Raw genomic sequence first — 57,671 nt, 5'->3', positions numbered from 1 at the left:
CGTATGTCTAAAGAAGCTAAGGCTGAAATCTTTGAGCTAAGTGAAATTTTTCACACCTTCCGCTTAATACCAAAATTATTCGACAAGCTTGTAGCAAGCATGCGTCGCATGATGGAACGTGTACGTACTCAAGAACGTTTAATTCTTAAGTTATGTGTTGAGCAAGGCAAAATGCCAAAAGGCATTTTTGTTAAAGCATTCTCTAAAGATGAAACCAGCGACGAATGGTTTAACGAACACAAAACATCGGCTAAAGATTATGCCCCGGCATTAATGGAAGTGGATGAAGAAGTTCGCCGTTGTATCTTTAAGCTTAAATCAGTTGAAGAAGAAACTGGCTTAACCATTAATAACATCAAAGACATCAACCGCCGTATGAGCATTGGTGAAGCCAAAGCTCGCCGCGCTAAGAAAGAAATGGTTGAAGCTAACTTACGTTTGGTAATTTCTATTGCGAAGAAATACACCAACCGTGGTTTACAGTTCTTAGATCTTATTCAAGAAGGTAACATTGGCCTAATGAAGGCCGTAGATAAATTTGAATACCGCCGTGGTTACAAATTCTCTACTTACGCAACTTGGTGGATCCGTCAGGCGATTACTCGCTCTATTGCTGACCAGGCACGAACTATTCGTATCCCGGTGCATATGATCGAAACCATTAACAAGCTAAACCGTATTAGCCGTCAGATGCTTCAAGAGATGGGCCGCGAACCTACTCCTGAAGAATTGGCAGAGCGCATGTTAATGCCTGAAGACAAGATCCGTAAGGTACTTAAAATCGCTAAAGAGCCTATTTCCATGGAAACCCCAATTGGTGACGATGAAGATTCGCATTTAGGTGATTTTATTGAGGATACTACCCTGTCTATGCCTGTAGATGCAGCGACCGGCGAAAACCTTAAATTTGCTACTCAAGAAGTACTTGCAGGCCTCACCCCGCGTGAAGCTAAAGTACTGCGTATGCGTTTTGGTATTGGCATGAACACCGACCACACGCTAGAAGAAGTGGGCAAACAGTTTGACGTAACCCGTGAGCGTATTCGTCAAATCGAAGCCAAGGCCTTGCGTAAGCTGCGCCACCCTTCTCGCTCTGAGCAATTACGTAGTTTCTTAGACGAATAGCCAATAAATAGGTGAATAAATAAGCGCTTAGATTTAAACGCATAGACAAGGCGGAAAGTATTTTTTATACTTCTGCCTCGTTGATTAGCCAAGCGCTTATCACACCCAAATTTGGCCCTTTAGCTCAGCTGGTTAGAGCACACGACTCATAATCGTTAGGTCCACAGTTCAAGTCTGTGAAGGGCCACCATATACAAAGCCTTGCACCACATCGGTTGCAAGGCTTTTTATTGCCTAAAAATCACCGAGAGCCCCCCTAGAACTTTATTTATTTTTTTGGACAGAGTAATCATAAGATCAATAAAGGAACACTAGGAATACCATTCCTACTAAGGAGCACCACAGCCACAGTGATATGTACCAGTCTTTTTTCGTAGCTAGCTTACGGGTAGCATCCACTGGAACAAAAGGATAATTACTGTCATTAAGCAACTTTGTTTGAAACAAAATAATCGTTGCATAGCTCAATACTCGAAAACCAGGGCCGTCCCAACTTCCACAATTAAATCCCTGCTTTATTAGCTCTGGCTCTATTCGTCGCATGGTGAACTTTGCACTTAATAGCCAAGCTACCATTGACGACACAAAAGTAATCATAAAAAAAAGTGAACGCCAGTCCTCATAACTTAAAGGTGGATGCTCCATTACAATGACCTTGGTGTACGGTTAAAGATACCATTACGCTCGTAAAGGTTTTTGACATCGCGTTTAAGCCGATTTATTTGCTTGTGGGGTAAAGTAAACATAAGGTCAATAGATAAATGCTAGGAATATCATTCCTACTAATGAGCACCAAAGCCACAGTGATAAGTACCAGTCTCTTTTTGTCGCTAGCTTACGAGTTGCACTCACCGGAACAAAAGGGTAATTACTGTCATTAAGCAACTTAGTTTTAAACAAAATAATCATTGAATAACTCAATACCCGAAAACCCGGGCCGTCCCAACTTCCACAATTAAATCCCTGCTTTATTAGCTCTGGCTCAATTCTTCTCATGGTGAACTTTGCGCTCAAGAGCCAAGCTACCATTGCCGATACACCGAGTATCAGAAAAAAGAACTGTAGCCAATCTGTAAAAGTTAGGGGCTCTAACTCCATATCGACCATGCAGCAATAGATAGAAGCAAACCAGCACCAGAAGACCATAACCACAAAGCCAAGTACCAATCTAGCCTTGTTGCTAACCTTCTAGTTTCGCTAACAGGAACAAACTGATAATTAGAGTCATTCATCCTTTCTGTTTTGAACAGAATAACTGTTGCGTAGCTAAGCACTCTAAAACCAGGTCCATCCCAATCTACCCTACTTATGCCTTGAGCTTTAAACTCCCGCTCAAGCCTCACCATGCACTTTCTAGAAAAAGCCAACCAAGCAATCATTGTTGATATCCAATATAGGCCTCCAATTAATTGAACCCAATCAACTAAAGTTAACGCGGTATGTTCCATTACAATGACCTTGGAATACGGTTAAAAGTTCCATTTCGCTCATAAACGTCTTTAGCTCAATTTTTCCGAAATCATCGCCTGCTAAAGCAGCAACCGTTATTCTAAACCCAGCTGACTGCTAACTATTCTTGTAGAAGTTCAGGAAAGAATACTGACAGAATAATCATACAAACCATCGCTATACCAAACGATCCCCATAGCCAAAGAGAAAACCACCAATCGGTTTTGGTCGCTAGCTGTCGAGAAGCTGTAACGGGAACAAATGGGTAATTTTCATCATTAAGTCGCTTTGTTTTAAACAAAATAATTATGGTGTAGCTAAGAACACGAAAACCAGGTCCATCCCAATCAACTCTGTCAATACCTTGATCTTTTAAACTATTCTCTATTCTAGGCATACTGATTCGCGCAAAGCATAACCACGCCAACATGACTGAAAGCATAAACACACCACATCCAATAAATGAAGAAACACCCAATAAGTAAATCATCCGCTATACCAAAGTGTTATATGTCAGCCACTAACTCAGAGAAAAAAATGGATAGAACTAATAATATACCTAACATTGCTATTGCAGATCCCCAAAGCCATAAAGCCAAGTACCAATCTCTTTTTGTGGCTAATTTACGTGTAGCGCTTACTGGGACAAATTGATAGTTTTGATCATTCATTCTTTCTGTTTTAAAAAAAATAATCGTGGCATAACTCAGCACGCGGAATCCAGGCCCATCCCAGTCAACCCTTTCAATACCTAATTGATTAAATTCTCGTTCTATCCTTTTCATAGTCATATTTGAGAAAACTAACCACGCTATCATCATCGAAATAGCAAAAATAAAAAAAACTAAAAGTAGCCAATCAGATACAGCTATCATCAGAGCGACCTCGGCACATAATTAAACACGCCTTCCCTATCATAAAGTTTCGAGGTTACATATTGAGCCCATTTATCCGCTTGCGTTGCTGCTAAATAAGTTGCACCGATGCCTAAGCCAATGGCAATTACCCAACCTATAGGTGTGGCTGTTAGACCAATAGTAATAGCAGCCGAAGTTACGACTTTTGCAGTTGCCACACCAGCTAAAAAGCCCACTGATACACCCGTTGTTTGCACTACCGCTGTTTTCTGCCAATCTTTACCTTGCTCAAAATTTTTGATAGCTGGCTTGCTCATAACTTCAGGTGTTGCACGCGCGATAAACCCAAAATGCGCTAGGCCATAAAGAAAAATGCATAAGTGAAACCCACAACCAACATTCCGATGCCAGAGCCCCATAGCCATAAGGCCAAATACCAGTCTTTTTTGGTCGCTAGTTTTCTTGTTTCACTAACAGGAACAAATTGATAATTATTATCATTTAACCTATCAGTTTTAAACAAAACTACAGTTGCATAGCTCAGCACTCGAAAGCCAGGGCCATCCCAATCTATCCTTTCAACACCTAGTACTTTAAATTGCTTCTCGAACCTTCTCATTGAGATTCGAGAAAAACACAGCCAAGCAACCATTGTTGATAGCCAAAATAAGCTGCATATGAACAAAAGTTTATCCGATATCGTTATTTGCTCCATCATAATGTCCTTGGAATTCGGTTAAACATGCCTTCGCGCTCATACACTTGCGTAGCCATTTTCTGCCCAATACCATCGAACGTTTTTGTTGCTAGGTAAGTAGCACCGATACCTATGCAAATAGCAATTACCCAACCTACGGGCGTGGCCGTTAAGCCAATAGTGATAGCTGCTGTAGTCATCGCGTTAGCTGTGATAGTTCCAGCAATAATTCCTGCCGCCAAGCCTGAGGTTTGAACCACTGCAGTTTTCCCCCAATCTTTACCTTGCTCAAAATCAGCCTGAACCATTTTTCCACGAGCATAAACGTCGTAACCTAGAAGAATATTCCCTCCCGCTTTTAGGCCAAGAGACATTCTTTTGAGGCTTTGTAGCTCTTTAACGTTTGTCACTCTAATTGGTGCATCGGTACGTGCACTTTTAGCTTTGTTAATACCTCGCGTAGCGTTGTTAAGCGCCGTGCCCTTGCGCGCTTTAACAACAGCCGTGGCTTTAGATAGCTCAGTACTAAACAACTGATTAAGTGATTTAAATGCGGCGCGAGCACTAGATTCTAATTTCATCATCTGCATTTTAGGTAGTTTGGCTTGATGCCCAGCCCTAACAGCCATTAAGCTCTTTTCGTAAGCTTTAAGGCTCTTTTCCAATGCCCCTCCCCGACTTTCCAGCAGCCCCACTCCTGCACTAGAAAAATTGAACTTTTCTTTGTTCACCCATTGGTTGAGTTGGCTAGCCGCAGGAGCAATTTGCTGGTCAAATAACTCGGCCAAACCAAGTGTTATGTCGCTGCCTAGCTGTGCATTAACATTGGCTAACGAACGGCGATGGCAAGAAGGGATAGTTTGCAGCTGCCTACACTGCTGCATTAAATTCGTCGGTTTACTGCTTTGGCTTGATCGAACAATGTAAGGTGCACCAGCATGAAGAATACTGCCAGCTTGCAGCGAGTTATCACTTAAAAAGGCATTGAATTCGGCTTCATTTGAAAAGTCTCTAGATTTTAACTGACGGTTTTTGGTACTTAGAAAAATCTCGGCAGGCTCACTCACAGTTGGTTCCTTTTACTGCAAAATCAAAAATTAGGGTAATGATTGCTATAAGGTAAACGCAATTAACAAAGCAGTCAATAACCGTTAAGCTAAATGCCATTTAGTTATTGTGAGCCCGTTTATCAAAAACTTTGTTTATAAACCACGTTATTAAACAGAGTAACGTCACAGGCTTAACTTTTCGGCAAAAACATCAAGCCGCCTCTACAGTCGACTATTTAATTCTTCTGGTAAATTAAAATAAACAGCCATTTATATTACGGTAGCGCTAAAAACCTTCCATTTCCCATATATAAGCCAATGAATTATATGACAATAAAAATGAAATCCTTTTCAATCACAAAACCAAGATAAATATTTGACACAACACTCAGTTTGCTCGTTTTTTCGACTATTTTTGATTGGACTGGATTAAGGTCGCGCAAGAAATGACCGCAGAGTCATTTTATGTTGGCTAACACGCGCATAGCTTCAGGCTATCGCAAACAAACATTCGAATAAGGAAATGACATGAACAAGGTAGTATTACTTGGTCTGTTAACGGCCTCTCTGTCTGCGCAAGCAGAATGGGAGTTTCGTGGCACACCAAATGGCTGGCAAACCACAGCAATGGAACAGGTGGCTAGCACTCAGTTTCAAACCTGCCAAACTTTCGGTAACAATGATCCTCGTTTCAAAATTGACCGCTGGGGAGACTGGCAAGAAGCCTACCCTAGCGCAGACTACCGCGTATCGGCCGGTAGCTATCAAATTACCTTTTACAGCGACAGCAAAGATATCGATGCAGTTTCAGTCGCGAGCTGTGATACCAACCAAGCGCCAACAGCGGTTATCTCACCCGCTAATGCGCAAACGGTTGACCCCGGTACTAGCCTGAGCTTCTCAGCGGCTAGCTCTAGTGACCCAGACGGCAGCATCGCCAGTTATGCTTGGAGCACAGGAGAGACCAGCGAGTCCATCAGCCTAACCGTTGAACAAAGCCAAACCCTAAGCCTGCAAGTCACCGATAACTTAGGTGCTGTTAGTGAACTGGCTAGCGTAGACATCACCGTTACTGGCGAACAGCCCGCTGTATGGTGTTTCCGCGGTACGGCAAACGGTTGGGGACAAACCCCAATGGCCTTGGATGCGGTGAGCGGCTTATATACCTTAACGCAAGCTTTTGCCGGTGAAGAAAGCCCAGCACGCTTTAAAGTAGCGGCGTGTTCAGACAATGGAAGCTGGGGAGAAAACTACCCAGACCAAGATTTCACAGTTGAAGATAATACTCACTACAGCATTAGTTTTGATGCTTCAAGCAAAGCAGTGAACGCTGAAGTTATCGTGCTTGAAACCAAACCTGAGTTAGCGATTAACCCAGGAAGCAGTGATTTTAGCACCGATACCCTAGCGGTAACCTTAAGCTACAAAGGCGACAATATCACCGACAGTAGCTACTTACTTAGCACCACCGGCGGTACTCAAGGCATCAGCTTTAATAACGGTGATGTGATTAATATTGGTGGTGAATTAGCCATTGGCGAGTCGGTTGAGCTGCAAGTGTATGTTGCCAACAATAAAGGCTCGGTAACGCAAACCTACACCTACAACAAAATTGATGCGCCTGAAACAGGCTTCACCGTTTGGTTAAACGCACCGAGTGACTGGGCGCCGTCTATTCACCATTGGGACGCACTTCCTGCCGGCTCTACCGCCGATTCAGCTTGGCCTGGCGATAATATGGATGGCCTAGGTGAAAACTGGTGGGCTTATTCTTTCAACAATAGTGACTCAAGCAAGCTTATCTTTAGCAACCAAGGCAATAGCCAAACCGATGATTTGTTCCGCGACAAAGACGGTTGTTACACAATTAGCACGCAAAGCTGGACCGATAGTTGTGACTTACCAAGCCATGATGCTGAAGTCAGTATTAGCCCAGCACTAAGTACCTTCTGGACTGACCAAGTAAGCATTACCTTGCAAGCCACAGGGGATGAGGTAAATGGCGGACTTTACACTACCGATGGCAGCGACCCGGTAAATGGTATTGCCTTTACCAGTGGTGATAGCATTGATGTGGGCAGTAACTTAGCCGTAGATGAATCTCTAGAGGTCTGTTTATACGCCGCTAATGAATCTAGCAGTGCTAATCAGTGCTTCGTACTGACTAAAGTAGCACCACCTACAGCCTCAGATTTCACTTGGGACAACGCCAACGTTTACTTCGTGATTACCGACCGTTTTCACGATGGTAACTCAAGCAATAACAACTCTTATGACCGCCCACGCTATGATGCGACAGGCAAAGATATTGGTACCTTCCATGGTGGTGATATTGCAGGCTTAACCCAAAAATTAAATGAAGGTTACTTTACTGATTTAGGGATTAACGCCATTTGGTTAACCGCCCCTTACGAACAAGCCCACGGCTTTGTTGGTGGTGGTGACGACGGTGACTTTGCACATTACGCTTACCACGGTTACTACGTGCAAGATTACACCAACCTTGACGCGAACATGGGTACACCAGCAGAGTTTAAAGCCTTTGTAGATAAAGCCCACAGCCAAGGTATTCGCGTGGTAATGGACGTGGTAATGAACCACGCCGGTTACAACACCCTAAAAGACATGGATGAGTTTAACTATGGCTCAGACACTGCGGGTCCAAATTGGACACCAAGCAATGGCGGCAACTGGTTCGGCTACCATGACTTTATTAACTACGATGGCGATGAAAACCTATGGTTGAAATGGTGGGGTAAAGAATGGATACGAGTAGGTTTACCCGGTTACGATGCCTGTGGCGGTGACGACTTAACTAAGTGTTTAGCTTACTTACCAGACTTTAAAACTGAGTCTACTCAAGCGGTGGGTATTCCTCCTTTCTTGGCGAACAAAGCCACCTTTGGTCAAGGTTACTTAAGTGATTACCAAGCACAAGGTAACAAACGAGTGCGTGATTGGATCACTGAATGGCTAGTGCAATACGTAAAAGACTACGGCATTGACGGCTTCCGTGTAGATACCGCTAAACACGTCACCTACGACAACTGGGCGAACTTAAAAGACCAAGCCAGCCTAGCCTTAAATGAATGGCGTCAAAATAACCCTAGCGCCCCAGGTGCAGAGTGGAGTGATGAGTTCTGGGCAACCGCTGAAGTATGGGGCCATGGTGTAGGCCAATCAGACATCCATACAACGGCTAAGTTTGATTCGGTGATTAACTTTAGCTTTAAAAGTGCGATCAACGGCATGATAGACAGCACCGATACGATGCTAAGCCAATTTTCCAGCTACGCTGACCAAGTTAATGGCAGCAGCGATTGGAACGTTCTAAGCTACATTTCAAGCCACGATACCGGTGCCGTGTTCTACAACGGTGATGATACTCGTCAAAAACGTGCTGGTACTGCTTTATTGCTACTACCTGGTGGCGTGCAAGTATTTTACGGTGACGAGCTAGGTCGTGTGAATGGCGATGGTGGCTCAGATGCAGACCAAGGCAGCCGCTCTAGTGTTGATTGGAGCAAAGCTGGTAACGGTGTTCATCAACACTGGCAAAAAGTGGGTCAATTCCGTCGTGATAACCCAGCGGTTGGTGCTGGCCAGCACTTTAACCTAAGTGGTCAATCTAGCGGTAAGGCCTTTGCCCGTACTTGGACTAACCCAATATCAGGCGCAATCAACAACGTAGTCGTGGTCGTAGACGGTTCAGGCACCGTAGACATTAATGTTGATAGCTACTTTGACGATGGCACCAGCGTACGCAACGCTTACGATGGTTCTATTACTACCGTTGCAGGCGGACGCGTAAGCTTCTCTGCCGGTAGCGAAGGGTTGATATTACTCGAAGCTTTATAATCCAACAGCCTTTACTTTAAATAGTTTGCCGCTCAAACCTTTGAGCGGCTTTTTTGTACTTTGTGAACACCGATGCTCCACTCCACCAAAGCCACTTTTAACGAGTAACCGTGCATTAAAGGCGCCAGAAAAACAGATTTAAATATTTTAAAACTTAAAATAACGATACTCTTCACTTAAGTTTTATGTATTTTTTACCTCATGAAGATTATTTGCACATTTCAGGTTTGCGTAGGATAATTGTTTAAGCCTTTCTAAATATAAGCAAATATGAAAATAAACCTGCTTGGTAAGCCAAACCCACCGCTAAGTTCTCAACACTATGAGTTTGACAGTATCGAGCAGCTACTTGCAGCCTTGGAAATAAACCAATGCGTACACTTAAATCTTGATGAACCACAACTCTCACAAACGCTAATGATACTGCGAGCTGACGCGGTTGGCGCTTTAGTGCTAGCGTTTATACCACAAGGCTCTAGCGCTTTAAGCCAAAAAATTTCTGATGGTTTTGTCGATGACCTGCAGCAAAACCAACTCCAACAGCAATATTTAGAACGTTTAGCCAAATTACATAGCGATACTTTAACCTCTCCCCACAGCCGTTTGATTAGCTATTTGTGGTTATTGCCCTCTCGCTTACTTAAACCTAACTACCAAACAGAGCAATGGCATTTTCATTACCCGCTATTAGACTGCTGGCAAGAGCAAGCAGAGCAAGCTTGGTTAAACTCGCTTGAGAAAGAACAGGTAATAGCAAAAGCGCAATTGATAGACCGAGTTAGGCAATGCCGAAGCTGCAGCTCAAGTACGTTAAACTATGTAGAAACCTGCCCTAGTTGCCATAGCATTGATATCGACAACTTTACTGCGCTGCATTGCTTTGCTTGCGGCCATGTAGACCAACAAGAAGCCTTTCAGCAAAGTCATTCTCTGGTTTGCCCTAACTGCCACTCGCAGCTTCGCCATATTGGTGTAGATTATGATCGCCCAATTGAAAACCACCAGTGCCATACCTGTGGCGACCACTTTATCGACGGAGAAGTCAAAGCGAACTGCCTCAGCTGTGGCAATAGCAATAAGCTTGACGAGCTTAAGGAACAACGTTGGTATAATTACCAACTAGCTGAAAGAGGAGAGCTATGGGCACAATCTGGCAAGCAAGTGTCTTTATTACCCGATAGCTTGGGCGAACCCTTAAGTACTGAACATTTTCGCTGGCTACTACAATGGCAAAACCAACTTGCGTTGCGGCACTCTCATCAGCATCTTATGTTGGCATTACACTTTAAAAATCTTAATACTCTCTACTCCGAACTCTCTAGCACTGAAGTATTTGCACGTTTAGATGAGTTTTTTATTCGTTTTCAAAGCTTGATTAGACAAACCGATGTGGTCACTAGGTGGAACAATGATATGTTGCTGTTCTTTCTTCCCCACTTCGAAGAGTCACATATAGAAGTATTAGAAGATAAGTTACTCAAGTTAGCTAAAATCCAAACCAACAACCCCTTAGAGCTAGCGGTAAGCGTTAAAAAACTTCCTGAAGAAACGCTGAGTAACCATCCAGAGCAATGGCTACAAAGCTTGGTTGAAGCGCTACGTAATGACTGAGCTGATTCAAAATATTAGCTACTTGCTGCATGCACAGCTTGCTCTGATCGCAGAAAACCATGCTTTATTACTGTACCAACTGCCGGTATTTCTGTTGCTAGAACTTCCCCTAGCCTGGATGGTACTACTGGGTATTATTTTCTGGCGCCACAAGCAAGCACCGCCAAGGCTGCGGGCTACTCCTCGAGTGTCTTGTATTGTGACTTGCTACAGTGAGGGGGAAGCGATTATTTCGACTATACAAACCCTATGCGAACAAATTTACTCAGGTGAAATTGAAATCATCCCGGTCATTGACGGCGCAAATCAAAATGCCTCAACCCTACTTGCAGCCAAACAAGCACAAGCCATGATGTCTCGTTACAAAAATCGCACCTTATTAATTCTGCCTAAATGGCAGCGCGGTGGTCGCGTATCCTCACTGAACGCTGGCTTATCGCTTGCCCGTGGTGAAATAATTTTGGCCTTAGATGGCGACACTTCTTTTGATAACGACATGATTTTGCAGATAGTTAAAGAGTTTGAAGACCCCAATGTTCCGGCAGTGGGGGGCGCGCTAAGAGTGCGTAATAAGTCCTTAAGTGTAGCCACCAGGATGCAAGCCTTAGAGTATATGATCTCAATTCAAGCGGGCAAAACGGGGATGGCTCACTGGAATCTTCTGAACAATATTTCAGGTGCGTTTGGTGCATTTAGGCGAGATTTCCTGAAGCAAATTGGTGCTTGGGATACCCACACAGCTGAAGATTTAGACCTCACGTTACGTATTAAACAGTATTTTAAACGCCACCCAAACATACGGCTCCCTTTTGCAAGTAAAGCCATTGGCCATACCGACGCCCCTGAAACATGGTCTCAACTGTTTAATCAGCGACTTCGTTGGGATGGTGACTTAATATTCTTATTTATGCGTAAACACCGCGCATCGATGTCACCCAAGCTGACCGGGCTTAAAACGTTCACTTTCAATTTTGTCTATGGCTTGATGCAAAATACGGTGTTGCCGCTGATTGTTGTTTTGTATAACGTGTATCTATTGCTGTTTTATCCCCTCAGTTATGTGATGGCGAGTTTAAGCTTACTTTACACATTCTATTTATTGCTCGCCTTATTGTACTTTTCGTTCTTTCTGTTGTTCGTATCTGAACGCCGCAAACAAGACTATAAAATGCTGCCATGGCTCCTCATATACCCGGGTTATGGCTTACTAATGCGATTTTTTACCAGTGCAGCGGTGTTCAATGAAATACTGCGCCGAGGTCATGAAGAAACCAGCATGGCTCCTTGGTGGGTACTAAAAAAAGGAAAGAAATTTTAATGAAAGTTAGCTTTACTCGCGCTCAACAAGAGAACCAAACCAATCAGTCTGGGTTTAAAACTAACTATGCCAAAGCAAAGCGCGGCGGTTATCGCCTCCGCTGGTACTTGGTGGTTGCACTGGTGCTTAGCCCTCTTATCTTGGTTTCTTGGTTCTTTGGCAAAGATCTCGCCGTGGTGCGAGCCGAAGGCGTTTTAACCATGGCACCGCTCACTATCAACTCCCCCATTGATGGAAAAATCGAAGAAGTATGGGTAAAAGATGAGCAAGGCTTAACTGCTGGCCAAGCCATATTACGCTTTTCATCAGCAGGTTTAGAAGCTCAAAAAGCCTTACTAAGCCGTGAAATCACTCAGTTAGAAGAAGATATGCAAGTGCTGCAAGGGAGCGTAAAAAACAACCTGATGAATAGCCTGAATGCGGCACGTGAAAACCAAGAGATGCAGCAACAACTTAAACAAGAATACTTAGAATTTCAAAAGCAGGGCTTAATGTCGCTAGACGAAATAGCCACCCTACAAAATCAACACTTTTCGGCTAGGCAAGGGGTGTTCAATGCACAGCAGCAATTGTCTCAAGAGCAAGAGCGCTTACTTGCAGGCTCAGCAAAGCAATGGCGGAATCAATTACAACTCCAATTACTTGAGATAAAAGAACAAATAGAACAGCACACTCTCACTAGCCCTTACCCATCGAAAATAGCAGAAATGCTGGTTCAACCGGGTCAGTTTGTCGAAAAAGGAACACCTCTTTTTATCATCGCAGGTAAAGAGCAGGCCGAAACTCAAGTCTACTTAGCCCCCAAGTATATTGAATACGGACAAATCGGCAGGACCGCCACCGTTACCCTGCCTAATGGCGATAGTTACCTAGCAAAGGTATCAAAATCGAGTGAAATCACTCGGCGCATTCCTGAGATTCTGTCGGGCCCTTTTGAGGGTGCCAAGCCAGCCTTAAGAATAAGCCTTAGTGTACCCAGTGACCTAAAATATAAGGTAGAAGGGCTGCCTGTTACCGTTCGCTTTCATTACATCAACCGTCAAGTAGACTAGCCGATATATTAGTTGCTCATTAGCCCTCAACACTAATGGAATGGTGTTAAGGGTCGATAACTAATACCAACCATTTAGTACTAGTTCGGCACTCGAATATCATGTTGTTTCAAGTCTTTTCATCACAGCTTATTTCGAAAGACGTGATGGCGATATGCCTCAAATAGACTAAGATTAAAATATACATCGAGCCCAATTACACACTCAAATTTTGGAACCACTGATCCTTTGAACCAAATCTAGAGTAATAAAGTTATTCAATTTAGATTATCGCTGGTGAAAAGATGAAAAAGTTTGTTCTACTTTTGGTTTGTACTTTCAGCCTAATTGGCTGCAGCCATTCACCTTATTACAACCCGAAATCTGGCGGTGAAATGTCGCTGGCTCAACACGATTACGACAGCTTTTTTTTACTGTCTGATTCAGGTAATCAATTACACAGTGTTCTTATTTCATCACAAAACCTCACCAGCAAGGGTTTAGTGGTTCACTTCCACGGTAACTCAGGAAATATTAGCGAAACCATAGAGAAATACTTGTGGGTTACCGAGCAAAGTTACGATTTACTGTTGTTTGATTACTCCGGTTATGGCAATTCTACAGGAAGCCCAAACTTCGATAACTTATACGCTGATGCCCAAACCATTTTTCGTTTTGTTGACCAGCAGTTTTCTGGCCTTAAAGATTACCAACTGATTAGTGTTGGTACATCACTGGGCGGAGCAGTAATGTTAGATGGATTGGTTGACTCTGATCAAAAAGAAATGTTTGATTTGGTGGTGGTAGATTCTTCTTTCCACAGTTTTTCTGAGGTAGCCCAACATGTGGTGAACAAAAGCCGCTTTGGCTTTCTTGGTGCTTGGTTAATCCCACTGGTTATTGATAAAAGCCACGACCCACTGCCACGACTACCTCAATTCGATGATACTCAGCTACTGTTTGTTCACTGCCAGAGCGATGCATTAATTCCTTGGCAATTTAGTGAAAAAATGTATCAAATGAGCGACGTAGATAAGTCTTTTGAATTGCTACAAGGATGCGAGCATGCAAGAACATTTACCCCTGAATCCACCGCTAACAGGCCTTTATTATTAGGTTATTTTAATCAACTCTCGGCGCAAAGTTCTCAGCTAGAAGCGCTTTCCTACATTGATAACTAATGGAACATCAAAACCATCATTAGGCTGATAAAGATTGGCATTGGAAAAGTGCTTATAAGATAGCGCAAACATCCAATTGCTATCCAAGTGGTCTACTCCCAAGCCAACCTGAGCCTGAAACGCAAAATGTTTGGCTTGATGACGTGTTCCTAACGTTTTCTCACTTAAGTAAGTAGGACCAAGCGCTCGTACAAAAAACCAAGGTTGCCATTGCAGGTGTTTCTTGGCTAACAAGGTTAACTGAGGGTAAATGGATATGGCATGCAGTGAGCTATTGTCTTGGTGATCCGTGGCCAGGTAAGTGTAGCTAACACCCAAACTCAAACGTTGCCGCTCGCTTCGTTGGTAGCGGTAAAACTCATAATCAAACCCCACAGTGTGATTACGCTGTGATACCTCGGCACTGGGCTGCGGCCCATACCCTAGATTAAGTATTAAAGCATTGTCTTGTTTTGCGACCGCGCATAACGACAAACTAAGCGTAGTCATCATGATAATAAACCGTTTATACATGCGTTTCGATTTCCCTGGTAAACAACCAGGCTAAAGCCGAAGCTTTAGCCTTTATTCACGCTATTTTTTTAGTCGAGCTACACGATTCAGCTCTTTTTGGATATCGCTGTTTAGGTTTTTAACCCATCCGTTATATTTGCGGTGAATAGTGCCGTCTTCACTATATTTCATATTTTCGCTGTCACGATACAAAATGTCGTATTGACCATCATGCAATTTGATATCTACTGCTACGTAATGCTTACGCACATGAATTTCAGCCTTCATTAGCTGTTCACCCTCCTCAGCCACAACCCAATTACGTACCAAACCAGCATCCACTATGGCATACCTTGCTTCGTCTGCACTCAGTTGACTGGGAATGGGCTGGTCCAACAAAGGTTTTATTTTTGCTGCTAGCGCTGTCTGAGGTAATACTAAAACAGCGACTACTAAACTAAATATCCAGACTAATCGTTTCATTGCTCTTCCTTTGAGTTAATTTTACTATGTTAATTAGAAACTTTAGGTAGGCGGCACTTAATTAAGCTATGGCCCCAACCAATATTGTCAATTTCTTGCTCAATCTCTAAACCTGCCTCAGCGATCAGTTCAATGAAATCTTTTGCACGATAAAAACGGCTATTACCATTTGCTAAGCAGGTAAAATATAACGACGTAGCATTTAAACTATGAGCACCTGCTTCGTGGCTTTGCCTATCTGGGAATAGCTCTAGAATGTAAACACTACTGTGCTCGCTCATGGCAGCTTTTACTCGTGTCAAAATAGATACGATTTCTTTTGGTGAGAAGCAATCTAAGAACTGGCTCATCCAATATACGTTGGCGTTGGCGGGTAGCTCCCCTTTCGGATCTAACATGTTGCACGCTACGCCATTAATGCGATCAGCATAACCTGCCCGCTCGGCATTAACTTTTGCCATCGCTAACTGCTGCGGTAAATCAACAATAGTCATCGATACATCAGCGTTATGTTCACAGCATTTCATCGCCCATTTACCCGTATTGCCGCCAATATCAACAATTGTGGATGGGCTATCACCAAATACTATTTCCAGCAGCTTAGGAAAGGCTTTATCTGAATAGAAGTGGTCAAAATTAAACCAACTTTGTTTGGCCGGCTCAGGAAGCGTTGATAAGCCCTCATAGATGGTGTCCCAGCTGCCTAACTCTTTGAGTCCTGCTGGTGTACCCTCTGTAATAGCTTCTGTAAGGTGCTGCAAACCGGAATAACAAACATCGGCAGTAAAATCCATGTTTGCGCGTGTCATTCCGTCGTGTTGTATAAAGTAGCCTAACCGCGTTAACTCATAACTTTGTTCTGTCTCACACCATGTCACTAAGCCGGCGCTAAGCCCCATATCGAGTAATACTTTTACCCCGTAATCACTGACTCCCGAAGCGAGACAAATGGCGTCTGTGGTTAAACCAACTTCACCAGCTTCATCTAAGGCTTCTAATATTCCTAAGTCACGCAAACTACGCGCAGTTTGAAATGCAACGGGGGCAAAGGCTAAACGCTGAGCTTGTTCAATCGCTTCCACCGCTTTTAAATTATCTTTTGTATAAAATTCCACGTACAACTTCCTAGTGTTTTAACTTAACGCGTCCAACGCTTAAATATGAGAGAGGTATTGATGCCACCAAAGGCAAAATTATTACTCATTACGTAATCGGTAGTGATCTCGCGGCCAGCGCCGCCAATGTAATCAAGCAGGGCACATTCGGGATCGAGCATGTCTAAATTTAAGGTTGGAGCAAACCACCCCTTATTCATCATTTCAATAGAGAACCAAGCTTCTAGGGCTCCACAAGCGCCTAAAGTGTGTCCTAAATAGCTCTTCATCGAGCTAATCGGCACTGCTTTGCCCAACGCTTGATAGGTGGCCGCGGTTTCAGCGATGTCTCCTTTGTCGGTGGCCGTGCCGTGCGCACTGACGTAACCAATTTGATCTCCGCTAATGTTGGCATCTTTAAGGGCTAACGCCATGGCGGCTTGCATAGTACTACTCTGAGGTTGCGTAACATGAGTACCATCTGAATTGGTGCCAAAACCCACCAACTCAGCATAAATAGTGGCTCCTCGGGCTTGCGCATGCTCTAAGCTTTCCAAAATGAGGGTGCCAGCACCTTCACCGATCACTAAGCCATCCCTGTCTTTCTCAAAAGGCCTTGGCGTGGTTTTAGGTGCTTGGTTACGGGTGCTCGTCGCAAACAAAGTATCAAACACGACCGCTTCAGATGGACATAGCTCTTCTGCTCCGCCAGCAACCATTAGTTGTTGTGCGCCAGACTTAATCGCTTCATAGGCGTAACCGATGCCCTGACTACCCGAAGTACAAGCACTAGAACTAGTAATCACACGACCTTTAAGTCCAAAAAATACACCTAGGTTTACCGGTGTTGTATGGCTCATCATTTGGATGTAAGTCGTTGAGGTGATCGCTTTACTATCACCATGTTTAAGCATGTCGCCAAAATGCATGATTGGAGCAGTACTGCCAATAGAGGAGCCGTAAGACACCCCCATTCGGCCGTCTTGAATATCCTCATTATTACTTAAGCCTGCCTGTGCTAAGGCCAACTCTGTAGCACGAGTCGCCAGCAGCGACACTCGTCCCATGCTGCGTATTTTTTTTCGCGGGTACTTAGGTAATTCTAATTCATCAATAGGCGCTGCTAGTCTGGTATGCATATCAGTGAAACGCTCCCATTCTGGCATATAGCGCACCGCATTTTCGCCCAGTTTCAATTTGGCTTGTATATCATGCCAGTTATCGCCAAAAGCGGTGATCCCGCCCATTCCTGTCACTACCACCCTTTGGCTCATGCTATTCCTCCATTAACAGAAATAACTTGGCGAGTAATATAGGCCGCGTCTTTCGACATCAAGAAGGCCACAGTACCAGCCACTTCCTCTACATCACCTAAGCGGCGTAAAGGGATCTGTTGCTTAATTTGGTCTAGGGGTAAACCTGCCATCATCTCGGTATCAATAAGACCCGGCGCCACACAGTTAACTGTTATTTTTCGTTTTGCCACCTCTAATGCTAACGCTTTGGTGGCACCAATAATGCCTGCTTTGGCGGCGCTATAGTTAACTTGGCCGCGATTACCTACCTCACCAGAAAGAGAAGATAGCGTAATAATTCGCCCTCCTTTTCGAGTTTGAATCATTGGCATAATTAAGGGGTGAAGCACATTATATAAACCATCTAAGTTAGTATGGATAACACCATCCCAATCTTGTTCGGTCATTGCTGGAAAGGCATTGTCTTTAGCAATACCGGCATTTAGCACCACGCCAAAATAAGCGCCATTTTCAGCAATATCTTTTTCGATCGATGCTTTTGCTTGTTCACGTTGGCTAATATCAAATGGGAGCAAATAGCCTTGTTCAGCTTGTTGATTAACAATAGCTAAAGCTTGTTGCGCAGCCTCATGGTTGCCGCGGTAATTCATAACAACTTGATAGCCTTCGTTCGCTAAACGAATGGCAATTGCTTTGCCTATACCCCGGCTAGCACCAGTGACTAATACTCGTGGTTGTTGGTTCACATCAACTTCCCTTTACAAACTCAACCGCATCTTTTGGTTGATAAACATTTAAATGAGCGCTAGTTAGCGTTACCCCTTGCTGATTAGTAACCTCACATGCACATACCGCTAAGCCATCTTCTTCTGCGTAAATTCTTTCAGCACTAATTAACAATTGACAGCCCAGCGGCAACATCGTTTCTTGAAACAGACATTTACGCGTTCCAATTAAAAAACCTACTTCTATTGGCCGCTGCTGCTCTTTAGCCTCAAGACCAGCTAATGCAGCAACCGCTTGTGCCATATACTCTATCGCAGCATAAGTCGGAACTGCTTGTTCTACATCATTGAAAAGATGACTGTTTTCTGAAATCTCAAGGGAGCATATTATTTTGCCGGGTAGCCATTCTACGACCTTATCAATAAGGATCATCGGTGCAGAATGTGGCAAAATCTCGGCCATGTTTGGAAATATTTTACTCATTTACCTTCCCTCTGCCTAAACATACAACCGCATTACTACCACCAAAAGCAAAGGAGTGACTTAATGTTGTTTGTAGCGACTCAGCGCTTAATTTGATGGCATTTTCTACAGCCAAGTTAATCTCAGCCAGCGTATTATCAATGGAGTAGTTAACTGCCATGCCAGGTAGTTGCATATCAACATTATAATTTGGATGTAACAGCAGCCAGCATAGAGCATTTTCGATAGCGCCAGCAGCGCCTAAGGTATGCCCTGTTTGGTGTTTAGTCGAAGAGCTGTAAGTATCAGATGAAAACACACGCTTAACCGCTTGCGCTTCCATTTGGTCATTAAGCTGCGTAGCTGTGCCATGTAAGTTGATGTAGTCTATCTGCGCGGGGCATAACTTAGCGTCATTCAAAGCAGCTAGAATTGCAGCTTCAGCGCCTGTACCTTCAGGTTGAGGCGCTGACATATGATAAGCATCAGCACTTTCCCCAACCCCTAATAAATTAATCATTGCTGGCGCCTTTTGCATGATGAATACCGCTGCGCCTTCACCAATATTTATGCCATCTCTCGATAAGCCAAAAGGTTTCGCATGCTCCTTGGCCACTGACTCTAAAGCCTTAAAGCCATTTAGGGTTAGCTTACATAGACTATCTACGCCGCCTAAAATGACTGCATCAGCTAAGCCGCAAGCCAACAGGTTGCGGGCTGATGCAAATACCTTGGCACTTGAAGAACACGCCGTTGAAATACAATAAGCGGGTCCACTTAAACCCAATTTCTTCTGTAAATAAACGGCAGGTGTTCCCATCTCTTGCTGGGCGTAGTTAAATTCCGCATCAAACTCACCATCTATTTGGTTTGCCAGAGCCCGCTCACCGTCGGCAACGCCTGAGGTGCTCGTTCCCAAAACAATCGCTATGCGCGAAGGCGAATGCTGTCGAAGTATGAGTTGTAGGTCATCTTCTATTTGTAATATTGCCGCTTCAAGCAACTGAATATTGCGACTGTGTAAATGAGGCCAGCGACTATCACAGGCCGGCAAACAATCATTAACCGCACCGACCATCACTGTTGTCTCTGGAACCAAATCAGCCCGAGCTTGCATCGATTGGTTATTACCGGCTAACCAAGTGTTCCACACTTGCTGCTTATTGCTGCCAAGAGCGCAGATAATGCCCATCGCTGACAAGCCATATTGTTCTGTCATTGCTGCAATACCTCGAGAGTTGATATGTCTATTTGATAATTAGCTAAACGATTGATCAAGGTTACGTTCCCTTTCCAAGGGTCGTCAGTTTCAAATACAACTTGGCTAACCGGCTTCTCTTGCCAATAAACCTGTCGACAACGTACCGCTTGCTCACAACTAAATTCTTCCACCCGCCAACCATCAGCCTTGAGCTGTTGGTTTAAAACTTTGACTGGCCAATAAGCTAACTGCAAATCAGCCAAAATAAACTGTGCCATGCCAGCGTCAATAGAAGGTACGAACGTGTGCTCTAGCAACTTTTGGCCATCAAAGCTTATTTTAAAAAGAGGAGTGGAGAAGCCATCTAAAGCAATCAGCTCGATTAATTGAGAGCTCACCTTCAAGTCAAAAATGAATTGCTGATTCTGCACATCCGTCTGAAATCGAGCCACTTGCTGAGCATTAACCGAATAGCCCAAATCTGAAGGGATAAGTAAGGCTCGAGCCTGAGCAACTGGCTCGGGAACAAGCTGCGAGCAAGCACTGACAAAAGCGAGTAATAGTATTACTACTATGCCTCTCATGGTTTTCTCCTGAAATCTGAGCGATTAAACTGTGGAGCTAAAAAATAACTACAAGCAATACCGCACAGCACCACTAAACCGAACCCAGCTAACGCAGGTGTGGCACTTAAAGCCAGTAAACCAAAGGCCAATAAAGTAGATAGCGCAGCTAACGAGGTCGCCATCTCTAAGCGATGGAAATTTCCGTGATTAAATTGGTAAAACAAGGCATAGTCTAAGCCCACTCCGAACACCAATAATAGGGCCAAGATGTGAAACAGGCTTAAGCCTTGCCCTGTCCATGCCACTGCAGCCAAGGCTACCAGCACCGACAATAAAGGTGTCATTAAGCAGCGCGCGGTATTCACCACTCCCAGGCGCCAACAAAGAACTAGACTAACCACCAGTAACACGCCGATTAACAGCCGACTAGTTAAACCTCTCATGAAACTTAATGCATCTGAAATTTCGGCTACAGGGTCAACAAAATCAACACCGCTGGTGCTAGCGGCTAATTGCTGTAAGGCAGCCAAATCTTTAACCCCAAACAAGCTAACAATAGCGCCTTGTTGTTCTCCATGAGTGATCCAGAAATCGCTAAACAGTTTACTTGAGGGTAATAACAAAAAGCTTTCAGGAGTCAACGTTTTACCCTGTAAAGCAGCAAAGCTGTACTTGGCTTGTTCACCAACATCGCCAGCCAAGCCCATTTGCTCCAATAACACTGGTAACTTAAGGTAAAGTTGATTCACTAATATTTGGTTTAACTGCTGCTCTTCGAGCGTTGGAATAACTTCACTGAGACCCCAAGCTCTTGCTATTATACCCGCACCTGCAGCATTTTTGAGGTGCTCAAGTAAGGCTTGCTCACGACTTAATATTTGCTCGGCGCTACTTCCTCGAACTAAAAAGAATTGATTGGCTTGACCATTTTGAAACAATTCAGCCATTTGCTGTTGCTGGTTCTCAAGTATTGGGAAATGCCCCCTTAATTGCCTTACATCATCTACAGTGTTCAACTGTAGTAAGCCTATGGATAACAAGGCAACGGTTAGCAATATCCAGCGTTTCTGCAGCCTTAGATGAACACTGCGTTGCGGCCATCTAGCAGCAGGGATCTGCTGCGCTAGCACGGGTGCAAGCAGATATAGCGCCAACGCAGACCCCAATAAACCAAGGGCACAAAATAATGCCATTTGCCTGATCCCCGGCATAGGTACAAACAACATGGCTAAATAAGCCACAATCGTGCTACTGGCGCTTAACAGCAGAGCTGGAGTGATCTGTTTGAGAGTATAAGTGGCTGATTTGGTCGCTCCAGCATGTTCTGCACAAAAATGAAATGCATAATCAATGGCAATGCCAATCAGACTTGCTCCGAATACCAACGTGAGTAAGTGCAGCTCTTCAAAACACAAGCTTACTACCGCTAAGGCTAACACTAAGCCAGTAAAAAGGGCTGCAATGGCTAGGAATAAAGGGCGCAAAGAACGAAAGAAAAACATAATAAGCATGCAGATAAGTAGCACTGATGCCAAGCCTATAGTGCTCATTTCACTTTTTGCCTGCTTAGTCGCAGCATCAGCATGAAACAGTAAACCAGCCTTAAGAGCTTCCAACTCTGGGTAGGGCTGTGCCAGAGTGCGCAAACTGCTGTCGATAGCATTAAGTAAAATAGTCTGCTCGCTAGGCGAAAATACATTGGCCTTTACTTGCAGCTCTAACAACACCCAGTATCTGTCGTGCTGATAACGAATTACGTAACCGTGGGGATCGAGCGATGCCTCTCCTAGCGCGGAAAAGCCCTCTAATTGTTGGCTGAACAAAAACAGCGGATCCGCAATAATGCCGTCGGAACTCACTGCGCTGGCGGGCGACCAAAGCTGAGCTTGAGCATTCGCCACTATGGCCTGATAATTTTGCTGCCCCAAATCATGCTGTTGTTGCTTACTTAAACGCACAAAACGATAAGGAAACAGGCTTCGTACTAACAACTCCCCCTGATGACGCCGCTGTAACACGATAGAATCAAAAGCCGCTGTGTGCGCCAATAAATCAGCCAGTTTTAGTGAGGCGGCAATGGCTACGTTTTTATCAACGTGGCCAAGAGCTAAGAAGTTTACGCCTTCTAGTTTGGCTGCAAGTTGCTCTCTCGCTGCTAACCCTAATTCATCGGCCATTGAGTGCGGTAACATAGAGCGAATATCACTATTAAACTGTAGATTTCGCCCCTGAAAAGCCAGTATCAGTAGCGGAACCAGCAATAACAGTAACCAAGCAGCAAAACGTTTGTTATTCATTTAGCCAACTTAGCTCTCGGTCACTAAGCGCTTGCGCAGCCATAGCACTTAGCTCAACGGTGAGTACATCACCATTAACTTGGTGCATGCTAATTAGTTCTATTCCTTCAGAGCCACTTAACTCAATGCGGGTTAGCGCTTGCTGAATACTGCTATCTAGAGGCAGCATTAATAGCTGCCACTGCAGGGGGGTTGATTGCTCTGTTGCAGATAGATGGAATTGTTGTGCTAGCAGTTGCCATTGCCCTTGAATAACCTGCTTCATCATTGGCGCCCAAGCTTTAATCATTTGTTGAGCGGCCATAGGGATTGGCATTGGCAAGTCTTGGCTATCAAACTGACTAACTTCTTTTTCAGTAACCACCAAGGTTTGCTTTATTGGTAACTGTTGTTGCCACATCAAGCCCTGTTGCGGGGTGAGCAAGATATAACCTTCACTCACTAAAGGCTTCGCCATTATTTGTAATTGACGACGTTGGACGTAACTCGCGCGGTATTGATCAGCAACCTTGGTGGGTAACTGTTGTAACAAACTCGCATTGGGAGCCAAAGGCAACCAATTATGAAGCGTTGCCGCAACACTGCTAGTACAGTTAAGCAATAGCATGAGCACCCAGCAAGGTAATTGTTGAGTTAATCTTGCGCGCATATGCCCAACTTGGCTAATCGCTCTATTAACGCGGGTGGAGAAACAAAACACATTTCTCCTTTGTTGCTGTCGACCGCAACCTGAATAGTAAAGCCTTTAGTCACTACATCACCGTTTTCTTGCTCCAAAATGTTGTATTCAATTTTAAGACGGTTTTCAAATTCAACTAAATGAGCTTGAACCGTCAAGCGCTGTTCATAGGTAGAGGTCTTAACATACTTGACGCGGGCGTCGACTATCGGCCATAGATAGCCAGACTGTTCCATCTGACGATAACTGAAATCCAGTTTAACCAGCAATGCACAACGAGCCACCTCAAAATAGCGCAGGTAATTTCCATGCCATGTAACCCCCATGGGGTCAGCGTCATGGAACGGAACTGTGACTTCTACTTCAGCGCTAAGTAAAGCCTTCATTATGAATACAACTCCCATTTACGCTGTTTTAGTTGCTCGACAACTTGACGTAATTCAGCTTCTAATGGGCGATCTTCCTCAACCAATTTAAACTCGGCCATCACTTGCTTATAGGTCGCTTTTAACTCGCGATTTAAAGTCTCTTCTCGCAACTCGCCTTGCTGAATGCGTAAGGTAAGGGCTTGGTGAACCGACAACCAGCCAGCCGCAACGACCTGTTCCGTTAACTCTAAAACACGTAAGCAATCTCGTGCGGAAATAGTACCCATACTCACTTTGTCTTGGTTATGACATTCGGTTGAGCGAGAAAACACACTAGCAGGCATGGTTTGCTTCAAGGCTTCAGCGGTCCACGCTGAGGCCCCTATTTGTACCGCTTTAAAACCATGGTTAATACAAGCGCGCTCACCAGAAGCAGCACTGAGGTTGCGTGGCAAACCATTATTAAATTTTACGTCCATCAACAAGGCCATTTGCCGGTCTACTAAGTCAGCCAAGTTAGCCACCGCGTTTTTCATACTATCCATTGCAAACGCTATATGCCCACCATAAAAGTGACCGCCATGTAATACGTGCTCACCGTCACCATCAATGATGGGGTTGTCGTTAGCACTATTTAGCTCAGTTTCAATGAACTGCCGCATAAATGGTAAAGCATCTTTTAATACACCAATAATATGGGGCGCACAGCGAATGGAATACCGGTCTTGTAAACGATCTGAGTTACGCGGATGCTCATGGTGGTTTAAATCGTTACGGATCCATTCAGCTATTTGGTTTTGCCCTGGGTGAGGCTTAACCGCAAACAACAATTCGTCAAAATGGTTGGAGTTTCCTTTTAGCGCCAGAGAAGCCAGCGCAGTAATACGGCTACATACTTGAGTTAAGTATTCCGCTCGGCGATACGCTAAACACGCTAAGCCGGTCATCACTGCGGTACCATTCATTATGGCTAAGCCTTCTTTGGGCCTCAACTTAATCGCTTCTACGCCTAACTCAGCGAATACTTCATAAGTGGGCCTGCGGCGCTTTTTGTAATACACCTCACGCTCCCCCATTAGCACTGCAGCAACATAGGAAAGCGGAGTAAGGTCGCCAGAGGCCCCAACTGAGCCTTCCGAGGGTATGACCGGCATAATGTCATTTTTCATCAACATTTCGAGTTGCTGAAGTAAGCGATAGCTCACCCCAGATTTTGCCAAAGACAATGAATTTAAACGGCTACTCACTACCGCCCTAGCCTCTTTAGGGCTTAGTTCCTTGCCCATGCCACAGCCATGAAACCGAGTTAAATGAAGCGGTAGTTCTTCCACCAAATCCAGAGGCACGACAACTGTACAACTGTCACCATATCCCGTGGTCACACCATAGATAGCACCATCTTCTTCCAGTAACTTATCTAAGAATTCAGCCCCCCGTTCAACGCTGGCTACATATTCAGGATCAGTGTTAATACAAGCTAATTGTGGGCTTTCACTTAATAAGTCCACTTGCTCAATGCTGATAGGCTGCTGCCCAAACACAACTTGCATACATGAAGAAACTGAATTGTCAGTGTCCGCTGTTTTCGACGACGTGATTTCTGCTTGAGTCATCGTATTTGTCCTTTAGTTACTGTGTCCTGTTTATCTGGACACCAAAAATCAAAAAAATTAAACCATTGCATAGGATAACGAGTTGCTAGTGTTTCTAGCTGTTTGGCATAGGCTTGGCTTGCGTGTTCAATACGTGATTGACGCTCTTTTCTCGATACGCCTAAATTATCACTCAGTTTTTCAAAATAGATGTGATACCGGTTATCTTGCTGCTGCATACAAAACAAGCTAAATACAGGGCAGCGTAACAAGGCAGCAATTAAGAACGGCCCTTGAGGAAAAGGCGCTAACTCTCCCAAAAAAGAGTGATAGTTAACGCGACCATAACTATCAGCAGCAGTTCTATCGGCGGCTATCGCAACCAGCTCTCCATCTTCGATAAACTGAGCTAATCGAATGCCTAAATCAGCGGTAAATTCAGAAATGTGTATCAAGTTAAGCTGTGAGTCTGGATTGAGTTCTGCCAACACTGTATTAAACTTGTTCGCATTAGCCGTTAGCACCACCACATTGATACGCGTCCGATACTCTGTTTCAGCTAAAGCACGACACATTTCTATATGACCTAAATGAGAAGTAATAAGCACTGCACCTTGCTTACTTTTTAGGGTTTCGGTCAATAGCTTCTTATTTGGAAAATCAACCGCAGCACGGGTTATTTTGTTAGTCCATGCATCAAGACGGTTCAGTGATGCGGTGCCAAAACTTAAAAAATGACGAAGGCCGTCTAAGCCGCTAATTGGCGCTGTAAGTGGGCTATTTGGTTGTCTAGCCACTTTATTTAAAAAAGTGTGTGATGCCTTTCTGCTGCTGTTCCCGCTAATATAAAAGTAGCCGATTGCAGGGTATAACAATGCTTTGGCCAAATAGCGTCCACCCAAGCGATAAGCCAATAGGGTCACCTTTAAGCCCCACAAACTGCCTCGCTCGGCCATAGATGACCAATGAGTTTGCCTGCGCTTACGCCAAAGAAGTTTAGGAAACCGCCATAACATGCCAAAAAATAGTCGGCTATGCATTTTGCTGATTAGCCAGTTGTCCTCCCAGGCCCGAAAATGGCTAAGCCCTTCTTTAGGGTAGATAACCTTAGTAGGAGCTTGTATTATCGGTGTGCCTAACCAGTAATGCTTGACTAAGATTTCAATATCAAAATCCATACGCTTACCCAACTTCGAACTATCAAGCAAAGCAATAGTAGAGGCTAAGGGATAAACCCTAAAACCACACATACTATCCTTTAGCTCAATACTTAAGGTTTCGATCCATACCCAAACGTGCGTAATGTATCTCGCGTAATAACGAACAGTAGGAATGCTTTCGTCATAGCTTGGGACGCCCGCGACTAAAGCGGTTGGTGAGGCCTTAGCTGAATCCAAAAAGCGACTTACATCGGCTAAATTATGTTGACCATCAGCATCAACTTGCAGCGCATGGCTATACCCTTGTTTATTCGCTTCGCGTAAGCCACTCATTACAGCTCCGCCTTTACCTTGATTTTCAGCATGCTGGATCAACTGAACATGTTGATATTTATCGGCCAGTTCAATCAAGTAATCTGCCACTGATGGAGAACTGCAATCATCCACCAAAATAACGGGCAAATTTAGCTGAGCGACAGTACTTTCAATGGCGTTAGTGTGATTATAATTGGGGATAACTACACAAGGCTTAAACATTATTAGCCTTTAATAGTACCCGACCACTGCTGTATTTATGCTGCTCGTCACTAAAACTAAAATGCAGTTTGCTTTTTACGGCATCAAATCTAAGCTGCAAGCAAACTCGCTGGTCAGGTTGCATAATATGTTGAAATTTAAGCGCCTCTATAGCTAACACCTGCTTGGAGGTATTTAGATTTGTATTGGCCAACTCAAGCGCCCAATGCAACTGCGCTAAGCCGGGTACCACCGGCAAATGTGGGAAGTGTCCCTGTAAACAAGGCAGATCCGCGGAAATATCTAGCTCTAGCTCCAACGAAGAACCGTCTAATTGAGATGACTTGCATACTGGTATGCCAAACTCTTTCATAAAAACAATGCTCTCATTTGATTTAATTGGCGTTTACCTTGAAGGTTCACAGGTAAAGAATCCACATAGCGCCATTTTCTAGGCACAGTAACCGCTTCAAAATACGCCGTTAGATGCTGTCTTAATTGATTGTTAAGAGAACGCTTTCCGAGGCTAAGCGCTTGCCGTCCTTCGTGGTTTAACACCACAACTGCAGCAATATGCTCTCGTTTCAACGAAAGGGTGATTAGATCACAGCTTTTCACCCAGTGGTGCTGCAAAAGCTGGTTGGCCATTTGTTCCAAACAAACACGCTTCTCTGCTACTTTAACCACTCTATCTAAGCGGCCAACAAGCGCGAAGCCATCATTTCGAACTTCAACCGCATCATCCATCACATACCAATCATGGCTGTTCACTAAGTAAGGGGAGCGGATTTGCAAGGCCTGATTAGCCGAAACAGTCCATTCAATACAGCTAAATACTCGCCAGTGGCGGTGTTGCTGCTGATTTCTATAGGCCACCCCCCCAGTTTCACTACTACCAAATACTTCGGTAGGCGCCTGTCCCCATAGATCTGCTAAGCCTTCAGCTGTAACTGTTTTTAATAAGCCACCAGAGCTCACGCAAAACTGAGGCGCACAGCTAGTCAAGTTAGGTTGAGCCAGCACATACTCTAAAAATGAGGGACTTGAGATAAAGCTGATTGCTTGCCCCTCAGTTAACGAGGAGTAATCTTCAGGGTATTTGACAGATTTAACCTGCCATTTCTTTTGGCTAAGTAAGGGCCATAATACAGTGAATAACAAACCATAAATATGTTGATGGGAAACGCTGGAACAAATTAAAGAATCAGCGACGTATTTACTAAAGTAAGTCTCTAACGTTTCAACTTCAGCTAATAATTGTCGCCATTTTTTCACCACACACTTAGGTTCGCCAGTGCTACCAGATGTATATAGATGCAGCTCAGTGTCATGGTTCACTGCAACAGCGATAGCATTCGAATTTTGCTGGTGATTAGCGTAGCTTTTACCAATATATACATCAGGGGCTTGTTTACCAATATTCTTATCCGAGCATACTGCATCCACCCTTGTTTGAAAACTAACGAGGGTTTCATATTGTTGATTAGGCGGCAATATTGGCGTCCGTCCAGCCAGTAATAATGCAAATAGGCAACAAGAAAAATCAAAGCTGTCATCAGCAAATAACAGCCATTTTTGATGGGGAGTCTCATTCACCTGTTGGTAAACAGAATATAGCCGCTGCCACCACTGTTGATTGCTTAATAAGGTGTCACCGCGAACAGCGATATGAGTTAGGCCATCTTTAGAAGGAAGCGTTATCGGATTCATACTTCTCCTCCAATTTAGTGCACTTTCTAAAAATCCATTCTCCACTTAGCAAAGCCGCGATGAGCAAATAGCTAATCAAGCCGTTATATATAGTCCATGTTTTCAGGTCGGCAAAAAAAATTGTCCAAGCACTAATTAAAGTATTAACCACAAAGAAAGCGCACCAAATTTTAGTAAGGCCAATGAAATAAGGCCGAGCAGTTAATGGTAAATGGCGCTGACCCATGCGAGCAAATGTTTCGACTATCGGCTGTTTATCCCAAAGGCTCGCAAAAAAAGCAGCAAACAAACTGAGATTAACCAGTAATGGATAATACATAAACCAGCGAGGCTCTTGGCGCATTAACACCAATAAGGCCAAAACGATACCCAACAGGCCCAAATATTTTTGATGTTTTAAGGACTTTGAACCTTTCCAGCCTAATAATAAACGCAGCGAAAACAACACTAATACTAGCAAAGCGATTACATTGCTCGAATAAGTAGTTAATCCGAAAAAAATAATAAATGGGTATACGCCAAGCGCTGCAATCACCAGCGCTTTTAACAGTTTACTCTTCATTTACAGTTACGCGGCATCGCTAACTAATCGCTCTAAGGCATCAATAACATCGGCAACAGTTCTTGCCGACTTGAATTCGTTAGGTTGGATTTTTTTACCGGTGATCTGCTGTAGCTTAACGACCAAATCGACGGCATCAATACTGTCTAAGTCTAAGTCTTGGTACATGTTTGCGTCCAAAGAAATATCATCCTCGGGTACTTCAAATTCTTGTACTAAGATATCTCGCAATACTTGGTATATTTCATCTCTAGTCATAATCATTAAGCCGCTTTATTTTCAGATTCAATGAAGGTAGCCAAAGCTTTCACGCTCGCGAAATGTAGCTTGGTGTCTTCAGAGTTAGCATCAAGTTTAATCTGGTATTTCTTCTTAATCGCTAAACCGAGCTCCAAAGCGTCGATGGAATCTAATCCCAGTCCTTCAACAAATAATGGGGCTTCGGTTTCAATATCGCTTGCTTCGATATCTTCAAGTTCTAGTGCTTCGATAATTAGTTGTTTTATTTCCTGCTCTAATATGTTCATTGGCAGTTAAGTTCCTTGTAAAAATGTTGTTGTAAATATCGGGTAATCGTACGTGCGTTTCGCGAATCACCCTCTGTTGCGACACAAATATCACCAGTATTGATTAAATCGCCGATATCCAATGAAAAATGTGGTTTGCTTGCCGGTATAGAATACCAAGGTTCGGATTTGGTCAAAGTAGAGGGGGTTACGCGTATGGTCACAGGTAAAACATCAACAGCGCAACGTAAAGCAATATTAGCGGCACCTCTTTGCATCTGTAATTGCTGGCCGGGAGTGGTTCGAGTCCCTTCAGGGAAAACAATCAAGCTTGCACCTTTATTGAAACTGTTTTGACACTCTGACAACACAGTTTCAGGATCAGCACCGTTTTTAATGTACCCTGCCGCAGAAATAATCAAAGACATGCATGGGTTTCGCCATAAGCTTTGCTTTACTATACAACTCGTTTTTGGCAGGAGGGCAATTAATAATACAACATCGATCAGTGACGGGTGATTGGCGATAACTAATGAACCTGGAGACTGCTGAAGCTTGTACCCTTTAGATACAGACACACTTAACACCCCCAAGTATTGCATCATCGTTACAAAACACTTGAAGATTATATGTACATAGAACTGACTACGCGCCTGCTTATCTGAGGCGGGTATAATTTTCAGTAAAGGAAACAGCGTAAGTGACAACATCAGCCCCAGCCCACCAAAGCAAAAAAAACACACGGCGGTCATAGCTAAGCGCCAGAAGTAGTTAATTCTCTGACTCATCGACTTGCCTCCATATCCATTTCTGCGCATCCATCTGACAGGAAAAATGAGGCACCGAGGAAGAAAGCGCCGGAAGCAATTGACTAAGCAAATTTCTAGCTGGATTTTTATTGGCATTATCGTCTGATTTAAATTGTATATTCCAGCCTGTTTTTGAGGCCTCTAATATACATGCAAAAGCAGTCATACCTTGCAGCTCGTCTGCATAGCGCTTATAAATTTTTGGCAGGGGTTCGTCGACATAAACGAGTAAAACAGGCTCTTGATAACGAACACTTTGGCCATAGGCTTCCACAAAAGCCATCGCTAATGAATTACGGCCACTGGTAACGACCGTAGACGGCGCTGCATTCTGTTGGCTAATTGAATAAAGACCACTGGCGGTGTTGTAAACAGATTGGCTGAATTTAGTTGGAGAAAGAGCCGATTGCTGATTAAGTTCAAGCAACAGTTCTAAGGTACGATGAAGTTCTCCATGGCGAGATGAAAAAACACTTCGAATAGTTTTAGGTTCGGGTAACAAATCTAATACTACTCTCATCGCCATTTTACTTAAAAAGCTAAAACGTCTTCGTTGCATTGCCGCAATTTCAGGTAGTTTAGGAGGCTCATATATCCCATTTACACAGACAGCATCCCAGCTAGTCCATTTTTCTATCTTAAAAACAACGTCCATATTACAACTTGAAAATTCAGCTTATCCAAACACAAGATCATCCCATATGAGCTTAGTGTCGACTTTTTAATTAATAGATTAAGAATATACAAACTCAACCTTATGGATGATTCTATCGTTAAAAAAGGTGTAAATCATCATTTTTTAGTTGAAAGAATTATAAGAATGCGACAGTTGCAGCATATCCTGTTGGGGCAAGGATGTTTTCCAACACAAGCCCCTTATAATTAGTATCTTTAGAGCCCGCCACCGACAAAGCTTTCATACTTTTCGGTTGCTGGCAGGCAAAGACCTTCCAAGCCGCCTCTTTTCGTGTCCACCATTGATAAAACTGTTCCGCATTATCTGGAGCATCAGGTTCTGTAGGATGCCTTATCTCTTGCCAGATAGCGTTAATACTTCTTTTTTTTATTCTCTCTATGTCTATACCGCAAGGGCGTGAACTAGCCACTGCCGCCACATAGTCCCCGCTATGACTTAAACTCAAGAAGGCGCCTATACTTCTTTGTTGAACCAAGCAAGGTTGCCCATATTGATTCCGTTGCACATCTGCTATCGAAACATCAATAGCAAAACAATCCTTAATACAGTCGACCAAACACGAATCATAAAACTCCCGTAACTGAAATTTAGCAATATCTACAGGGATAGGTTTAATAAGCGTATGTTTTAAAAGCGTGCTTTCTTGTCGAAGCAAATACTTTGAGAGATTCCGTTTTTGGCCCACAACTGGAGTTTAATAAGCTCTATGTATCAATATTGATGTGAACATACCAAAAATAGCATCGAATATCCCTAAAATTTAAACGTGAATGTGATGAACTCATTGTTATAATTGTCTAGATGGCTGAAAATGCGCCAACAGCGAAGAGAGCCCCCCACACTTATTGATAAATAACGCACAAACCTGTTATTTTGAATAATCATCATAAACCAATCCCGATATTAAACATATCAAGGTAACTCTTGATATTTCAGTGATGCTTATAGGATTCCGTATATAAATATTGTCAAAATTGCTTTTGCATAACACAAATACCTACGACAACAGCTATAACTCGTGCTCGATATCTAGTTTTCTAAATATCCAATTGGGGAAAGTTGACCGCTTACTATAGTTAGGCTCTGAATAGGACAACTGCTCGCCGAAGCGCCACTGTAAAGCCCCTGATTCATCTTTGGTGAGATGCCAATAAACCATTATAGAGACCCAATGAAGCGAAACTAACTGCGCCAATAAGGGCAAGATAAGTTAAACAGTATGTTAACCTATCGAATCCGCCTATAAGCAATACTAAACTTAGGCTCAAAAATCGATAACCAAAGTTGATCGTATGGGTTTTCGGGTCCCACCCTTGTTACATAAAGCGGTGATTTTGTAGTGCTTACTATTTGTTTGTTAAACGAACACCAAGGCGTTTTTAGCTTACTCACATTATAAAACGAGAGCCGCGCCCACTAAATAGAGCTAATGGGCGCAAAGCGTTAACTGATACAGCAGGGTAATTAGGCAATTTGAGTCATTTCGTTTAATACAAACTCCGCTACTGCGCCATCAGTGGCCGCCATGTACTCAGCGAGGTGAGTATTGGCCATATGGGTTTGCCAAAGCTCGCGTGACTGCCAGTTCTCGTAAAACATGAAATGCGCAGGGTTGCTGTTATCTTGATGCAAATCGTAGTTGATACAGCCTTCTTCGGCGCGGGTCACTTCAATTAACTTTAATAGTTCGGCTTTTACTAGGTCGATTTTGTCTGCATTTGCTTTGATGTTTGCAACAATAGTTAATGTAGTCATGTGCTGTTCCTCTAATATGAATGAATTGCTTGTTTGCGTTGACGGGAGAAATAGTAGCCTTTAGTTATCTCGCTTTAAACAGCCCAATGTTTGAATGATTATCAAATATAAATTGATAATCATGTAGAGGGTAACGAACTGAATCCGGCGACACGAACAATAGAGAAGCAGAAGCTATAAATAGGAAATATGAAGCTAGAAACAAAAAATCATCCCCTCTAAGCCAAGAAGGAATGATTATTACAACAAAGCGGATGACTAAAGTACCTTAACGACTTCTTTGAGAGGCAAGCGTGATTTAGGCAAACTGGCGTTGTAGTCTTCTTGCGGGTGGTGATAACCAATGGCTAGGGCTACCTCGCACTCGTAACCTCCAAGTTCATCTGCAAAGATCTCACTTATCAAAGCACTGTCTACGCCTTCCATGGTAGTGGAATCAATGCCTAAACGGGCCAATACATGCAAGGTATTACCTAAGGCTAAGTAGGTTTGTGATTGCGTCCATTTGGCATTATTACCATTTTCGTCGGTATTTAAATCAACAAAAGCATAAGCCCCAAAAGCTTGCTCGCGATCTTCTGGTTTAGTGCGTCCATCGGCAATGCCTTTATCGACCACCTTGGCGTAATCTTCGCGGCTATATTTGGGGTTATGGGCAAACAAAATAATATGCGAACAAGCTTTAATGTGCGGTTGATTAAACTGAAATTTATTGGCAAAAGTATCGTGCATACGCTGCTTTGCAGCGTCGCTTTCTATCACGATAAACTTCCAAGGCTGAGAGTTAATTGACGAAGCAGACAAGGTCATGGCTTGGTAAATCACATCTAAATCTTGTTGTGGTACGCGCTTTGACGCATCGTAACGTTTAGCAGTATAACGATCGGTTAAATCGGCAATAATAGGGTGTGTCATTCTAAACTCCATTGATTATTTAAAGGCTAATCGATAGCCCTGAACTTAGTTTGTTAAATCTTAATCTCGCCACTTAATAGAACAGCCCATACTTGGGGATTGTTCTTTGGGCCCTTGCCCTGTCGTCGCGATTTGGCGCATCGCGTGAAGCAATTCTGGTACTCGCAAAGCCGAGTCGCCCATACGCGCGTCGTCTAAACGGCCGCGATACTGCAGCTCACCTTGGTTATTAAAACCAAAAAAATCAGGCGTACAAATGGCTTTATATTGCTTACCAACACTTTGGTCTTCATCCACCAAATAAGGGAAAGCAAAGCCATGTTGCAGAGCAAAGCGCTGCATATTTTCAGGTGAATCTTGCGCCACCAGCCGATAATCGTTCGACATTACTGCCAGCACGTTAATCCCCTCGTCCATCAGTTGTTTAGTATCTTCAGCTAGGCGGTCGGCAATGCGCTGAACATAAGGGCAATGATTACAAATGAACATAATCAATAGACCGTTCTCCCCCAATTGCTCGCTCATGGTAAAGCTATTGCCAGCGGGATCTTGTAGGGTGAAATTTGGCGCTTTCCAGCCAAAATCGCAAATTGGCGTATCGAGTAACATTGTGTTTCCTTCTTGAAGCAAATTACCTCAGCTCACAGTCACAAAGCTGCAATACTGAACTTGTCTAAACCTCTGTTAAGTCGCTATTACCTTTTTGGCTTCGATGCATCGAGTTGAATAACTCGCCTAAAAAACCATTACGCTACCAGCTTAGTTTATCTAGAATGACTTGCGGACCGATGCACAGTAAAAATGGTCTTACTATGCCTTCACGTTATCGCAGATAACGCTTTAGCTGATGACATACGAGGCAATATGGAAATATAAATTCACTTTCATAAGCTTAAGGCTCAAGGATATCGATTAGTAATAGCTTCATCGTAATAACTTTCTCTATGACGGCATGCCAAACGCTAAAATCATGTTTTACCCTACTACATCGTCACCTTGCTAAAAACAGTGTAAAATTTGAAAGATTATCAAAATATATTAGATAGTAAGGTGGCAAACTTATGCTATTAGAAGATCTTCAAGTGATCCTTAAGGTGGCTGAGTTTCGCAGCATTACCGCAGCAGCGGCTAATTTAGATATGCGTACCGCCACCGCCAGTGCCGCGGTAAAGCGGGTTGAAAGCGCCTTAGGTGCCGAGCTGTTTGTGCGCACCACTCGCCACTTACGATTATCGAGTGCTGGCGAACGTTATATTCCGCAATGCGAACAGGCACTGCTAATGCTTGAGCAAGCCAAGCAAAATATGAAACACGATTTAGACGTTATTGATGGCGAGGTACGCATTGCACTCTCCTCTGACTTAGGCAGAAACGTCATTACTCCTTGGTTAGATGCCTTCATGGACAGCTACCCATTGGTGAGCTTACGCTCTAGCATTAGCGACAGTAACATTGATTTTTACCGCGACTCGGTAGACATGGCGCTGCGTTATGGCTCTCCTACCGATGCTAATGTATATGGCTTCAAAATTTGTAATGCCCCTCGCTTATTGTGTGCCACCCCTGAATACCTAGAAGCAAACGGCACTCCAAAACACCCGCATGATCTGCCCTTACACAATGGCTTGCTTTACCAACTCCATGACGTAGTGCATAACGTGTGGCGCTTTAGCGATGACAACACCGAACACAAAATCAAGATGAGCAGCAATCGCGCCGCGAACGATGGTGACTTAGTCAGGCGCTGGTGTGTTGCGGGGAAAGGGCTGGCGGTTAAATCTTGCCTGGACATGTCGGCCGACTTACTTAGCGGTAGCTTAGTAAGCGTTATGCCAGAGTTTAAGCCCACTCCTACCGAGCTGTGGTTAATTTGCCCTAGCCGCCAATCAATTACCCCTACGGTGCGCTTACTACGCGATAGTTTTCGCGAACAAACCAGCCAAATACTCCGCCAGTTGGTAGAGAAAGGCATAGTGGATGAAAGTGTGTTGAGTTGAGTTTAGGGCTTAGTGATGTGGTCTACTTAGCGGCAATAAATGCTAATATCGTCGGCCAGAAACATTCATAAGATAATTCATAAGATAATTCATAAGAACATACTACGATGACTACAGATAATCCGGTAATTAAAGACGTATTTGTTGCTTTTCAAATTATACCAAGGCTGAAAGAAGGTAATAATTTTGAAGTGGTTGATAAGGCTATCGCAGTGGTAAAAGCGGCCAATGTGCCTTACCAAGTCGGTGCGATGGAGACAACCATGAAGGGCGAGCTTAATCACTTATTGGAAATAGTAAAAGCCGCTCAGCAAGCCTGTTATGACGCAGGCGCGTTAGAGGTGATTACTAACATCAAAATACATAGTAAAACTGAAGCCGCCACCGATACATTCTGTACCTATGACCGTGGCGTAACAGCGGCAAATCATATGTTTGTCGATAACTAAACGTTTGCTTATCGTGCCAACCTTTAGTGTTGGCACTTAGCGTTAATCACCGCTGCCTACAACCGTGCAACTAGGTCTTTGATTTTGTATCGGTCACCGCCGCGGTATCCATCTTTTTCACGCTAAACAGCAATGCCGGTAAAACAGTTAAACTGTAAAAAAGCAAAAAGCCAATGGCGATGGTTAGCAAGAAGCCAATGCTATACATGCCTCGATGATCCGCCAATAACAAAGAACCAAAAGTCGCCATGGTGGTTAATGAACTCAAAACTGCCGCTCTCGGAGTCGATGATTGATAAAAGGCTCTCGCCGATCCCACCGAGCGAAAGCGCTCCACAATGTGAATACCATTATCAACACCCAATCCAAAAATTAAGGGGATAACAATAATGTTGGCCATGTTTAAGGCGAGTCCACTCCAGTGGGCTACGGCCATTGTCGATAAGGTCGTCAACAATAACGGAATAAATGTAAGAATAACGTCGCGTTTGTGTTTCAGAGCCAGCAACAAAATTACCGCGATCAATAGTAGTGAGTAACTCACTGCCTGAATAAATGACTTAATGATTATTTTACCCACTTGCTGTTCTGCTACGGGCCTGCCGGTGGCATTTGGCGCCACCTGTTTAACCACCTTGATAAAGCTGTCTAATTGCTGAACATTACGCATATCACCAGAGGGATAAGCCACCACTAACAGGTAGCTGTCATTTTGATAACGTTGGCTAAGCTCCGCTGGAATATCTGCGTAGCTAGGCGTTGGTGCTTGCATTAACCCACTCAAGCTTGCTTGCATCTGCTGTAAGGGGGCAAGTGCTGCTGTATTGATACGGCTATAGATAGTTAATTCATCATTGCCTTGCAGCCAAGGCAAGGTATTTGCCGCTAGTGCGGATTGAGCAACGCTAGAGGCCGCGAGGTTACTCTCTAAAACAGATAAGCTATTCATCGATAAATTTGCAGCTGGAGGCGTGTTCATGCTTTGCGACAACGCCGCCATTTTTTGCTCTCTATTTTTAGGTAAAAATGCGCTAATTGAAATGACATTACTTACTTCAGGTAAGCCTGTTAGTTGAGCCTGCCAAGACTCAGCTTGTGGCAGCGATGTGGCCAACATCATCATTTGGTAACTCGATGTTAAGCCTTGTGTTTGAATTTCTTCGAGTGTTTGAACGGACTCTGCCTTTTCTGATTTCAGTACTAAGGTGGAAAAATCAAACATCATTTTGCTCGCCCCAATGCCAGAAACAACTAAAACCAGTGCCGCTAAACCGACCACCAGTTTGTAGTGCTTAGGCAGCCAAAAGGCACTATCGCCAAGATCATTAGATTGGCGAACGGCTTTACGCCTCGGGTAACCAAAAATAAAGAAAAAAGTTGGTATTACGCTAAAGGTGGCCAGTAACCCCATCAGCATTCCCGCCGCAGAGATCACGCCTAACTCTGCTAACCCGGTATATGCGGTAGGATAGAAACCCAAAAAACCGATTGCCGAGGTTAACGCACATAAACTTAGCGGGCTAATCGTGCCGCGAATAGAGGCAATGAGACAGTCCATATTGTTATCGTGCAGTACTTGTTCTTCGCGCAGCCGCAGGCAAAAGTGGATAGCAAAATCGACCCCTAAACCAATAAACATCACCAAAAATACAATCGATATAGTGTTATACGAGCCCACCAACCAGAGCCCAAGAGCTAGAGTCCAGCTTAAGCCAATAATCACAGCAAGGTAACTCGCCACAATAATTCGCAGCGAGCGAATACCAAAGCCCAGCACGACCACTAACCCAATAAATGACATAACTCCAGCCAATTTTACACTGTGGTTGGCATCGTTTATTTCGTCAAAATCTAATGCGGTTTGTCCTGTAATGCGTATTTGTAGCTCTGAGTCATCACTATATGGCTGGATAATTTTATGAGCCGTTTCAATGATAAACCTATTAGGTTCTTTATGATCATGTTGGGGCTCGGCATTTAAGCTAATAATCTGATAGTGAATGCCGCTGCTGTCAGGGAGTAATACCTCAAACCAATCCACCTTTTGCGGTGTGCTAGCCAATTGATTTAACACTTTAATCAGCAATGTAGACGCACGCTGATCGTCAGTCTCAATAGCATGATTAAGTTGCGCCAGTAACTGCATGGCAGCCCGATCCGGCTCTGCTGACATAGCTCCCTTTAACTTAGGCATTACGCTGCGTAAGTTTTCATTAAACGTCTGAAAGTCTTGGGCTGATAAAAACCATAAAGCCTGTTGTTTTAGCCACGGCAAGGTGCTGGGAGAAAATACATCTTTAAACAGAGGATCTGCTGAGAAATCATCTTGTAGTTTCTCTGTGACCTCCTGCACTTGGCGACGGTGAGTACCGGAAACAACCACGACTAAAGCATTCTCTGACTCACCAAACTCTGCTGCCGTTTTTGTTAAGTTGTCTTTCCATGGAGCATCTTGTTGCACCAGGCCATCTAAATCCGAATCAATCACAAAATGGTGCTGACTATAAACAGCGGCGATATAGCTCGCTAAGCCGATAAAAAAAAGTGATAAAACAAAGGGAAGAGCTTGCTTTGAAAAGAAACGATGCTTCACTGTTTAACTTCGTATTGAGAATGAATGTCCGATTATACTGCTGATAGCAGTTGAATGAAAAATGCGTTTCTCCAAAGCCAATAATTAAATCCAGATAATGGCGGTTTATCCTGTTTATTGAGCTAAACGTTCATTACTTACCCGGAGAAGTACAGCTAGCACGCACTAATAATTGGGTAGGCACAATGGTATCTTGATTAACCTTCCCGCCATTTAAAATTTTCATTAAAGTGCTGGCGGCCGCGATACCAATGTCTTCTTGTGGTTGACGAATAGTGGTGAGCTCTGGATTGGTATATTCAGCAAATAATAAGTCATCAAAACCGACAATAGATAACTGCTTAGGCACCTGAATACCTCGCTGAGTTGCTGCTTTCATGGCGCCTAATGCCATCATATCGTTAAAGCAAAATAGTGCGGTCATTGCATAATGCTGATGCAAGCGCATAAAGGCGCTGTAGCCCGATTGAAAACTAAAATCGCCATCTTCAAAAGCGGCTTCATCGAGCTCAATATTGACTTGGTTTAAGCCGTCTTCCACCCCCGCTTTACGATCAACACATATGGGGTTTTCCATGGGGCCGGTAATACAGCCTATTTTAGTGTGGCCAATGTCTAATAGGTAATCTACCGCTCGCTTGGCTGAGTTGCGATTGTCGATACGTACTGTCGGGATCGGAAAGCCCGAAAAATATTCACAAGCCATCACCATTGGGATTTCGGTGCCTTGACGAATTTCCATTGGCAGCTCAGCAGTCAGCGAGATAATCCCATCCGCTTGTTTGCTGCGTACCAAATCCATATAGGCTTTGGCTTGCTCAACAGTATGAATTGAATCCCCTAGCAATACTTTGTAGCCATTTTGTAAGGCCACCTGTTGAATACCACGAACAATGCTAGCAAAAAACATATTGGCAATATCGGGCACAATAACCACGATGGTTTTTGACTCACTACGACGTAAATTACGGGCGATAACATTGGGAGAAAAACCCGACTCAGCCACCGCTAGCTCTACCTTTAGCCGCGTTTTTTCCGACACCTTTTCAGGGTTCATCATAGCACGCGACACCGTCGCGGTAGACACGCCAGCCAGCTTGGCAACGTCTTTTATGGTGGGCATAGTGAATCCTTTTTACTCACTCAAGCTTAGCAAGAACGGCTTAAACTCTAAACGAAATGTAACGGATTACATCAAATTTTGTAAAGTACTTTATTTTAAAACACTTAATTCACCTTTTGGCAAAGTGCGCAAAAAATAAACTTTTACAGTGATCACATTTTTGTAACATGCGCTAGATAAAAGGCAAAACATTGTATAAGTTTTATTCAGCTACCAAATAAATGCCATGCAGTGCGGCTTAAAATGCCTCCAGCTCACGATGAGTGCATGGTTTTTTTATACACCTCAATGTAATCGATTACATTTATTCTGTGTATCGAAGACAAATGTGGCTTTATACATCGATAAAAAGGGATTGCTGATGAAAACTCTTCAAGGACCTGCCTTATTTCTGGCTCAGTTTGCCAGCGATGAAGCGCCATTTAATTCTCTAGCATCTATCGCCGCTTGGGCTGCCAGCGTCGGTTATAAAGGTGTGCAAATGCCCAGTTGGGATAAACGCTTATTTGACCTAGAGCGCGCTGCCGAAGACCTCGATTATTGCCAACAAGTATTAGCCTTACTGCAAGGCAATGGCCTTACCCTCACCGAATTATCTACTCACTTACAAGGCCAGCTGGTTGCAGTGCATCCCGCTTACGATGAAATGTTTGATGGCTTTGCGCCTGATTCAGTGCGAGGCAAGCCCCAATTACGCCAACAATGGGCGGTAAATCAAATGATGTTAGCCGCTAAGGCCTCTAAAAACCTTGGCCTTACTGCCCACGCTACGTTTTCTGGTGCGCTACTTTGGCCTTACATGTACCCCTGGCCACAGCGCCCACAGGGCCTAGTTGAAACTGGCTTTGCCGAGCTAGCCAAACGCTGGCTACCGATATTAGACGCCTTTGATGAAGCCGGCGTAGATGTGTGTTACGAAATCCACCCAGGGGAAGATTTACATGATGGCGTTAGTTTCGAAATGTTTTTGGATGCAGTTAAGCAGCATCCGCGTTGCAATATCTTGTATGACCCTAGCCATTTTGTTCTACAACAGCTCGATTATTTAGATTTCATTGACCGCTACCACTCGCGGATAAAAATGTTTCACGTTAAAGATGCCGAGTTCAACCCCACTGGCCAACAAGGTGTGTATGGCGGCTACCAAAGCTGGACCGAACGCGCAGGCCGCTTTCGCTCTCTAGGTGACGGCCAAGTAGATTTTGTGGGGATTTTTTCCAAGCTAGCCCAATACGACTTTAGTGGCTGGGCAGTGGTGGAATGGGAGTGTTGTCTCAAACACCCTGAAGCAGGTGCAGCCGAAGGGGCCACATTTGTTGAGCAACACATTATTGAAGTGACCGACAAAGCGTTTGATGATTTTGCCGATAGTGCGGTAGACCAAGCCGCCAACCAGCGCATCTTAGGGCTATAAGGAGAGCATCATGGACAGAATTAAACTTGGCATGGTGGGTGGGGGTAGCGGTGCATTTATTGGCGCGATTCACCGTATTGCCGCGCGCTTAGATAACCAGTTTGAATTAGTGGCAGGCGCGCTGAGCGCCGACCCAGCTCGCGCTCTGCAATCGGCCAAAGATTTAGGCATTACGAGTGAGCGCAGTTACAGCGATTACGCGCAAATGGCACAACATGAAGCCGCCCGTAAAGATGGAATTGAGGCAGTGAGCATTGTGACTCCTAACCATTTGCACTTTCCCATCGCTAAAGCATTTTTAGCCGCTGGCATTCATGTTATTTGCGATAAACCCATGACCTGCTCATTGCACGAAGCACTAGAGCTAAAAGAGCTGGCCAATAATAGCGGTAAGTTATTTGTGCTTACCCACAATTACAGCGCCTACCCTATGGTTCGTCAAGCTCAGCAAATGGTGAGCGATGGTTTATTGGGCCAGCTGCGTTTGGTACAAGTGGAATACGCCCAAGACTGGCTAACCACAGCAGCCGAAAATACCGGTAACAAACAAGCCGAATGGCGCACCGACCCAAAACGTTCTGGCCCAGCAGGTTGCTTGGGGGATATTGGCACCCATGCCTTTAACCTAGCCGCGTTCATTAGTGGCTTACAGTTAGAGCAGGTAAGCGCCGAACTTAGCACCTTTGTAGATGGTCGAGTATTAGATGACAACGTGCATGCCATGTTGCGCTTTGAACAAGGCGTGCGTGGCATGTTGTGGAGCTCACAAGTCGCACCTGGCAATGAAAACGGCTTACGGATCCGCATTTATGGCAAAGACGGTGGTATCGAGTGGTCACAAGAGCACCCTAATCAGCTGTTGTATAGCCCCTTCTCACAACCTAGCCGAATGCTAAGTCGCGGCGGATATGGTTATCAATCGGAGGCTGAACACCTCGTTCGTACCCCTGCGGGGCACCCTGAAGGTTATCTAGAAGGGTTTGCCAACCTTTACACCGAAACCGCGCAAGCCATTCGAGCGGTACGCAAGGGATCGTCACCTGCTGACATTTTGGCAAACAATTTATTACCCGGTGTAAAACAAGGCGTGGAGGGTTTGCAATTTATCAATGCGATGATCCATTCCTCGCAAAATGACGGTAAATGGACTCGTTTGGAGAACGTGCATGAACTTGCCTGAAGAACCCATCCTTAGCCTAGAGAAAATATCCAAAAGCTTCTCTGGCGTGCAAGTACTGCATGGCATAAGTGTGCAGGTGCTGCCAGGTGAGGTAATGGGCATTCTCGGCGAAAATGGTGCGGGTAAATCAACCCTACTGAAAATTATCTCTGGGATTTATCAGCGTAGCGAAGGCCAAGTCTCGGTGGCGGGTAAAGCGGTTGACATCACTAGCCCAGCAGATGCCAAAGCGTTGGGCATTGCGATGATCCCCCAAGAATTTAACCTCATCGCTAGCTTAAGCGTATTTGAGAATATCTTTCTTGGCCAAGAGCTTAAAGGCAAGGTGCTGTTAAACAAAAAAGCAATGCGCCTGCGCACTAATCAACTGTTGAGCTTATTGGAAACCAGCCTTTCGCCTGATGCACTTATTGAAGAACTCAGCGTGGCTGAAAAACAAATGGTAGAGATAGCTAAGGCCTTGGTGAATGACGCCCGCATTCTGATTATGGACGAGCCCACTACGGTATTAACCAGCCAAGAAGTCACCGTGCTATTTACACTTATCGACAAACTTAAAGCCCAAGGCGTAACCATTTTGTTTATCTCTCACAAACTTAAAGAGGTGAAAAAACTGTGCGATCGCCTGATGATCTTGCGCGATGGTGCGCTTATATCAATAGACCAAGTTAGCGAGATTGACGAGCAAGACATGGCGCGAAAAATGGTAGGGAGAGAGCTGAATCAGGTATTCCCGCCCCGCTCTATTGTACAAAGCAAAGTGGCATTAAAAGTTGAAAACCTCGCTGTGAAAAACTTGCTCAGTGATATTAGCTTTGAAGTGCGCCAAGGCGAAGTATTAGGTTTTGCAGGCTTAATTGGCAGCGGCCGCACCGAAACCGCTGAAGCCATTATGGGTTTACGCCGCCGCCAACACGGAGACATTTATGTTCAGCAACAAGCGGTACAAATCCACAACATTAAAGACGCCGTAAGACATGGCTTGGCCTATTTAAGCGAAGACCGTCAAGGCTGCGGCCTTACTATGAGCTTTAACTTACCCGAAAACATTAGCTTAATTTCACTTAAAAACTATAGCAATGGCTTGATAAATCACGCTAAAACCCGTGAAAAGGCAGAGCAATATGTACGTAAATTCGACATTAAAGCCGCCTCATTAGATACCGAATTACTTTACCTAAGCGGAGGTAATCAACAAAAAGTTTACCTGTCCAAATGGATGGATACTCAACCACAAATTCTGATTTTGGACGAGCCCACCCGCGGGGTAGATGTGAACACTAAAAAAGAAATTTACCACTTTGTTCAAAGCATGACCGAGCAAGGTTTGGCGGTGGTAGTTATTTCTTCAGACATGGAAGAGTTAATTGGGCTCGCTCACCGAGTATTGGTGATGCGTGAAGGTCGCATTCAGGGAGAGTTACATGACCAAGACATTAATGAAGAACAAATCATGTTTTTGGCGGCAGGTTTACAAAACCAGGCAGCGCCGCTATCTGCGTCGTCACAGGATAGCCACCCATGAGTGAGGTTGTAAAAATGGAACAAAAATCTAGCTCATCACCTTCTACTAGCTGGTTGGCCAAGCTACCGAAATTTACCCTATCTAATTGGGCGCCACTGATTGCACTGCTGATTCTGGTTATTCTGTCAGCAATGGCCAGTGAGCACTTCTTAATTCCACGAAACCTTACCAACGTGCTTAGACAAGTGTCTTACACTGGCATCATCGCCTTAGGCATGACCTTTGTCATTATTGCTGGCGGTATTGATTTGTCGGTAGGCTCAATGGTTGCCTTGGTCGGTGTTTTGGTGATTATGCTGCTCAATTACCTTGGCGATGGCTGGATGGCCGTGACCGTGTCAATTGCAGCAGCAATGGCAATGGGTGCTGCCTTTGGAGCAGTAAACGGATTGCTCACCACCAAAGGAAAGATTACCGCCTTTGTGGCAACGTTAGCCACAATGTCTATCTTTCGCTCGCTTACACTCTATATCAGTGATGCTGGCGAGATGGTTTCACAAAACAGTCACTACCCCGATATTGGGGGCGGTTACTTTATGGGGATTCCGATCCCGGTATGGATATTCCTCGGCTTGGCATTTTTGGGGCATATCATTTTGCGCCACACCGCCTTTGGCCGGCATGTTTGCGCTGTAGGCTCTAACCCTAAGGTAGCCGCTTATTCTGCGATTAACGTGCAGCAAGTTTACTTTCTAACTTTTGTGATTGTCGGATTCACCGTGGGCTTGTCTGCGGTAATGCTGTCATCACGACTTAATTCGGTGAGCCCGGGTGACGCGGGCTTGTTTTACGAACTGGACGCCATTGCCGCGGTTGTGATTGGCGGAACCTCGTTAGCAGGCGGCAAAGGCACACTATGGGGCACCGTTATCGGCGCCATCATTTTAGGCATTATTAATAACATGCTGAACTTAATGGGGGTTTCACCCTATTTACAAGGAACGGTAAAAGGCTTGGTGATTTTGATTGCGGTATTAATGCAATTCAAACGTGATCGTTAAACCTGCACCGACTATTAAAAACAAAGGAGAGTAACTCATGCGTTTATTGCAACACATAGGAAAACTACTACTTGCCGCTACACTGTTCAGTTCAGTTGGCATCAATGCAGCATTAGCAGATACCTTAAAAGTGGGTGTATCCGTTCCCTCAGCAGACCATGGTTGGACCGCCGGGTTATTGTGGTGGGCAGAAAAAGCTGCAGCTGACTTTAAGAAAAGTGAAGACGATATTGAATTTTACGTAGTGGCTGCCAGCTCCGGATCTAAGCAAGTTGGCGATGTGGAAGATTTAATGATTAAAGGCATTGATGCCTTGGTTATCTTGCCGCACAACCCAGCCACTTTACAAAAAGTGATTGAAGAAGCCTACGGCAGCGGTATTTACACAGTAGTGGTAGACCGAGAACTAGAAACACCAGCACAAAACGTGTTTATTGCCGGTGATAATGCAGGGCTTGGCAGTGTTAGTGGTGAATGGTTAGCCAAAGAAATGAATGGCAAAGGCAAAGTGGTGGTGATTGAAGGCATGTCTATTCCAATTAACAAACAACGGGTAGATGCCTTTAATGAGGTGATTGCTAAACACAAAGGCATGACGATTCTGGATAGCCAACCTGCTGATTGGTCTACCCAAAAAGCCCTCGCCGTAATGGAGAATTACTTGCAAAAACACCCTAAAATTGATGCGGTATGGTGCCAAGACGATGATATGTTAAAAGGAGTAATGCAGGCTATTAAAGAGTCAGGTAGAACCGACATTAAAACCGTTTTAGGTGGCGCGGGTGCACAAGACATTATTAACATGGTTGTGGACGGTAACCCTGTGGTGCGTGCTACCGTTACTTACCCACCTAGCATGGTAGCGTCGGGTATCGCTTTAGCTATTACTGGTGCTCGCCACGAAATGCTGGGGAAAATGTACCATAGCGCCCCATCACGCGTAATTTTGGCCGCTGAGTTAGTTGATACCAATAACGCCAAAGATTTTGTGGTAACCGGTGCTGCTTACTAAAGAATAGCCAATGTTAAACTTGAGGCTCACACATTAGGCTGTGAGCCTTTTCTTTGGACATAACCAATTTAACCTCTAACAATGCTCAAATGCTAAAAAGAACTGGCTTTTATTATTGGTAGTGACGCAGCAATTCAGCAATGCTTGGCGCTTGAGACCAACGCCAGTCACTCGGTAAAGCAATAGCGGCTTGTTTATCGCACGCTTGTTGGGCTTTGCTAAAATCTGAGCCATGACTAATGTTGGCTAATTCATCCAGTAGCAGCCATTCTTTGTCATCGGCGATATCGACTAAGTAGCTAGGTAAAATACCCCAACCACAATCCCAGGCCAGTAACTCTATTTGATTGAGGGCGAAAACATCCCTAATAAGGTTACCTTTAATTATTGGCCATCCAGTAAAGTTAAAAATGCCAAAGCTACTCGACTCCGCCAGATTAGCACGGCACATTTGCCAAGCGCTTCCGGCGTAAATAAATCGATTATGCGGCACATCTAAAGGGTCAAAATCTATATCTAGTATCTCTTTATGTACCTGATCTAGCTGTGCATCTACCATTACCCAACGCTGTTGATGTTGATGCCAGTACTCACAAACCCAGTGGTCTTCATATTCTCGCAAACCTAAGTATGTAGCAAAACCACAACGCAAACGCGCGGCGATACCTTGGGTTTGCAGCAACATACACGCCATGATGGAAAAGTCGCGGCACACCCCCACTAATCGCTGATCAGGGGCTTTATTCTCTAGTAGGCTGGTACCACTTCTAGCATCTAGAATGGTCAGCATTTCACTTATGCTGCGGGCTTGCATTTCAGTAAACTTGCTTTGGAAAGGCTGGTTAATTTGGTATTTATCGAGCCAGTAAGCATGTACTAGGTTGTGCTGAACCAAGTTAACAATGTCAGCCACTGAATCAGGCAGGTTAACTAATTGCGGTTCAAATTGCTGAGGATGAGTCAATTCGCTATAGCAGGAGTATTGATCGAGTGTTTGGTTATTCATAGTGCAATCCATGGCAAAAACTAAAATCATCCTAGTAGATAATTTTAGTTTTTTCAGCCTTTCGCCGTCACTTTACCCCATTGCTATGCAGCAACTGAGTAATAGCTCACTGATTGATGAAACACCGTGAGTATCGCAAGGCATTTACTCTTCTGTTAGCAGCTCAAAGCTAACATCAACACTGTCGTGGTAAGTGAGTTGCGCGGCTTGGTAAGAGCTGCCTCCGGTATCTGCCGCCGCCATATTCACTCGCTCAATCTTCATCATTGGTACCGCAGATTGATTGCGATAGTTAATCTCTACCACTGGGCCTAATTGACCATTATAAGCGCTAGCTAACTGCCTAGCCTTAGCATACGAATCGGCGACTGCCATAGCGCGAACTTGTTGTTTGTACTGTTCTTCTTGCGAGCTTTTGTACTGCAGTTGGCGAACTTCATTTACACCACTAAGCATTGCCGCATCAAGCACTTGGGTCAGTTTATCGCTATCGGCCAATTCAACTATAATACTTCGTTGAGCACGGTAACCAACAAAGATTCGCTCACGATCTTGATACTTATATTCAGCTTGAATTTGTAATTGACTGGCTTCAAAACGGTCTGACTCACTCAGTAAATTGGCCAAGTTTGATTGGGTCACTGTAACTATTTTATCCACTTGCTGCTTAGCGTCGCTGGCAGTTTTAGACAAACTAGCAGCATGTAAGTCTAGTTGAACCTGATCAGCTGCCACCATTAGTTTTGCTTCACCACTGGTATGCAACATAGCCGACAATGCCGGGGCAGCTGCCAAGCTACCAGCTAACAAGGCAGGTAATAAAAGCTTATTCATCTATACCTCTTCTAAGTTATTGACCAACTATTCAAGTAGTTTAAAGCGTTGAGGGGGGGCGATATAACCTTGATAAGCATCTACTGGCAAGGCCGCTAATCGTTCCACCTGTTGTTGATTCTCTACCCGCTGCGCCACCGTAACAATTTGTAGATTTCTCGCTGCACGGCATATTGCACTTAAGAAATGGGCATCGCCATCTTCCGCTAAAGCCTGTGCCGTATAACCATAGTCGATTTTAACGTAATTGGGTTTCACGCGGCTTAGATAGCTTAATGAATGTAGATTACGACCGTATTGATCCACACCAATTTGAAAACCGAGATCACGCAATACCGCTAAGGCTGCATCTAGTTCTTTATTTTCTTGGAGAAATGCCGTTTCAGGTATCTCAAAGGCCATACGATTAGCTACCGCTTTAAACTGCTGCGCCGCCTCACTTAGCCAAGTTAAAAAGCTAAGTTCACTAATTGCCGACAAGGTTAAGTTAATGGCTAAACTGAGTTGGCTGTTTTCAACTAACGATTTAGCGGCTTGTTCAACCACCATTTGATCAAACTTAGCGCCCAACCTAAACTGCTCCACTGCCGGCATAAATTGACCTGCCGCGTAGTGCTGAGCATCGACTTCAATCGTCGTAAACAGCTCATGGTGTAACACCTTATCACTGTGAATAAAGTTAACTATTTGAGTTTTATAAGCCAGGCTCTGACGACTAATGGTCGCTTCTAACAATAACTTCCACTGGCTACGCGGAATATGCGTATGTTCTACGTCAGCTAAAGTATAAAAGCCCTCTCGCAGCTCACGTGCAGCCTGCAAAGCGTTATCTGCAGCAGTTAACAGTTCACCAATGTTTTCGTCTTTTTGGCGTAATACCAACCCCATCACCATCGGCCGCGGCATGTATTGCTTCCAGGTCGCTAAGCGACCTAGCACATCTTGGTGAATTTGTTGCGCTAACTCTAACAACTGCTGCTGATCGTAACCTTCAGCCAATACCGCGAACTCTAGCTTGCTAATTCGAGCAAACACTAACTGTTGCTGTTGCTGTGTGTAGGCACTAAATAACTCACCAATAGAATGGATAAACTCATCTCTGGCACTAAAACCATCTTGAACATGAATGGCATCAATAATATCAAAAGAGAGTAAAGCCACCCCGCCTACCCCTGACTCAGCTAACCAAGACTTACTCTGATTAATGAAATAAGCGCGGTTGCCTAAGCCCGAGACTGCATCTTGAAAAGCTTGTTGGCGTAACACGCTAGCTTCTTGCACTTGGCTTTCAAATTGCTGAGCAATATTGTCAGACATGTGGTTAATTGCACTCACCACACTGCGTAACTCTTGGGTATGCGGCAGTGGAATAGTTTGACCAAAACTGCGTTGCTCAATTAACTGAGCTTGTTGCTGAATTTGCTCCAGCGGTTTTAATAGGTAACGCAAAGCACGCATCAACAGTAACACTGTTGCTAAATAGCCTACTAAGAACAGTTTGGCTAGATCCACCATGGCATTCCACAACTGCAAATAAGCAAAACCTGAGTGGCCAACTACGGTTAATTGGCCAAGCTGCATCCAGCCACTCGTGAGCACTTGTTGCTGTGAACTTGGCTGGAACAACTCAAACGAAGTAAACCACTCTGGAACACCATCGATAGAACTAGTGTTATGTCGATCAATCAGACTATCATCGCTAAACAACTGCAAACTAATCTGCTGATAGTAGCCACTATCAAACATCGCATTGATCACCGATTCAGCGCCAACCTTATCATCAGCCTGTAAATACGGGCTTAAGGACAAACCTAAAGACGTCGTGGTGTTGTTTACATCTGATAATTGTTGCTCAGATAAATAACTGCGGGTATTGCCGATTTCAATACTAAATACCACAGCTAATAAGCCACCATAGATAAGCAGTACTACAATCAACAACTGGCGATATAAGGTCATAATGTTTCCCTAAGCATCGAAATTCTTTACCGGTTTTTTCAGTTTATTGAGCCGCCAGCGTTGCTGGAGATCAGTCCAAAGCTTTAGGCGGCTGGATTTTCCCGCTAATTGGCCCCGCCCTTTTTCTTTCATCAACCAAAGATGCTGACCATTAAAGCTATAAATGGGCACCAAATCACCTCGCTGGGTAGCCGGTAAAATAGTCGGGTTAATGTTGTCGAGAATAATGGGCACCGATGAAGGTGTTTGGTAGTAAGCCACCACCATATGGAATTGGTTGTAAGTGAGCGATTTCACATACACTAAGCGCATTTTCTCATCGCTAACCCCTAACTCTATTAAGGAGAAATACTTAGCGATACTGAAATCATCGCAATCGCCCGCAGCCGCCCCCAAAAACTCTACCGGAGTAGCCCAGTAATCTTTTTGGCCCCACACTTCAATATCATCAACAAACTGCATTTGATTGAAAAAGTCATTGATTGAGCGAAGCTGCTCTGGCTCTTCTAGCTGATGACTATCGGCAATTAACTGACGCCAAGCGCGAACTCTTAGCTCAGCTTTTTCACCATAAAAAGAACGAACCGTAGCGGCGAGTTCTTCAAGCTGGTAAGCACTGGCAAGAATGAATACCGGCCAAGCCAGTAATATTATCCACCAATAAGCGAGAAGGCGTCGCATGCTTAGGCTACGGCTTTAAATGCGGAGTATAAATTGACCACCGAGGAATCGCTTTGCGATATTGCTCTTGAACAAAGATTCGAGCGCGGCGATTGGCGGTTTCTGATTGTTCGCTATCACCTGCAACCAATAATTGTTCCTCGCCGTTGGCTTCTAAATCAACGCGCTCAGCAGCAATACCAAACTGTTCAATAAGTTGTTGGCGAACACTTACAGCTCGGCGCTTGGATAATGCAAGATTGTAAGGCTTGCTGCCGCTTGCACTGGCAAAACCTTCTACGCTTATTTTCACCTCTGGGTACCGCTGCATAAAGTCAGCCACTTGCTGCAGTTGTGGAGAAAATTTAGGGCTAAGCTGACTAGAGTCATGTTCGAAAAACACCATCAGCTCATAGCCGTCATCGATATTTTGAAACTCACCACAACCATAATTATCAACCTCGGCGCCCAACACAGTGTTTGGGCAAAGATCGCGTTGATTAATAACACCATCGCTATCTTCATCTTGACGATCATAATTGGCAGGCTCTGCTGTATAAGGTTCAGCAGATTGACTGCAAGCCGTTAAAGCTAATACGGCAACAAGCACAAGCAACCCGTGGTTATTCATCAAAAATTCCAGTTCTCAGGTCGATCCACTCGCAGTGCTTCAAGCAATAAACCGGTGGCATTTAACAAACGGTACTTAGCGCGTAGTTCGTCAATATCGGCGCCAATATATTCATTCTGTGCTTCAAACAGTTCATTCTCAGTGTTTAACACATCAAGTAAACTACGTTTACCCAAATTAAATTGTTTTTTATATGCTTCTACTGTTTGATAGCTGGCCTCTACATGCTGCTGCAAAAACGATTTTTGGCGAACCAACACATCCCAAGCATTCCATGCTAAGCGAGTCCCCTCGGTCACTTGACGGTATGCGTCGTCACCCACCGCTTTGGCCCGATTAACATCATAGGCGGTACGACGGATTTCAGCCGCATCGCTGCCACCGTTAAATAAGTTGTAACGCACGCGCAGCATAGCGGCCAATTCGTAATCTTTGGTATCGTCTAAACCATTTTGATTTCGGTCCCAGTTTCCGTCCAATTCTAAAGCCAATTCTGGATAGTTGTTGGCTTTAGCAACGGTATTTTGAGCATTGGCTGCGGCTACGTCATATTGAGCAGCTTTTAACGTAGGGTGAACATCAACCGCCGCAGCTAAGGCAGCATCTAGATCAGCTGGCAGCAGATCCAAATCAGCGCCCGGTAACACCAAGTCTTGCGGCAAAGTATTAACGACCCGTAAAAACTGGGTTTGCGCGTCCATTAAGTTATTTTGAGATGACAAAGCGTTAGTGGTAGCGCGTGCAACCCGTCCATTTACTTGGGTTAAATCGGCACTGGACCCGACACCTGAATCAGTGCGTTTCTTAATATCTTTTTGAATCGCTAAATGGGTTTGCAGATTACTCTCCGCTAAGTCAGACAGTTGCTGCTGCTTTAGCACTTCCAGATAGACATCCACCACCCGCAGCGCAATATTTTCTGAATCGTTGTATAGCAGCCACTGATCAGCCCGAGCTTCGTTTTCTGTTCGAGATACTTCGCCCGAAGTAGCAAAACCACTAAATAGTAGCTGCCGAATACTAATGCCTACTTCTGTGGGGTTAGCACTATTTACCCCCAAGGTTTCAGTTTCTCGCTGCCCCCAACCGGCCCCAGCAGTTAAATCAACCGTGGGATAATAGCCACCTTTAGCGCCTTGATATTGTTCGCTACTGGCTTTGAATTGGTTGAATGAAGATTGTAACTGTGGATGCTCAGTCAATACCTTAGCAACCGCTTGCTCAAGCGATTGCGCCGAAACACAGCTACTACTGATCAACAGCCCAGACACTATGGCCAAGGTCAACTTATTCATTAACACTCCTTGTTGTCGCCAACCAAAAGGGCAGCGAACAAACTCACTTATCGTTCTCGAAGCGCAGATTGCTGCGCTTTAATAATCGGTTTTAGCAGATAATCTAAAATGCTTTTCTTACCCGTAATAATATCCACACTGGATAGCATACCCGGAATAATTGGCAATGGTGCGCTATCACTACCGAGATAGTTTTTGTCGGTTCGAACCCGCACTAAATAGTAACTATTACCTTCTTCATCTAAGATGGTATCGGCACTGATGTGCTCTAGCTGCCCGTCTAAACCGCCATAGATAGAAAAATCATAAGCACTGAATTTAACAACAGTTTTAAGCCCTGGGCGAAGAAAAGCAATGTCTTTTGGTTGAATTTTTGCTTCAACTAATAAGTTGTCTTCCATAGGCACAATTTCCATGATACTCATGCCTGGTTGAACCACTCCTCCTACAGTATTAATGTAGATTTTCTTCACTGTACCTTTAACTGGTGACATTACCGAAGTTCTATCAACCCTATCTCGAAGACCAACCTGCCCTTCACTTAAAGGCTGTAGTTCAGCTTCAATCTGGTTTAACTCCTTTCGAGCCTCACTCAAAAAAGCTAAAGCGATATCACGTCGCTTGTAAATAGTTTCGGCAATCGCGCTACGAATTTTAGGTTCCAGTAGTTTACTACTTTGTAGTTCGCCGTTTAAGTCATTGGCTTGACGGCGTAGCTTAAGAATTTCGACTTGTGAAACAATACCTTCTTCCGCTAAAGGCTTGGTTATCTTTAATTCTTCTAAAAGCAATTTATAACTGTTATTTACATGCAGCACTTTAGACTTCAGCTCTAGTAACTCTTGCTGCTTTTGATCAATTTGCCCAGCAGTAATAGAGAGTTGGTTTTGCAAAGCGCGTAACCGGGCATTTTTTTGAAGTTGCTGACCGGTGACCTCTGAAGGGTAGTTCTGCTCAAGTGTATCGCTAAACTCGATATCAACATCAATAATTTTCACTTGGTCTTGCCATTGCTCGAGACCAAGTTGAGGCTTTAATTGAATACTGGCTATTTCACTTTTTAAGCGCGCTACATCAGCCTCTAAGTTGATCACTCGCTGCTGCTGCTCTCTAAAATCAGAACGAAAACGGGTATCGTCAATAAGTAACAGTGGCTGACCGGGTTCTACTTTCTCACCTTCGGTAACTAAAATCTGTTTAAGAATGCCACCTTCAAGGTTTTGAATAGTTTGGATCTGCCGTGATGGAATTACTTTTCCTGAGCCAATAGTGACTTCATCAACCTGAGCCCAATGCGCCCAATACAACGCACAGGCCATCAACACAAAAATAAGCCATAACAAACGACGCGAACGACGCGGAGTCTTCATCAAAATGGCGGCGTTGATGTCATCGACAAACTTTAGTTCTTCCTCTGAGATATCTTGTGATTGCTTACTCATTGGTGGCTCTCACTTTGCCAGTGCGTAGCAATTCTAATACATCCGCTTTGGTCCCATCTGCCACTACTCGGCCACGCTCTAATACGATGATTCTGTCGACCAAATCTAACATCGACATTTTGTGGGTAATTAAGATAAAGGTTTTATCTTCAGCCACTTGCTTAAGCCGGGTCTTCACCAAGTTTTCAGAGAAAGCATCCATGCTACTGGTAGGCTCATCTAACACTAGTACTGGGGGGTTGAACAACAGCGCCCGAGCTAAAGCCACAGCTTGACGCTGCCCACCAGATAAATACTGACCTCGCTCGCCTACTTGACGGTCTAAACCTTCAGGGTCAAGGTCGGTAAATTGAGTCACGCCCGCTAGCTCGGCGGCTCGGAATATTAACTCGTCTTCGATATGCGGCACACCCAGCGTAATGTTGTCGCGGATTGAGCCAAAAAACAGATTGATATCTTGCGGTAAACAACCAAGCTTTTGTCGCACGTCGGCAGGGCTAATTTGCTTTAAATCTACACCATCTAAGCGAATAGCTCCTTCTTGAGGTACATAAAAACTGAGCAGTAGCTTTTCTACGCTGGTTTTACCGGCGCCAATTTTACCAATAATGGCGACCTTTTCTTTAGCCTTAATCGAAAAGCTAACTTGCTTAAGCACTTGTTGGTCACTGCCGGGATAGCTAAACGTCACATCACTAAAACTAATTGCGCCGTCAAAGTGAGAACGGTGCATATAACGCTCTAAGTTTTCGTCAGGCAATTGCATGATATCTTCTAAATTCTCAAGTGCTGATTGCGCTTGGTTATACCGAGTTGCTAGTAAAGACACTTGAGAGAAAGGCACTAAAGCTCGGCCAGTAAGCATTACTGCCGCCACCAACCCACCCATGGACAAATTACCTTGTGAAATCTGGAATACTCCCACCACCACCAACAACACGGTGGTGCTTTGCGAGACAAAAGCGTTGACATTACCCACCGAGGTAGCCAACTTGCGAATGGCCATGTTCCAAGTAGCTATGTTGCCTACTAACTCTTCCCACTTATGCTGAAACTGACTTTCAGCACCGGCTAATTTCAGTGATTCAATACCATTAAGACTCTCAATCAGGTGAGCATTTTTTTGGCTGGCGAAGCGACTGCCTAGCTCAACTTCTTGGTGCATTTTACGTTTGATGTAAAACGAATATAACAACATCAATACCGCAGCGCCGGCAGGCACCAAGGCTAAAGGCCCTGCCACCATCGCAATCACCGCCAAGAATAATAAGGAGAACGGTACATCCACTAATGCGGCAATAGTAGAAGAGGTAATAAATTCACGAATAGAATCAAACTCTTGTACATTTTTAGCAAATGCCCCTACCGACGGCGGCCTCACTTCAGCCTTAATATTCAGTAGTTTTTCGAAAATTCGAGCCGACAATAAAATATCAGACTTTTTAGCGGCTAAATCGAGGGTATAACCACGCATCTGTTTTAGGGCAAAGTCAAAAACCAGTACCAAAGCCATGCCCACAGTGAGCACCCACAAAGTATCAATCGCGGAATTAGGCACCACTCGGTCGTAGACATTCATCACAAATAAAGGGGAGGCAATGGCAAACAAATTCAAAAATAATGACGCCACTAAAGCATCTCGATAAATAGGGGCTGAACGGCGCAATGTATTCCAAAACCAATGGCCTTGTTTGTTACTTAACGATTCAGGGGAGCGCGCATCAAAGCGATAGCGTTTGCGCACATAACAGCAAAAGCCGGTGTAATCAGGGCTTAGTTGCGCTAGCGGGATATGCTCATGACTGTCAGGCAGTTCAGGCCAAGCCACTTCAATAGTATCTTTATCTCGAGATACTAGAACGCAGCTGCGGCCGTCTTTAAGTAGCAGAATACACGGGAGCAACAGTGTAGGAATGTTATCTATCGGCTTTTTAACAATAGATGCATCCATACCGGCCCGTAAAGCCGCTCGAGGTAACAAGGCAGGAGAGAGCAGCCCGTCTTCCAATGGCAATCCCACCGATAATGCGCGAGCAGAAAACGGTTTTCCGTAATACTTAGATAGAAACACCAAACTGTTAAGTAGTGGGTCTATGTGCTCTGCGGTAATATCTAAATCAGCGTATTGCTGCCGTGATTTTGCGTCTTGCACCTAGCGTCCTTTCCAAAATATAAAACATCAAGAGTAAGCCTTAGCTTACTCTTGTATTGCCCATTACCAAAATAAAAACAATAAGCAAATAGCTTAGTTATCTACATTAAGCTGTTGATCTTCAATTAATTGAGTCAAGATTTCACTATCACTCATGCCACTAAAATCGACATCTTTCAGGGTAATAGTTTGATGAACACTCTCACCGTTGCTACCGCCATCTTTATCAATGGAAATAATGGTTTCAACACCACTGCCAGTACTCACCGTTTCAAAGGACAAATAAGACTCTAAACTTGCCTCGGTTTCACCTTGTAGCAAGTCACTCAAATCAAGAACATCGGCATCTGCGCCATCCGCCTTTAAAGTGAAATCGGTGACAGTGTCGTTGGTAGTGCCTTGATCATCGCCATCTAACCAAGCGAACATGTCACTATCATCCCCCCCAGTGAGGATGTCATTACCTTGGCCACCAATCAGTAGATCAGAACCTTCCCCACCCGCTAGCTGGTCATCGCCTTGATAGCCAACTAAGGCGTCATCACCACCTTCTCCACTAAGGGTGTTGGCAGCAGAATTACCAACCAATACTTCATCGCCGTCACCACCATCAATAGAATCACTATGAACACCAATTAATTCCGCAGTGGTTGAGTCTATGACTCCATCACCAATAATGCTGTACTCAAACTGTTCTGCTACGTCAGTACCAGCAGATTTTTGGTAAATGGCATTGCTAGCGTCAATGGTTAAGTGCATTTGGTAGAAACCACTGTCTTCATCGGTGTCGGCCACTATATGTAAATAATACTCACCCTCAGTATCTGCAGTAAAGCTGCCACGAGGACCTTGCCAATCTTCAGTAAACTTAGTGGTGCCATTGTCGGTAGTTAAAAGATTACCCTCTGAATCATAAATATAAGCATCAACCTTAACTCTTTCTTGGCCAGAAATAGTCGCCATATTAGCCCACAGAGTTTCACCTTCTGCTAGGGTAACTTTAAGCCAGTCTTCATCGGCCGCAGTTGCGGGTGAGTTGTCGTTAATTAACTCACTTTGATAAGTATAAGAATAACCACCACTGACAATTTGTGGAATATTTCCGTCGTTCAAACTAAACAATGAGCGGTCACTTAGGTCCACTGCACTATTGCCATTGAAATCGACAAAGTTCACATCGGCTTCAGTACCAATAATCGATAGTTCTTCCGTTTCAAAATTACTATCATGAATACCTAAGCCAACACCGTCATTAGAATCAAACAGTATTTCATCACTGCCACTAACTGAGCCGCCAACTGGGCTATCAACCCCGTCAAAACTAATAGCGGCCCCTGTATCGTTCCAAAGCAAGGCCAAACTTGGCACGCTAATGG

Annotated in this window: 54 protein-coding genes, 1 tRNA gene and 1 pseudogene (2 of these 56 only partly in view); 15 read left to right on the top strand and 41 right to left on the bottom strand. The window is 44.2% G+C overall.

The window, feature by feature from the left end; all coding sequences use genetic code 11:
* Positions 1-1,125, top strand: the 3' portion of a protein-coding gene (gene rpoD, locus M0C34_RS03570) for an RNA polymerase sigma factor RpoD (RefSeq protein ID WP_248714286.1). It extends 702 nt beyond the left edge of the window; only the last 1,125 of its 1,827 coding nucleotides appear in the window; the start codon falls outside the window, past its left edge; its stop codon occupies positions 1,123-1,125.
* Between the two features lie 113 nt (positions 1,126-1,238).
* Positions 1,239-1,315: transfer RNA gene (locus tag M0C34_RS03565), tRNA-Ile, on the top strand.
* A gap of 898 nt (positions 1,316-2,213) precedes the next feature.
* Here M0C34_RS03565 and M0C34_RS03560 read toward each other — a convergent pair.
* From M0C34_RS03560 to M0C34_RS03535, 6 genes are all read right to left on the bottom strand, one after another.
* A complete protein-coding gene (locus M0C34_RS03560) occupies positions 2,214-2,573 on the bottom strand; it encodes a hypothetical protein (protein ID WP_248714285.1) in 360 nt (119 codons plus the stop codon).
* A gap of 122 nt (positions 2,574-2,695) precedes the next feature.
* On the bottom strand, positions 2,696-3,064 hold the full coding sequence (locus tag M0C34_RS03555; protein ID WP_248714284.1) for a hypothetical protein: 369 nt from the start codon (positions 3,062-3,064) through the stop codon (positions 2,696-2,698).
* Between the two features lie 16 nt (positions 3,065-3,080).
* Positions 3,081-3,449 carry a hypothetical protein gene (locus M0C34_RS03550; RefSeq protein ID WP_248714283.1) on the bottom strand — a complete coding sequence of 123 codons (369 nt, stop codon included), beginning with the start codon at positions 3,447-3,449 and terminating at the stop codon, positions 3,081-3,083.
* Positions 3,449-3,748: a hypothetical protein gene (locus M0C34_RS03545; RefSeq protein WP_248714282.1), complete on the bottom strand. Its 300-nt coding sequence runs from the start codon at positions 3,746-3,748 to the stop codon at positions 3,449-3,451. Before M0C34_RS03545 ends, M0C34_RS03550 begins: the two co-directional genes overlap by 1 nt.
* 38 nt (positions 3,749-3,786) lie before the next feature.
* Positions 3,787-4,149, bottom strand: coding sequence for a hypothetical protein (locus tag M0C34_RS03540; protein ID WP_248714281.1), 363 nt, complete (start codon positions 4,147-4,149; stop codon positions 3,787-3,789).
* On the bottom strand, positions 4,146-5,195 hold the full coding sequence (locus M0C34_RS03535) for a hypothetical protein (protein WP_248714280.1): 1,050 nt from the start codon (positions 5,193-5,195) through the stop codon (positions 4,146-4,148). The genes M0C34_RS03540 and M0C34_RS03535 overlap by 4 nt, the downstream gene beginning before the upstream one ends.
* A gap of 510 nt (positions 5,196-5,705) precedes the next feature.
* On the opposite strand from M0C34_RS03535, the gene M0C34_RS03530 reads away from it, so the two are divergent.
* The 5 genes from M0C34_RS03530 (at position 5,706) to M0C34_RS03510 (ending at position 14,176) form a co-directional block, all read left to right on the top strand.
* Positions 5,706-9,035 (top strand): alpha-amylase family glycosyl hydrolase, encoded by a 3,330-nt coding sequence (locus M0C34_RS03530; RefSeq protein ID WP_248714279.1) that lies wholly within the window; start codon positions 5,706-5,708, stop codon positions 9,033-9,035.
* Positions 9,036-9,305: 270 nt separating this feature from the next.
* Positions 9,306-10,646: a TackOD1 domain-containing metal-binding protein gene (locus M0C34_RS03525; protein WP_248714278.1), complete on the top strand. Its 1,341-nt coding sequence runs from the start codon at positions 9,306-9,308 to the stop codon at positions 10,644-10,646.
* The gene (locus M0C34_RS03520; protein ID WP_248714277.1) at positions 10,639-11,964 is read left to right on the top strand and encodes a glycosyltransferase family 2 protein; all 1,326 of its coding nucleotides are present in this window, start codon (positions 10,639-10,641) and stop codon (positions 11,962-11,964) included. The genes M0C34_RS03525 and M0C34_RS03520 overlap by 8 nt, the downstream gene beginning before the upstream one ends.
* On the top strand, positions 11,964-13,016 hold the full coding sequence (locus M0C34_RS03515) for an HlyD family secretion protein (RefSeq protein ID WP_248714276.1): 1,053 nt from the start codon (positions 11,964-11,966) through the stop codon (positions 13,014-13,016). Before M0C34_RS03520 ends, M0C34_RS03515 begins: the two co-directional genes overlap by 1 nt.
* 284 nt (positions 13,017-13,300) lie before the next feature.
* Positions 13,301-14,176 (top strand): alpha/beta hydrolase, encoded by an 876-nt coding sequence (locus M0C34_RS03510; RefSeq protein WP_248714275.1) that lies wholly within the window; start codon positions 13,301-13,303, stop codon positions 14,174-14,176.
* Here the strand turns inward: M0C34_RS03510 and M0C34_RS03505 are convergent.
* The 24 genes from M0C34_RS03505 to M0C34_RS03390 form a co-directional block, all read right to left on the bottom strand.
* Positions 14,147-14,689, bottom strand: a complete 543-nt coding sequence (locus tag M0C34_RS03505) for an acyloxyacyl hydrolase (protein WP_248714274.1) — start codon at positions 14,687-14,689, stop codon at positions 14,147-14,149. The two genes, M0C34_RS03510 and M0C34_RS03505, sit on opposite strands and share 30 nt — an antisense overlap.
* A gap of 60 nt (positions 14,690-14,749) precedes the next feature.
* On the bottom strand, positions 14,750-15,151 hold the full coding sequence (locus tag M0C34_RS03500) for a hypothetical protein (RefSeq protein ID WP_248714273.1): 402 nt from the start codon (positions 15,149-15,151) through the stop codon (positions 14,750-14,752).
* A 29-nt stretch (positions 15,152-15,180) separates the two neighbouring features.
* Positions 15,181-16,266 carry a methyltransferase gene (locus M0C34_RS03495; RefSeq protein ID WP_248714272.1) on the bottom strand — a complete coding sequence of 362 codons (1,086 nt, stop codon included), beginning with the start codon at positions 16,264-16,266 and terminating at the stop codon, positions 15,181-15,183.
* 23 nt (positions 16,267-16,289) lie between these two features.
* Complete coding sequence (locus M0C34_RS03490; RefSeq protein WP_248714271.1) at positions 16,290-17,519, bottom strand: beta-ketoacyl-ACP synthase; 1,230 nt, start codon at positions 17,517-17,519, stop codon at positions 16,290-16,292.
* Positions 17,516-18,247 (bottom strand): 3-oxoacyl-ACP reductase FabG, encoded by a 732-nt coding sequence (gene fabG, locus M0C34_RS03485; RefSeq protein ID WP_248714270.1) that lies wholly within the window; start codon positions 18,245-18,247, stop codon positions 17,516-17,518. Before fabG ends, M0C34_RS03490 begins: the two co-directional genes overlap by 4 nt.
* A 1-nt stretch (position 18,248) precedes the next feature.
* Entirely contained in the window at positions 18,249-18,710 is a 462-nt protein-coding gene (locus M0C34_RS03480; RefSeq protein ID WP_248714269.1) for an ApeP family dehydratase, read from the bottom strand.
* A complete protein-coding gene (locus tag M0C34_RS03475) occupies positions 18,703-19,908 on the bottom strand; it encodes a beta-ketoacyl-ACP synthase (RefSeq protein ID WP_248714268.1) in 1,206 nt (401 codons plus the stop codon). Before M0C34_RS03475 ends, M0C34_RS03480 begins: the two co-directional genes overlap by 8 nt.
* Positions 19,905-20,474: a DUF3261 domain-containing protein gene (locus M0C34_RS03470; RefSeq protein WP_248714267.1), complete on the bottom strand. Its 570-nt coding sequence runs from the start codon at positions 20,472-20,474 to the stop codon at positions 19,905-19,907. The genes M0C34_RS03475 and M0C34_RS03470 overlap by 4 nt, the downstream gene beginning before the upstream one ends.
* Positions 20,471-22,753 (bottom strand): MMPL family transporter, encoded by a 2,283-nt coding sequence (locus M0C34_RS03465; protein WP_248714266.1) that lies wholly within the window; start codon positions 22,751-22,753, stop codon positions 20,471-20,473. The genes M0C34_RS03470 and M0C34_RS03465 overlap by 4 nt, the downstream gene beginning before the upstream one ends.
* A complete protein-coding gene (locus tag M0C34_RS03460; RefSeq protein WP_248714265.1) occupies positions 22,746-23,402 on the bottom strand; it encodes an outer membrane lipoprotein carrier protein LolA in 657 nt (218 codons plus the stop codon). The genes M0C34_RS03465 and M0C34_RS03460 overlap by 8 nt, the downstream gene beginning before the upstream one ends.
* On the bottom strand, positions 23,387-23,818 hold the full coding sequence (locus tag M0C34_RS03455; RefSeq protein WP_248714264.1) for an acyl-CoA thioesterase: 432 nt from the start codon (positions 23,816-23,818) through the stop codon (positions 23,387-23,389). The genes M0C34_RS03460 and M0C34_RS03455 overlap by 16 nt, the downstream gene beginning before the upstream one ends.
* A complete protein-coding gene (locus tag M0C34_RS03450; RefSeq protein WP_371923126.1) occupies positions 23,818-25,350 on the bottom strand; it encodes an HAL/PAL/TAL family ammonia-lyase in 1,533 nt (510 codons plus the stop codon). The genes M0C34_RS03455 and M0C34_RS03450 overlap by 1 nt, the downstream gene beginning before the upstream one ends.
* Positions 25,351-25,409: 59 nt before the next feature.
* On the bottom strand, positions 25,410-27,089 hold the full coding sequence (locus M0C34_RS03445) for a glycosyltransferase family 2 protein (protein ID WP_248714262.1): 1,680 nt from the start codon (positions 27,087-27,089) through the stop codon (positions 25,410-25,412).
* On the bottom strand, positions 27,082-27,441 hold the full coding sequence (locus M0C34_RS03440) for an ApeI family dehydratase (RefSeq protein WP_248714261.1): 360 nt from the start codon (positions 27,439-27,441) through the stop codon (positions 27,082-27,084). The genes M0C34_RS03445 and M0C34_RS03440 overlap by 8 nt, the downstream gene beginning before the upstream one ends.
* Positions 27,438-28,778, bottom strand: coding sequence for an AMP-binding protein (locus M0C34_RS03435; protein WP_248714260.1), 1,341 nt, complete (start codon positions 28,776-28,778; stop codon positions 27,438-27,440). Before M0C34_RS03435 ends, M0C34_RS03440 begins: the two co-directional genes overlap by 4 nt.
* Positions 28,753-29,340 (bottom strand): COG4648 family protein, encoded by a 588-nt coding sequence (locus M0C34_RS03430; protein ID WP_248714259.1) that lies wholly within the window; start codon positions 29,338-29,340, stop codon positions 28,753-28,755. Before M0C34_RS03430 ends, M0C34_RS03435 begins: the two co-directional genes overlap by 26 nt.
* A gap of 6 nt (positions 29,341-29,346) precedes the next feature.
* Entirely contained in the window at positions 29,347-29,604 is a 258-nt protein-coding gene (locus tag M0C34_RS03425; protein ID WP_371923109.1) for an acyl carrier protein, read from the bottom strand.
* Positions 29,604-29,867 carry a phosphopantetheine-binding protein gene (locus M0C34_RS03420; RefSeq protein WP_248714258.1) on the bottom strand — a complete coding sequence of 88 codons (264 nt, stop codon included), beginning with the start codon at positions 29,865-29,867 and terminating at the stop codon, positions 29,604-29,606. The genes M0C34_RS03425 and M0C34_RS03420 overlap by 1 nt, the downstream gene beginning before the upstream one ends.
* Entirely contained in the window at positions 29,864-30,634 is a 771-nt protein-coding gene (locus tag M0C34_RS03415) for a lysophospholipid acyltransferase family protein (RefSeq protein WP_248714257.1), read from the bottom strand. The genes M0C34_RS03420 and M0C34_RS03415 overlap by 4 nt, the downstream gene beginning before the upstream one ends.
* Positions 30,618-31,310, bottom strand: coding sequence for a beta-ketoacyl synthase chain length factor (locus M0C34_RS03410; protein WP_248714256.1), 693 nt, complete (start codon positions 31,308-31,310; stop codon positions 30,618-30,620). The genes M0C34_RS03415 and M0C34_RS03410 overlap by 17 nt, the downstream gene beginning before the upstream one ends.
* 157 nt (positions 31,311-31,467) lie before the next feature.
* Positions 31,468-32,007 carry a 4'-phosphopantetheinyl transferase family protein gene (locus M0C34_RS03405; protein ID WP_248714255.1) on the bottom strand — a complete coding sequence of 180 codons (540 nt, stop codon included), beginning with the start codon at positions 32,005-32,007 and terminating at the stop codon, positions 31,468-31,470.
* Positions 32,008-32,816: 809 nt separating this feature from the next.
* Positions 32,817-33,107: a putative quinol monooxygenase gene (locus M0C34_RS03400; RefSeq protein WP_248714254.1), complete on the bottom strand. Its 291-nt coding sequence runs from the start codon at positions 33,105-33,107 to the stop codon at positions 32,817-32,819.
* 258 nt (positions 33,108-33,365) lie between these two features.
* Entirely contained in the window at positions 33,366-34,022 is a 657-nt protein-coding gene (locus M0C34_RS03395; RefSeq protein ID WP_248714253.1) for an NAD(P)H-dependent oxidoreductase, read from the bottom strand.
* Between the two features lie 60 nt (positions 34,023-34,082).
* Positions 34,083-34,631, bottom strand: coding sequence for a thioredoxin family protein (locus tag M0C34_RS03390; protein ID WP_248714252.1), 549 nt, complete (start codon positions 34,629-34,631; stop codon positions 34,083-34,085).
* Positions 34,632-35,083: 452 nt separating this feature from the next.
* Here M0C34_RS03390 and M0C34_RS21270 point away from each other — a divergent pair.
* The 3 genes and pseudogenes from M0C34_RS21270 to M0C34_RS03380 form a co-directional block, all read left to right on the top strand.
* Positions 35,084-35,257 (top strand): annotated as a pseudogene (locus tag M0C34_RS21270) (helix-turn-helix domain-containing protein); the annotation flags it as partial.
* A gap of 45 nt (positions 35,258-35,302) precedes the next feature.
* Positions 35,303-36,019 (top strand): substrate binding domain-containing protein, encoded by a 717-nt coding sequence (locus M0C34_RS03385; RefSeq protein ID WP_371923125.1) that lies wholly within the window; start codon positions 35,303-35,305, stop codon positions 36,017-36,019.
* 107 nt (positions 36,020-36,126) lie between these two features.
* A complete protein-coding gene (locus M0C34_RS03380) occupies positions 36,127-36,468 on the top strand; it encodes a thiamine-binding protein (RefSeq protein ID WP_248714250.1) in 342 nt (113 codons plus the stop codon).
* A 70-nt stretch (positions 36,469-36,538) separates the two neighbouring features.
* Here the strand turns inward: M0C34_RS03380 and M0C34_RS03375 are convergent, their stop codons facing one another.
* Both M0C34_RS03375 and M0C34_RS03370 read right to left on the bottom strand, forming a co-directional pair.
* Positions 36,539-39,061, bottom strand: a complete 2,523-nt coding sequence (locus tag M0C34_RS03375; RefSeq protein ID WP_248714249.1) for an MMPL family transporter — start codon at positions 39,059-39,061, stop codon at positions 36,539-36,541.
* Positions 39,062-39,194: 133 nt separating this feature from the next.
* Positions 39,195-40,184, bottom strand: coding sequence for a LacI family DNA-binding transcriptional regulator (locus M0C34_RS03370; RefSeq protein WP_248714248.1), 990 nt, complete (start codon positions 40,182-40,184; stop codon positions 39,195-39,197).
* Between the two features lie 361 nt (positions 40,185-40,545).
* On the opposite strand from M0C34_RS03370, the gene M0C34_RS03365 reads away from it, so the two are divergent.
* From M0C34_RS03365 to M0C34_RS03345, 5 genes are read left to right on the top strand one after another with little or no spacing between them, the layout of a single operon-like run.
* Positions 40,546-41,598 carry a sugar phosphate isomerase/epimerase family protein gene (locus tag M0C34_RS03365; RefSeq protein ID WP_248714247.1) on the top strand — a complete coding sequence of 351 codons (1,053 nt, stop codon included), beginning with the start codon at positions 40,546-40,548 and terminating at the stop codon, positions 41,596-41,598.
* 10 nt (positions 41,599-41,608) lie between these two features.
* Positions 41,609-42,778: a Gfo/Idh/MocA family protein gene (locus tag M0C34_RS03360; RefSeq protein ID WP_248714246.1), complete on the top strand. Its 1,170-nt coding sequence runs from the start codon at positions 41,609-41,611 to the stop codon at positions 42,776-42,778.
* Positions 42,765-44,303 (top strand): sugar ABC transporter ATP-binding protein, encoded by a 1,539-nt coding sequence (locus M0C34_RS03355; protein WP_248714245.1) that lies wholly within the window; start codon positions 42,765-42,767, stop codon positions 44,301-44,303. Before M0C34_RS03360 ends, M0C34_RS03355 begins: the two co-directional genes overlap by 14 nt.
* The gene (locus M0C34_RS03350) at positions 44,300-45,304 is read left to right on the top strand and encodes an ABC transporter permease (protein ID WP_248714244.1); all 1,005 of its coding nucleotides are present in this window, start codon (positions 44,300-44,302) and stop codon (positions 45,302-45,304) included. The genes M0C34_RS03355 and M0C34_RS03350 overlap by 4 nt, the downstream gene beginning before the upstream one ends.
* Positions 45,305-45,341: 37 nt before the next feature.
* Positions 45,342-46,316, top strand: a complete 975-nt coding sequence (locus M0C34_RS03345; RefSeq protein WP_248714243.1) for a substrate-binding domain-containing protein — start codon at positions 45,342-45,344, stop codon at positions 46,314-46,316.
* A 112-nt stretch (positions 46,317-46,428) separates the two neighbouring features.
* On the opposite strand, the gene M0C34_RS03340 is transcribed toward M0C34_RS03345, so the two are convergent.
* From M0C34_RS03340 to M0C34_RS03300, 9 genes are all read right to left on the bottom strand, one after another.
* A complete protein-coding gene (locus M0C34_RS03340) occupies positions 46,429-47,322 on the bottom strand; it encodes a transglutaminase-like domain-containing protein (protein WP_248714242.1) in 894 nt (297 codons plus the stop codon).
* 144 nt (positions 47,323-47,466) lie between these two features.
* Positions 47,467-48,156, bottom strand: a complete 690-nt coding sequence (locus M0C34_RS03335) for an SIMPL domain-containing protein (protein ID WP_248714241.1) — start codon at positions 48,154-48,156, stop codon at positions 47,467-47,469.
* A gap of 27 nt (positions 48,157-48,183) precedes the next feature.
* The gene (locus M0C34_RS03330) at positions 48,184-50,115 is read right to left on the bottom strand and encodes a bifunctional diguanylate cyclase/phosphodiesterase (protein ID WP_248714240.1); all 1,932 of its coding nucleotides are present in this window, start codon (positions 50,113-50,115) and stop codon (positions 48,184-48,186) included.
* A gap of 9 nt (positions 50,116-50,124) precedes the next feature.
* Positions 50,125-50,796, bottom strand: coding sequence for a transglutaminase-like cysteine peptidase (locus tag M0C34_RS03325; protein WP_248714239.1), 672 nt, complete (start codon positions 50,794-50,796; stop codon positions 50,125-50,127).
* 7 nt (positions 50,797-50,803) lie between these two features.
* Positions 50,804-51,406 (bottom strand): OmpA family protein, encoded by a 603-nt coding sequence (locus M0C34_RS03320; RefSeq protein WP_248714238.1) that lies wholly within the window; start codon positions 51,404-51,406, stop codon positions 50,804-50,806.
* Positions 51,406-52,701, bottom strand: a complete 1,296-nt coding sequence (locus tag M0C34_RS03315) for a TolC family outer membrane protein (RefSeq protein ID WP_248714237.1) — start codon at positions 52,699-52,701, stop codon at positions 51,406-51,408. Before M0C34_RS03315 ends, M0C34_RS03320 begins: the two co-directional genes overlap by 1 nt.
* A 47-nt stretch (positions 52,702-52,748) precedes the next feature.
* A complete protein-coding gene (locus tag M0C34_RS03310; protein ID WP_248714236.1) occupies positions 52,749-54,143 on the bottom strand; it encodes an HlyD family type I secretion periplasmic adaptor subunit in 1,395 nt (464 codons plus the stop codon).
* Positions 54,136-56,295, bottom strand: coding sequence for a type I secretion system permease/ATPase (locus M0C34_RS03305; protein WP_248714235.1), 2,160 nt, complete (start codon positions 56,293-56,295; stop codon positions 54,136-54,138). The genes M0C34_RS03310 and M0C34_RS03305 overlap by 8 nt, the downstream gene beginning before the upstream one ends.
* Positions 56,296-56,388: 93 nt before the next feature.
* On the bottom strand, positions 56,389-57,671 hold the end of the coding sequence (locus tag M0C34_RS03300; protein ID WP_248714234.1) for an Ig-like domain-containing protein. It continues 8,926 nt past the right edge of the window; 1,283 of the gene's 10,209 nt are visible here — the last part of the coding sequence; its start codon lies off the right edge, out of view — the gene reads right to left on this strand; its stop codon occupies positions 56,389-56,391.

This window comes from Agarivorans sp. TSD2052 (assembly GCF_023238625.1).
GTDB lineage: Bacteria > Pseudomonadota > Gammaproteobacteria > Enterobacterales > Celerinatantimonadaceae > Agarivorans.
Note: the sequence above shows the minus strand (reverse complement) of the source record. Positions and strands in the feature narration are given on the sequence as shown.

Bases quoted from the DNA above. Each gene is read 5' to 3' on its own strand.
- M0C34_RS03560 (WP_248714285.1), bottom strand. From the start codon at position 2,573: ATGGAACATACCGCGTTAACTTTAGTTGATTGGGTTCAATTAATTGGA.
- M0C34_RS03555 (WP_248714284.1), bottom strand. From the start codon at position 3,064: ATGATTTACTTATTGGGTGTTTCTTCATTTATTGGATGTGGTGTGTTT.
- M0C34_RS03550 (WP_248714283.1), bottom strand. From the start codon at position 3,449: ATGATAGCTGTATCTGATTGGCTACTTTTAGTTTTTTTTATTTTTGCT.
- M0C34_RS03545 (WP_248714282.1), bottom strand. From the start codon at position 3,748: ATGAGCAAGCCAGCTATCAAAAATTTTGAGCAAGGTAAAGATTGGCAG.
- M0C34_RS03540 (WP_248714281.1), bottom strand. From the start codon at position 4,149: ATGATGGAGCAAATAACGATATCGGATAAACTTTTGTTCATATGCAGC.
- M0C34_RS03530 (WP_248714279.1), top strand. From the start codon at position 5,706: ATGAACAAGGTAGTATTACTTGGTCTGTTAACGGCCTCTCTGTCTGCG.
- M0C34_RS03525 (WP_248714278.1), top strand. From the start codon at position 9,306: ATGAAAATAAACCTGCTTGGTAAGCCAAACCCACCGCTAAGTTCTCAA.
- M0C34_RS03520 (WP_248714277.1), top strand. From the start codon at position 10,639: ATGACTGAGCTGATTCAAAATATTAGCTACTTGCTGCATGCACAGCTT.
- M0C34_RS03515 (WP_248714276.1), top strand. From the start codon at position 11,964: ATGAAAGTTAGCTTTACTCGCGCTCAACAAGAGAACCAAACCAATCAG.
- M0C34_RS03510 (WP_248714275.1), top strand. From the start codon at position 13,301: ATGAAAAAGTTTGTTCTACTTTTGGTTTGTACTTTCAGCCTAATTGGC.
- M0C34_RS03505 (WP_248714274.1), bottom strand. From the start codon at position 14,689: ATGTATAAACGGTTTATTATCATGATGACTACGCTTAGTTTGTCGTTA.
- M0C34_RS03500 (WP_248714273.1), bottom strand. From the start codon at position 15,151: ATGAAACGATTAGTCTGGATATTTAGTTTAGTAGTCGCTGTTTTAGTA.
- M0C34_RS03490 (WP_248714271.1), bottom strand. From the start codon at position 17,519: ATGAGCCAAAGGGTGGTAGTGACAGGAATGGGCGGGATCACCGCTTTT.
- M0C34_RS03480 (WP_248714269.1), bottom strand. From the start codon at position 18,710: ATGAGTAAAATATTTCCAAACATGGCCGAGATTTTGCCACATTCTGCA.
- M0C34_RS03475 (WP_248714268.1), bottom strand. From the start codon at position 19,908: ATGACAGAACAATATGGCTTGTCAGCGATGGGCATTATCTGCGCTCTT.
- M0C34_RS03470 (WP_248714267.1), bottom strand. From the start codon at position 20,474: ATGAGAGGCATAGTAGTAATACTATTACTCGCTTTTGTCAGTGCTTGC.
- M0C34_RS03465 (WP_248714266.1), bottom strand. From the start codon at position 22,753: ATGAATAACAAACGTTTTGCTGCTTGGTTACTGTTATTGCTGGTTCCG.
- M0C34_RS03460 (WP_248714265.1), bottom strand. From the start codon at position 23,402: ATGCGCGCAAGATTAACTCAACAATTACCTTGCTGGGTGCTCATGCTA.
- M0C34_RS03455 (WP_248714264.1), bottom strand. From the start codon at position 23,818: ATGAAGGCTTTACTTAGCGCTGAAGTAGAAGTCACAGTTCCGTTCCAT.
- M0C34_RS03450 (WP_371923126.1), bottom strand. From the start codon at position 25,350: ATGCAAGTTGTGTTTGGGCAGCAGCCTATCAGCATTGAGCAAGTGGAC.
- M0C34_RS03445 (WP_248714262.1), bottom strand. From the start codon at position 27,089: ATGTTTAAGCCTTGTGTAGTTATCCCCAATTATAATCACACTAACGCC.
- M0C34_RS03440 (WP_248714261.1), bottom strand. From the start codon at position 27,441: ATGAAAGAGTTTGGCATACCAGTATGCAAGTCATCTCAATTAGACGGT.
- M0C34_RS03435 (WP_248714260.1), bottom strand. From the start codon at position 28,778: ATGAATCCGATAACGCTTCCTTCTAAAGATGGCCTAACTCATATCGCT.
- M0C34_RS03430 (WP_248714259.1), bottom strand. From the start codon at position 29,340: ATGAAGAGTAAACTGTTAAAAGCGCTGGTGATTGCAGCGCTTGGCGTA.
- M0C34_RS03425 (WP_371923109.1), bottom strand. From the start codon at position 29,604: ATGATTATGACTAGAGATGAAATATACCAAGTATTGCGAGATATCTTA.
- M0C34_RS03420 (WP_248714258.1), bottom strand. From the start codon at position 29,867: ATGAACATATTAGAGCAGGAAATAAAACAACTAATTATCGAAGCACTA.
- M0C34_RS03415 (WP_248714257.1), bottom strand. From the start codon at position 30,634: ATGAGTCAGAGAATTAACTACTTCTGGCGCTTAGCTATGACCGCCGTG.
- M0C34_RS03410 (WP_248714256.1), bottom strand. From the start codon at position 31,310: ATGGACGTTGTTTTTAAGATAGAAAAATGGACTAGCTGGGATGCTGTC.
- M0C34_RS03400 (WP_248714254.1), bottom strand. From the start codon at position 33,107: ATGACTACATTAACTATTGTTGCAAACATCAAAGCAAATGCAGACAAA.
- M0C34_RS03395 (WP_248714253.1), bottom strand. From the start codon at position 34,022: ATGACACACCCTATTATTGCCGATTTAACCGATCGTTATACTGCTAAA.
- M0C34_RS03390 (WP_248714252.1), bottom strand. From the start codon at position 34,631: ATGTTACTCGATACGCCAATTTGCGATTTTGGCTGGAAAGCGCCAAAT.
- M0C34_RS03385 (WP_371923125.1), top strand. From the start codon at position 35,303: ATGCTTGAGCAAGCCAAGCAAAATATGAAACACGATTTAGACGTTATT.
- M0C34_RS03380 (WP_248714250.1), top strand. From the start codon at position 36,127: ATGACTACAGATAATCCGGTAATTAAAGACGTATTTGTTGCTTTTCAA.
- M0C34_RS03370 (WP_248714248.1), bottom strand. From the start codon at position 40,184: ATGCCCACCATAAAAGACGTTGCCAAGCTGGCTGGCGTGTCTACCGCG.
- M0C34_RS03365 (WP_248714247.1), top strand. From the start codon at position 40,546: ATGAAAACTCTTCAAGGACCTGCCTTATTTCTGGCTCAGTTTGCCAGC.
- M0C34_RS03360 (WP_248714246.1), top strand. From the start codon at position 41,609: ATGGACAGAATTAAACTTGGCATGGTGGGTGGGGGTAGCGGTGCATTT.
- M0C34_RS03355 (WP_248714245.1), top strand. From the start codon at position 42,765: ATGAACTTGCCTGAAGAACCCATCCTTAGCCTAGAGAAAATATCCAAA.
- M0C34_RS03350 (WP_248714244.1), top strand. From the start codon at position 44,300: ATGAGTGAGGTTGTAAAAATGGAACAAAAATCTAGCTCATCACCTTCT.
- M0C34_RS03345 (WP_248714243.1), top strand. From the start codon at position 45,342: ATGCGTTTATTGCAACACATAGGAAAACTACTACTTGCCGCTACACTG.
- M0C34_RS03340 (WP_248714242.1), bottom strand. From the start codon at position 47,322: ATGAATAACCAAACACTCGATCAATACTCCTGCTATAGCGAATTGACT.
- M0C34_RS03335 (WP_248714241.1), bottom strand. From the start codon at position 48,156: ATGAATAAGCTTTTATTACCTGCCTTGTTAGCTGGTAGCTTGGCAGCT.
- M0C34_RS03330 (WP_248714240.1), bottom strand. From the start codon at position 50,115: ATGACCTTATATCGCCAGTTGTTGATTGTAGTACTGCTTATCTATGGT.
- M0C34_RS03325 (WP_248714239.1), bottom strand. From the start codon at position 50,796: ATGCGACGCCTTCTCGCTTATTGGTGGATAATATTACTGGCTTGGCCG.
- M0C34_RS03320 (WP_248714238.1), bottom strand. From the start codon at position 51,406: ATGAATAACCACGGGTTGCTTGTGCTTGTTGCCGTATTAGCTTTAACG.
- M0C34_RS03315 (WP_248714237.1), bottom strand. From the start codon at position 52,701: ATGAATAAGTTGACCTTGGCCATAGTGTCTGGGCTGTTGATCAGTAGT.
- M0C34_RS03310 (WP_248714236.1), bottom strand. From the start codon at position 54,143: ATGAGTAAGCAATCACAAGATATCTCAGAGGAAGAACTAAAGTTTGTC.